54 protein-coding genes (1 of these 54 cut by a window edge) are annotated in these 56,313 nt (G+C 71.0%); 26 read left to right on the forward strand and 28 right to left on the reverse strand.

The window, feature by feature from the left end; genetic code table 11:
• The 11 genes in view from ACFY36_RS16700 to tsaA are tightly spaced (at most 27 nt apart) and all read left to right on the forward strand, a layout consistent with a single transcriptional unit that may run on beyond the window.
• Positions 1–199, forward strand: partial view of a polysaccharide deacetylase family protein gene (locus ACFY36_RS16700; RefSeq protein WP_499746861.1) — the final stretch only. It extends 572 nt beyond the left edge of the window; only the last 199 of its 771 coding nucleotides appear in the window; the start codon falls outside the window, past its left edge; its stop codon occupies positions 197–199.
• The gene (locus tag ACFY36_RS16705) at positions 192–1,334 is read left to right on the forward strand and encodes an aminotransferase class I/II-fold pyridoxal phosphate-dependent enzyme (RefSeq protein ID WP_499746862.1); all 1,143 of its coding nucleotides are present in this window, start codon (positions 192–194) and stop codon (positions 1,332–1,334) included. The genes ACFY36_RS16700 and ACFY36_RS16705 overlap by 8 nt, the downstream gene beginning before the upstream one ends.
• Positions 1,335–1,340: 6 nt before the next feature.
• The gene (locus ACFY36_RS16710) at positions 1,341–2,537 is read left to right on the forward strand and encodes a glycosyltransferase family 4 protein (RefSeq protein WP_499746863.1); all 1,197 of its coding nucleotides are present in this window, start codon (positions 1,341–1,343) and stop codon (positions 2,535–2,537) included.
• 1 nt (position 2,538) lies between these two features.
• Entirely contained in the window at positions 2,539–4,458 is a 1,920-nt protein-coding gene (locus tag ACFY36_RS16715; RefSeq protein ID WP_499746864.1) for a tyrosine-protein kinase domain-containing protein, read from the forward strand.
• Positions 4,451–5,716 carry a lipopolysaccharide biosynthesis protein gene (locus ACFY36_RS16720; RefSeq protein WP_499746865.1) on the forward strand — a complete coding sequence of 422 codons (1,266 nt, stop codon included), beginning with the start codon at positions 4,451–4,453 and terminating at the stop codon, positions 5,714–5,716. The genes ACFY36_RS16715 and ACFY36_RS16720 overlap by 8 nt, the downstream gene beginning before the upstream one ends.
• A 20-nt stretch (positions 5,717–5,736) precedes the next feature.
• Entirely contained in the window at positions 5,737–6,927 is a 1,191-nt protein-coding gene (locus tag ACFY36_RS16725; protein ID WP_499746866.1) for an O-antigen ligase family protein, read from the forward strand.
• The gene (locus ACFY36_RS16730) at positions 6,924–8,045 is read left to right on the forward strand and encodes a hypothetical protein (protein WP_499746867.1); all 1,122 of its coding nucleotides are present in this window, start codon (positions 6,924–6,926) and stop codon (positions 8,043–8,045) included. Before ACFY36_RS16725 ends, ACFY36_RS16730 begins: the two co-directional genes overlap by 4 nt.
• Entirely contained in the window at positions 8,042–9,079 is a 1,038-nt protein-coding gene (locus ACFY36_RS16735; protein ID WP_499746868.1) for a GNAT family N-acetyltransferase, read from the forward strand. The genes ACFY36_RS16730 and ACFY36_RS16735 overlap by 4 nt, the downstream gene beginning before the upstream one ends.
• Before the next feature lie 9 nt (positions 9,080–9,088).
• Entirely contained in the window at positions 9,089–10,294 is a 1,206-nt protein-coding gene (locus ACFY36_RS16740; protein ID WP_499746869.1) for an FAD-dependent monooxygenase, read from the forward strand.
• A complete protein-coding gene (locus ACFY36_RS16745) occupies positions 10,287–11,288 on the forward strand; it encodes a GNAT family N-acetyltransferase (protein ID WP_499746870.1) in 1,002 nt (333 codons plus the stop codon). Before ACFY36_RS16740 ends, ACFY36_RS16745 begins: the two co-directional genes overlap by 8 nt.
• Positions 11,289–11,315: 27 nt before the next feature.
• Positions 11,316–11,705 carry a tRNA (N6-threonylcarbamoyladenosine(37)-N6)-methyltransferase TrmO gene (tsaA, locus tag ACFY36_RS16750; protein ID WP_499746871.1) on the forward strand — a complete coding sequence of 130 codons (390 nt, stop codon included), beginning with the start codon at positions 11,316–11,318 and terminating at the stop codon, positions 11,703–11,705.
• Between the two features lie 120 nt (positions 11,706–11,825).
• Here tsaA and ACFY36_RS16755 read toward each other — a convergent pair whose 3' ends face one another.
• The 4 genes from ACFY36_RS16755 to ACFY36_RS16770 are packed head-to-tail and all read right to left on the reverse strand — an operon-like array spanning position 11,826 to position 16,576.
• The gene (locus ACFY36_RS16755; RefSeq protein WP_499746872.1) at positions 11,826–12,890 is read right to left on the reverse strand and encodes a hypothetical protein; all 1,065 of its coding nucleotides are present in this window, start codon (positions 12,888–12,890) and stop codon (positions 11,826–11,828) included.
• Entirely contained in the window at positions 12,880–13,488 is a 609-nt protein-coding gene (locus tag ACFY36_RS16760; RefSeq protein WP_499746873.1) for a sugar transferase, read from the reverse strand. The genes ACFY36_RS16755 and ACFY36_RS16760 overlap by 11 nt, the downstream gene beginning before the upstream one ends.
• A complete protein-coding gene (locus ACFY36_RS16765; protein ID WP_499746874.1) occupies positions 13,488–14,741 on the reverse strand; it encodes a nucleotide sugar dehydrogenase in 1,254 nt (417 codons plus the stop codon). Before ACFY36_RS16765 ends, ACFY36_RS16760 begins: the two co-directional genes overlap by 1 nt.
• Positions 14,738–16,576 carry a polysaccharide biosynthesis protein gene (locus tag ACFY36_RS16770; RefSeq protein ID WP_499746875.1) on the reverse strand — a complete coding sequence of 613 codons (1,839 nt, stop codon included), beginning with the start codon at positions 16,574–16,576 and terminating at the stop codon, positions 14,738–14,740. The genes ACFY36_RS16765 and ACFY36_RS16770 overlap by 4 nt, the downstream gene beginning before the upstream one ends.
• Before the next feature lie 238 nt (positions 16,577–16,814).
• On the opposite strand from ACFY36_RS16770, the gene ACFY36_RS16775 reads away from it, so the two are divergent.
• Entirely contained in the window at positions 16,815–17,897 is a 1,083-nt protein-coding gene (locus ACFY36_RS16775) for a glycosyltransferase (RefSeq protein WP_499746876.1), read from the forward strand.
• On the opposite strand, the gene ACFY36_RS16780 is transcribed toward ACFY36_RS16775, so the two are convergent.
• A complete protein-coding gene (locus ACFY36_RS16780) occupies positions 17,873–18,421 on the reverse strand; it encodes a VanZ family protein (protein WP_499746877.1) in 549 nt (182 codons plus the stop codon). The genes ACFY36_RS16775 and ACFY36_RS16780 overlap by 25 nt on opposite strands.
• Positions 18,422–18,444: 23 nt before the next feature.
• Positions 18,445–19,053: a helix-turn-helix transcriptional regulator gene (locus ACFY36_RS16785; protein WP_499746878.1), complete on the reverse strand. Its 609-nt coding sequence runs from the start codon at positions 19,051–19,053 to the stop codon at positions 18,445–18,447.
• Positions 19,054–19,312: 259 nt separating this feature from the next.
• Between ACFY36_RS16785 and ACFY36_RS16790 the strand changes: the two genes are divergently transcribed.
• Together ACFY36_RS16790 and ACFY36_RS16795 are read left to right on the forward strand one after the other, a co-directional pair.
• The gene (locus ACFY36_RS16790) at positions 19,313–19,930 is read left to right on the forward strand and encodes a hypothetical protein (RefSeq protein WP_499746879.1); all 618 of its coding nucleotides are present in this window, start codon (positions 19,313–19,315) and stop codon (positions 19,928–19,930) included.
• Positions 19,927–21,441 carry a glycosyltransferase family 2 protein gene (locus ACFY36_RS16795; protein ID WP_499746880.1) on the forward strand — a complete coding sequence of 505 codons (1,515 nt, stop codon included), beginning with the start codon at positions 19,927–19,929 and terminating at the stop codon, positions 21,439–21,441. The genes ACFY36_RS16790 and ACFY36_RS16795 overlap by 4 nt, the downstream gene beginning before the upstream one ends.
• 9 nt (positions 21,442–21,450) lie before the next feature.
• Here ACFY36_RS16795 and ACFY36_RS16800 read toward each other — a convergent pair whose 3' ends face one another.
• Positions 21,451–22,386, reverse strand: coding sequence for a hypothetical protein (locus ACFY36_RS16800; RefSeq protein WP_499746881.1), 936 nt, complete (start codon positions 22,384–22,386; stop codon positions 21,451–21,453).
• Positions 22,387–22,604: 218 nt separating this feature from the next.
• Here ACFY36_RS16800 and ACFY36_RS16805 point away from each other — a divergent pair, with 218 nt between their 5' ends.
• Genes ACFY36_RS16805 through ACFY36_RS16815 form a run of 3 tightly spaced genes read left to right on the forward strand, consistent with a single transcriptional unit; the run spans position 22,605 to position 25,571 of the window.
• Positions 22,605–23,102 (forward strand): SigE family RNA polymerase sigma factor, encoded by a 498-nt coding sequence (locus tag ACFY36_RS16805; protein ID WP_499746882.1) that lies wholly within the window; start codon positions 22,605–22,607, stop codon positions 23,100–23,102.
• Positions 23,099–24,466 carry a hypothetical protein gene (locus ACFY36_RS16810; protein ID WP_499746883.1) on the forward strand — a complete coding sequence of 456 codons (1,368 nt, stop codon included), beginning with the start codon at positions 23,099–23,101 and terminating at the stop codon, positions 24,464–24,466. The genes ACFY36_RS16805 and ACFY36_RS16810 overlap by 4 nt, the downstream gene beginning before the upstream one ends.
• Before the next feature lie 10 nt (positions 24,467–24,476).
• A complete protein-coding gene (locus tag ACFY36_RS16815) occupies positions 24,477–25,571 on the forward strand; it encodes a winged helix DNA-binding domain-containing protein (RefSeq protein ID WP_499746884.1) in 1,095 nt (364 codons plus the stop codon).
• A gap of 37 nt (positions 25,572–25,608) precedes the next feature.
• Here ACFY36_RS16815 and argH read toward each other — a convergent pair whose 3' ends face one another.
• Genes argH through argC form a run of 8 tightly spaced genes read right to left on the reverse strand, consistent with a single transcriptional unit; the run spans position 25,609 to position 33,893 of the window.
• Entirely contained in the window at positions 25,609–27,033 is a 1,425-nt protein-coding gene (argH, locus tag ACFY36_RS16820) for an argininosuccinate lyase (RefSeq protein ID WP_499746885.1), read from the reverse strand.
• Positions 27,034–27,039: 6 nt separating this feature from the next.
• Positions 27,040–28,242 carry an argininosuccinate synthase gene (locus ACFY36_RS16825; RefSeq protein ID WP_499746886.1) on the reverse strand — a complete coding sequence of 401 codons (1,203 nt, stop codon included), beginning with the start codon at positions 28,240–28,242 and terminating at the stop codon, positions 27,040–27,042.
• Positions 28,239–28,742, reverse strand: a complete 504-nt coding sequence (locus ACFY36_RS16830) for an arginine repressor (RefSeq protein WP_499746887.1) — start codon at positions 28,740–28,742, stop codon at positions 28,239–28,241. Before ACFY36_RS16830 ends, ACFY36_RS16825 begins: the two co-directional genes overlap by 4 nt.
• Positions 28,739–29,668: an ornithine carbamoyltransferase gene (gene argF, locus ACFY36_RS16835; RefSeq protein ID WP_499746888.1), complete on the reverse strand. Its 930-nt coding sequence runs from the start codon at positions 29,666–29,668 to the stop codon at positions 28,739–28,741. The genes ACFY36_RS16830 and argF overlap by 4 nt, the downstream gene beginning before the upstream one ends.
• Positions 29,665–30,813, reverse strand: a complete 1,149-nt coding sequence (locus ACFY36_RS16840) for an acetylornithine transaminase (RefSeq protein ID WP_499746889.1) — start codon at positions 30,811–30,813, stop codon at positions 29,665–29,667. The genes argF and ACFY36_RS16840 overlap by 4 nt, the downstream gene beginning before the upstream one ends.
• Positions 30,814–30,856: 43 nt before the next feature.
• Positions 30,857–31,726 carry an acetylglutamate kinase gene (gene argB, locus ACFY36_RS16845; protein WP_499746890.1) on the reverse strand — a complete coding sequence of 290 codons (870 nt, stop codon included), beginning with the start codon at positions 31,724–31,726 and terminating at the stop codon, positions 30,857–30,859.
• Entirely contained in the window at positions 31,723–32,895 is a 1,173-nt protein-coding gene (gene argJ / locus ACFY36_RS16850; protein ID WP_499746891.1) for a bifunctional glutamate N-acetyltransferase/amino-acid acetyltransferase ArgJ, read from the reverse strand. Before argJ ends, argB begins: the two co-directional genes overlap by 4 nt.
• The gene (gene argC, locus ACFY36_RS16855) at positions 32,892–33,893 is read right to left on the reverse strand and encodes an N-acetyl-gamma-glutamyl-phosphate reductase (protein ID WP_499746892.1); all 1,002 of its coding nucleotides are present in this window, start codon (positions 33,891–33,893) and stop codon (positions 32,892–32,894) included. Before argC ends, argJ begins: the two co-directional genes overlap by 4 nt.
• A 112-nt stretch (positions 33,894–34,005) precedes the next feature.
• Between argC and ACFY36_RS16860 the strand changes: the two genes are divergently transcribed.
• Together ACFY36_RS16860 and ACFY36_RS16865 are read left to right on the forward strand one after the other, a co-directional pair.
• Entirely contained in the window at positions 34,006–34,239 is a 234-nt protein-coding gene (locus ACFY36_RS16860) for a hypothetical protein (protein ID WP_499746893.1), read from the forward strand.
• A 113-nt stretch (positions 34,240–34,352) separates the two neighbouring features.
• Positions 34,353–36,599: an exo-beta-d-1,3/1,6-glucosidase gene (locus tag ACFY36_RS16865; RefSeq protein WP_499746894.1), complete on the forward strand. Its 2,247-nt coding sequence runs from the start codon at positions 34,353–34,355 to the stop codon at positions 36,597–36,599.
• Here ACFY36_RS16865 and ACFY36_RS16870 read toward each other — a convergent pair.
• Positions 36,586–37,302, reverse strand: coding sequence for a GNAT family N-acetyltransferase (locus ACFY36_RS16870; RefSeq protein ID WP_499746895.1), 717 nt, complete (start codon positions 37,300–37,302; stop codon positions 36,586–36,588). The genes ACFY36_RS16865 and ACFY36_RS16870 overlap by 14 nt on opposite strands.
• A 38-nt stretch (positions 37,303–37,340) precedes the next feature.
• Between ACFY36_RS16870 and ACFY36_RS16875 the strand changes: the two genes are divergently transcribed.
• Complete coding sequence (locus tag ACFY36_RS16875; RefSeq protein WP_499746896.1) at positions 37,341–38,018, forward strand: SanA/YdcF family protein; 678 nt, start codon at positions 37,341–37,343, stop codon at positions 38,016–38,018.
• Between the two features lie 186 nt (positions 38,019–38,204).
• Entirely contained in the window at positions 38,205–38,420 is a 216-nt protein-coding gene (locus ACFY36_RS16880) for a DUF397 domain-containing protein (protein ID WP_499746897.1), read from the forward strand.
• Here the strand turns inward: ACFY36_RS16880 and ACFY36_RS16885 are convergent.
• The 6 genes from ACFY36_RS16885 to ACFY36_RS16910 all read right to left on the reverse strand — a co-directional run bounded on the left by ACFY36_RS16885 (position 38,412) and on the right by ACFY36_RS16910 (position 44,523).
• Positions 38,412–39,068 carry a DUF6082 family protein gene (locus ACFY36_RS16885; protein WP_499746898.1) on the reverse strand — a complete coding sequence of 219 codons (657 nt, stop codon included), beginning with the start codon at positions 39,066–39,068 and terminating at the stop codon, positions 38,412–38,414. The genes ACFY36_RS16880 and ACFY36_RS16885 overlap by 9 nt on opposite strands.
• Before the next feature lie 251 nt (positions 39,069–39,319).
• Positions 39,320–39,859, reverse strand: coding sequence for a hypothetical protein (locus ACFY36_RS16890; protein ID WP_499746899.1), 540 nt, complete (start codon positions 39,857–39,859; stop codon positions 39,320–39,322).
• Positions 39,860–39,861: 2 nt separating this feature from the next.
• A complete protein-coding gene (locus ACFY36_RS16895; protein ID WP_499746900.1) occupies positions 39,862–42,543 on the reverse strand; it encodes a helix-turn-helix transcriptional regulator in 2,682 nt (893 codons plus the stop codon).
• A 26-nt stretch (positions 42,544–42,569) separates the two neighbouring features.
• Complete coding sequence (locus ACFY36_RS16900) at positions 42,570–43,319, reverse strand: SAM hydrolase/SAM-dependent halogenase family protein (protein WP_499746901.1); 750 nt, start codon at positions 43,317–43,319, stop codon at positions 42,570–42,572.
• Between the two features lie 17 nt (positions 43,320–43,336).
• Positions 43,337–44,047: an SDR family oxidoreductase gene (locus tag ACFY36_RS16905; protein WP_499746902.1), complete on the reverse strand. Its 711-nt coding sequence runs from the start codon at positions 44,045–44,047 to the stop codon at positions 43,337–43,339.
• Entirely contained in the window at positions 44,044–44,523 is a 480-nt protein-coding gene (locus tag ACFY36_RS16910) for a mycothiol transferase (RefSeq protein WP_499746903.1), read from the reverse strand. The genes ACFY36_RS16905 and ACFY36_RS16910 overlap by 4 nt, the downstream gene beginning before the upstream one ends.
• An 18-nt stretch (positions 44,524–44,541) precedes the next feature.
• Here ACFY36_RS16910 and ACFY36_RS16915 point away from each other — a divergent pair, with 18 nt between their 5' ends.
• The 3 genes from ACFY36_RS16915 to ACFY36_RS16925 all read left to right on the forward strand — a co-directional run bounded on the left by ACFY36_RS16915 (position 44,542) and on the right by ACFY36_RS16925 (position 48,278).
• On the forward strand, positions 44,542–45,540 hold the full coding sequence (locus ACFY36_RS16915; protein WP_499746904.1) for an LLM class flavin-dependent oxidoreductase: 999 nt from the start codon (positions 44,542–44,544) through the stop codon (positions 45,538–45,540).
• A gap of 74 nt (positions 45,541–45,614) precedes the next feature.
• A complete protein-coding gene (locus ACFY36_RS16920; RefSeq protein ID WP_499747545.1) occupies positions 45,615–46,346 on the forward strand; it encodes an ABC transporter ATP-binding protein in 732 nt (243 codons plus the stop codon).
• A 42-nt stretch (positions 46,347–46,388) separates the two neighbouring features.
• The gene (locus ACFY36_RS16925; RefSeq protein WP_499746905.1) at positions 46,389–48,278 is read left to right on the forward strand and encodes an FtsX-like permease family protein; all 1,890 of its coding nucleotides are present in this window, start codon (positions 46,389–46,391) and stop codon (positions 48,276–48,278) included.
• Positions 48,279–48,298: 20 nt separating this feature from the next.
• Here the strand turns inward: ACFY36_RS16925 and ACFY36_RS16930 are convergent, their stop codons facing one another.
• From ACFY36_RS16930 to ACFY36_RS16955, 6 genes are all read right to left on the reverse strand, one after another.
• Positions 48,299–49,456, reverse strand: a complete 1,158-nt coding sequence (locus tag ACFY36_RS16930) for a PrsW family intramembrane metalloprotease (RefSeq protein ID WP_499746906.1) — start codon at positions 49,454–49,456, stop codon at positions 48,299–48,301.
• Positions 49,453–50,106, reverse strand: a complete 654-nt coding sequence (locus tag ACFY36_RS16935) for a hypothetical protein (RefSeq protein ID WP_499746907.1) — start codon at positions 50,104–50,106, stop codon at positions 49,453–49,455. The genes ACFY36_RS16930 and ACFY36_RS16935 overlap by 4 nt, the downstream gene beginning before the upstream one ends.
• A 65-nt stretch (positions 50,107–50,171) precedes the next feature.
• Positions 50,172–51,233: a DUF3616 domain-containing protein gene (locus ACFY36_RS16940; protein WP_499746908.1), complete on the reverse strand. Its 1,062-nt coding sequence runs from the start codon at positions 51,231–51,233 to the stop codon at positions 50,172–50,174.
• Positions 51,234–51,278: 45 nt separating this feature from the next.
• Positions 51,279–52,700, reverse strand: coding sequence for a subtype B tannase (locus tag ACFY36_RS16945; protein WP_499746909.1), 1,422 nt, complete (start codon positions 52,698–52,700; stop codon positions 51,279–51,281).
• A gap of 63 nt (positions 52,701–52,763) precedes the next feature.
• Entirely contained in the window at positions 52,764–54,107 is a 1,344-nt protein-coding gene (locus ACFY36_RS16950) for a M20/M25/M40 family metallo-hydrolase (RefSeq protein ID WP_499746910.1), read from the reverse strand.
• A 76-nt stretch (positions 54,108–54,183) separates the two neighbouring features.
• Complete coding sequence (locus ACFY36_RS16955; RefSeq protein ID WP_499746911.1) at positions 54,184–54,408, reverse strand: nuclear transport factor 2 family protein; 225 nt, start codon at positions 54,406–54,408, stop codon at positions 54,184–54,186.
• A 41-nt stretch (positions 54,409–54,449) separates the two neighbouring features.
• Between ACFY36_RS16955 and ACFY36_RS16960 the strand changes: the two genes are divergently transcribed.
• Positions 54,450–54,728: an immunity protein CdiI family protein gene (locus ACFY36_RS16960; protein WP_499746912.1), complete on the forward strand. Its 279-nt coding sequence runs from the start codon at positions 54,450–54,452 to the stop codon at positions 54,726–54,728.
• Between the two features lie 256 nt (positions 54,729–54,984).
• The gene (locus tag ACFY36_RS16965) at positions 54,985–55,314 is read left to right on the forward strand and encodes a helix-turn-helix domain-containing protein (protein ID WP_499746913.1); all 330 of its coding nucleotides are present in this window, start codon (positions 54,985–54,987) and stop codon (positions 55,312–55,314) included.
• The last annotated feature ends 999 nt before the right edge of the window (positions 55,315–56,313 follow it).

A 56,313-nucleotide genomic window follows, 5' to 3' on the forward strand; every position in this document is an offset into this window, starting at 1 on the left:
CTTCGCCGCGCCGTACGGGAACCCGGCCGTCGACTACGGCGAGCGCGAGGTGACCGCGGCCCGCGAGGCCGGGTATCGGAGCTTCGCCTCCACCCTGCGCCCGGCCATGCGCCCGGGCGGTCCCGTGATGGGCATCCACCGGCAGGGGCTGCACCCGGCGTGGCCACTGTGGGCAGTCAGGACGCGGGTCCATGCCTGACACGCGGATCTACCTCTCCCCGCCCGACGTCGGCGACGTGGAGCGCAAGCTGCTGCTGGAGGCGTTCGACTCCAACTGGGTGGCGCCGGTCGGTCCCGATCTGGACGCCTTCGAGGCGCAGGTGGCCGAGCTCATCGGCGTACGCCACGCGGTCGCCCTCAGCAGCGGCACCGCCGCCCTGCACCTCGCGCTGGCCGCGGCCGGGGTCCGGCACGGCGACACGGTGCTGGTGCCCTCGTTCACCTTCGCCGCCACCGCGAACGCGGTGATGTATCTCGGCGCCCGCCCGGTCTTCATCGACAGCACCGCCGAAAGCTGGAACGTCGACCCGGCGCTGGTCGTCGAGGAGCTGCGCCGTCGCTGCGCCAAGGGAAAACCGCCGCGCGCGGTGATCGCGGTCGACATGTACGGGCAGTGCGCCGACTACGCTCCCCTGCTCGACGCGTGCGACCGCTACGGCGTGGCGCTCATCGAGGACGCGGCGGAGGCGCTCGGGGCCTCGTACAAGCAGAAGCCCGCCGGGTCTTTCGGGCTGGCCGGGATCCTCTCGTTCAACGGCAACAAAATCATCACCACCGGCGGGGGCGGCATGCTCGTCACCGACGACGACCGGACGGCCGCCCGCACAAGGCATCTGGCCACCCAGGCCCGCGAACCGCTGCCGTACTACGAACACCGCGCGGTCGGCTACAACTACCGCCTCAGCAACCTGCTCGCCGCGGTCGGCCGGGGCCAGCTCCAGCGCCTCGGCTCGATGATCGCCGCCCGCCGCGAGACCGGCCGTTACTACCGCGCCGCCCTCGGCGACCTGCCCGGGCTGAGCTTCATGCCGATCGCCGGCTACGGCGAGTCGAACTGGTGGCTCACCTGCCTGCTGGTCGACGCCGAGCGGTTCGGCGCGGGCCGCGACCGGATCCTCGACCGGCTGGCCGCGCACGACATCGAGGCCCGGCCGACCTGGAAGCCGATGCATCTCCAGCCGGTCTTCTCCGACTGCGTGACCCGCGGCGGCGAGGTCAGCGCCGGGCTGTTCCGCCGCGGGCTGTGCCTGCCGAGCGGGTCGGCGCTCACCGAGCACGACCGGGAACGCGTCGTGGACGTCGTCCGCGCGGTAGCGGCCGAGCAGAAGGGGTGAGCGCGGGTGCGCATCGTCTACATCCACCAGTACTACTGCAATCCGCGGATGGCCGGCGGCATCCGCTCCTACGAGCAGGCCCGGCGGCTCGTCGCCCGGGGGCACGAGGTCCACGTCATCACGACCGACATCACCGGCGTCTCCCGCCTGGGCTGGAGGCGTACGGATGATGACGGCATCCAGGTGCACTGGTTCGCCGTCCCCTACAACAACGAGATGTCGTACGGCCGGAGGTTGCTGGCCTTCGCGGAATTCATGGTGCTGGCGGCGGCCAAGGCGGCCGCCCTCAAAGCGGACCTGGTCTTCGCGACCAGCACGCCGCTCACAGTCGCGGTACCCGGCGTACTCGCCGCCAAGCTACGCCGGGTGCCGTTCGTCTTCGAGGTGCGCGACCTCTGGCCGGAGGTGCCGATCGAGATGGGCGCGCTGCGAAATCCGCTGACGCGCCGGCTCGCCGGGGCTCTCGCCAACTTCGCCTATCGCAACGCCAAGGAGGTGGTGGCGCTCTCGCCGGGCATGGCGGCCGGGATCGCGGCCCGCCGGCCGTCCACGAGAACGACGGTGATCCCGAACGCGGCCGATCTCTCCCTCTTCGAGGTCGACGACCTGGAGGTGAAGAAGTTCCGCGAGGAGCACCGGTGGCTCGGTGACCGGCCGCTGATCGTCTACACCGGAGCGCTGGGCGCGGTGAACGGCGTCTCGTATCTGGTCGAGGCGGCGCGATCGATGGACCCGTCGATCCAGATTTTGATCGTCGGGCACGGCCGGGAGTGGGAGTCGACGCGGTCGCTGGCCGCCGAACACGGTCTGCTGGACGTCACGGTGCACATGTGGGAGAAGGTCCCGAAGTCCGAACTGCCGGTGATTCTGGGCGCGGCAACGCTCTCCACGAGCTTCGTACGGCCGATCCCCGCCCTGTGGGACAACTCGGCCAACAAGTTCTTCGACGCCCTGGCCGCGGGACGGCCGATCGCCATCAACTACGGCGGGTGGCAGGCCGATCTGTTGCGCGGCACCGGCGCCGGGCTCGTGCTGGATCCGGTGGACACGTCCGCCGCGGCGGCGGCCCTCGAGGCGCACTGCCGGGATGAGGCGTGGCTTTCCCGGGCGCGCGAGGCGGCGTACACCCTGGCGGTCGAAAGGTTCTCCCGCGAGAAACTCTTCGAGCAGTTCGAGGCCGTGCTCGACCGAGCGGCGGCCTAGCGTGGAACTCCGCGAATACGCGCGGGCGTGCCGGCGCGGCTGGGTCTGGATCGTCGTGCCGGTGCTGCTGGCGGCCGGGCTGGCCGCCACATTGACGTTGAGCCGGCCGCCCGCGTATCGGTCGTCGATGGTGTTGTTCGTGACCACCGGGGCGGACGACGCCGACACCGGGGCGAGCCGGCTCAACTCCTACATCGCGCTGCTGACCGGGCCACGGGTGGCACAGGGCGTGGTGGACAAGGCCGGAGCGGGCCTGACGGTCAAAGGGGTGACCGAAAACCTGACGGCGCGGGTCGAGGACGGCACGGACCTGCTGGTGGTCACGGCCACCGATCCGTCGGCCGAGCGGAGCCGGGCCATCGTGCGCACGGCCACGGCCGAGCTGATGGCGCTGGTGCGAAGGCTGGGGCCGGCGCCGGCGGTGTCGATCGCCCAGGACGCGGTGACGACGAGAGAGCCGGACGGCCTCGTACGCAACGCCGGATTCTCCGCGGTCCTCGGCCTCCTGATCGGCGCGATCGTGGTGGCGGTCCGCGAGGCGACACGCAAGAAGGTGAGCGAGGAGGACGACCTGCGCCGCCTCGGCATCGGCACGGTCGGGGTGATAGCGATCGGCAGCCGCTACGGCCGCAACGCCAAGCCGGACGAGGAGCTGGCCGAGGCGTTCCGGAAACTGCGGAGTCTGCTCCCGGCGCTGGACGGGGGCACGTCGCTGTTGCTGACGGGGGCCAACCGCAAGGAGGGTACGACGGCGGTGGCGTGCGGCCTGGCGATAGCGATGGCCGAGACGGGCGCGCGGGTGTTGCTGGTCGACGCGAACCTGCGCTCGCCCGGGGTGGGGCGTTACCTGTCGCTGGAGCCGGGGCCGGGCCTGGCCGAGGTGCTGGCGGGCACGGCGACGGTGCCGGAGGTGCTGCACAACCCGCTGGACGGCCGGCTGACGGTGTTGCCGCCGGGCACGCACACGCCCGACCCGGGCGAGGCGCTGGCGTCGCCGCGGCTGGGGGCGACGATGGACGAGCTGAGCCGCCGCTTCGACGTGGTGCTGGTGGACGCGCCGCCGTTGAACGGCACGGCCGACGCGACGGTGCTGAGCAAGGTGACGGACGGGGCGCTGTTGGTGGTGCGGGCCAACCGGACGCGGGCGACCGAGGTGCAGCGCTCGGCCGACCTGCTGGAGCGGGTGGGTGCGCATCTGGTGGGTGCGGTCCTGAACGCCCTGCCGCGCCGTCTGCCGACGGGTGCGATCCGTCACCGGCCGCCGCAGGTGCCGGCCGACAGTCCCAGCCTGATCCAGACGTTGGTGGGCGGGCCGTCGGACGACGAGGAGACGTCGGTCGGTCTCGTGCCGGCCTATCCGGCGACGGTGCAAGGCCGGGCCCGCGCTCCGCAGCCGGCCGATGTGGAGGAGCCGATCTCCACCTCTCCGGCCATTCCGGCGGGTATTCCTCCGTTCGTGCCGACGGTCGTTCGCGCGACCGCTCATGTATCCCCTCCCAGCGCGCACCCCGACGTCGACGCTGCTCCGGAAGGCGACGGCCCGCTGATCGCGCGGGGCACGGCCCATGTTCGAGAGTCCGTGTCGCCCGACAAATCCGACATGGGCGACGTACGGAGTGGGGGCGGTGAAGAGCCTGTGGCCGGAGAGCGCGAGAACGCCAGAGATGTTGAGGACGCCCGCGATCTGGAGAGCCCCGGGGACGGCGACGGCGCCAGCGACAACCGCGACGGCGGGCCTGAGGGCGAAAGCCGGGGCGACGGCGAGAGCCGGGGCGAGGACAACCGCGAGGGCGACAGCAGTCGGGGCGGTGAGGGCGAGAGCGACCGCGAACTCGACGGCGAGCTTGTGGGTGAGGGTGAGGGCGGCCGGAGCGCCGGCGGTGAGCGGGCTGTGGGTGAGGCGGAGCTTCGCGATGAGTGAGCTGGCGGAGCGGCCCGTGGTGGCGGTGGAGGCCGGCGCCCGTGGGCGTGCGGGCTGGCTCCGGGGGCAGCTGCGGGAGCCGTACATCAAGCTCTTCGCCTCTCAGCTTCTCGTGGGCGGTGTGGCCATGGTGGCCAACGTGCTCATGGTTCGGGCTCTCACGCCCTCGCATCGCGGTGAAGTGGCGCTGCTGCTCCAAGTGGTCTATCTGTCCACGCAGGTTCTGCTGCTGGGGACCGAGCGGAGCTTCGTCGCCGCCTACCACGACACCACGCCCTTGGCGGGCGTTCGGGCCTACGCTCGGCTGCTCGCCGTTCCCGGTGGCATCGGGCTCGCCGTGGCCGTCGGCTTCGCCGTCATGGCGCCGGCCGAGCTCGATCCCGGCGCTGTGGTCGTCGCGCTCATCGCCGCCTACGCGCTTGTCGAAACCTGCGGTCTCGCCATCCGGTCGATCGCTATCGCGGCCGGGCGGGTCACCGACTTCCTCGTGCTGCGGGTCGTCGAGGCCGTTCTGCTTCTGACGCTCTTGGTGACGCTCTACCTGGCCGGCGTCACCCGGCCCGAGGCCTGGATCCTCGGCTATCTCATCGCCGGGGTGCTGCCGACCGGGACCTACCTCCTCCTCTGGCTTCGGGGCGCGCCCGGGCCCCGGCTCGACCAGAACCGGCTGGTGCGCCGGGAAGGCATCGCGCTGTTCCCGGCCGCGCTGTCGAACATGGCCATGCTGCGGGTCGACCGGCTGGCCCTGCCGGCGATCGCCTCCACGTCGGCGCTGGGGCTCTACGCCAGTGTGTCGACGATGACCGAGTTGCTGGCCTGGCCGGTGCGGGCGTACGCCGACTCGCGGCTGGGGCGGTGGCGGGTGGCGCACCGGGACGGGACGTTGCGGAGCCGGCCCCTGGTGCTGGCGGCTAGCCTCTACTGCTTGGTGGTGGCGCCGATCGCGGCCGCCGGGCTGTTCCTGCTCATCGTCCCGGTGTTCGGGGAGGCGTACGCGCCGGCCAAGGGCATCGTGGTGCCGCTCGTCGCGGCGGCCGGGCTCTACGCGGTCTCGCGGGTCAGCCTGGGGCTGCTCATCGCGAAGGGGCGGGGCGGGCTGGTCTCGGCCGCCGAGATCACCGGCTTCGGCGTGAGCTTCGCCGGCTATCTGCTGCTGATCCCGCCGTACGGCATCGTCGGCGCCGCCTACGGGTCGCTCGCCGGTTACGGGGCCTGCCTGCTGTTCGCCCTGTTCGCCAACCGCCGGGATCCGTCGTGACGTGGGTCTGGCATCCTCGCGTGCTCCTCGCCCCGGGCCTGGTGCTCGTCCTGGTGGCCATCGGCGGGCGGTACACGCTGGACCGGGCCGGCTTCGCCGATCTCGCCTGGGTGGATCTGCGGGTCATCGGGCTCGCCGTCGGCCTGGTGGCGCTCACCGTCGACGTCGCGCGGCGGCCGCGCGGGGAACAGTCGCCTGCGCGTCGCGAGGGATGGCTCGTCGCGGCCACGCTCTTCTTCGTCTTCCAGATCGCGTCGGGGCTGTGGGCGCCGGAAGCGGCCCGGGCCGGGCCGCAGACGCTCGATCTGGTGCTGATGACGGCGCTCATTCTGGCCTTCTATCTGTACGCCACGGGGGATCCGGACGCGGTCATCCGCACGGCCTTCGTGCTCTTCTACGTCGCCGCGATCCTGTTCGCCCTGGCCGCCCTCGCGGCCGGGCCGGGCGAGCAGGGGCGCTACTCGGCGTTCGGCGGCGGGCCCAACGTCTTCGTCCGCGTCCAGCTGCTCGGGGTCATCAGCGCGATCGCCCTGACGATGCTCACCGGGCGGCGGCTGCCCCTGGTGGCCGTTCCGCTCTTCCTGCTGACGGCCGTGCTCTCCGGGTCGCGGGCCGGGCTGCTGGCGGGGATCGTCGTCGGGGCGGCGGCGCTGTGGAAGATCCGCGGCCGGCTGAAGGCCGGTGTGGTCGTGGCGGTCTCCGGGGTGCTGGCGGTCGTCGCGGGCGTGATCGGGTTGCTCGCTCCGCCCGCGTTCACCAGCCTGTTCCAGGAGCGGTTCGTCGAGCAGACCGTGCAGGAGCGATATCTGTCCGACCGCACCGACATCTGGGGCGCGGCCTGGCGGCTGGCCGTCGAGCATCCGGTCGCGGGCACCGGGCTCGACGGCTTCTACGGCACGGTCGGCGTCAACCAGCGGGTCGAATATCCGCACAACTACGTGCTCGGCGTCGCCGCCGAGGGCGGGCTCATCGGGATCGGGCTGCTCACCGCGGCGGTGCTGCTGTGGACGGCCACGGTGCGCGGCGGCGGGTTGCGGCCCCGGCTGACCGGGCTGGCCGTGGCGGCGGCCGTGCTGGTCGCCCTGTGCAGCCTCTTCTCCGGCGACTACTACGACGCCCGGCTCTTCTGGCTCTTCGCGGCCCTGGCCGCCGCGGCCGCGGTGACACCGGTCCGGGCTGGGGCCGGGGACAGACAGGCGGCGCCGCTATGAGGCTCACGCGCCGCGCCGCGCTCCTGCTGGCCGCCGGATCGGTGACCGCCGCCTGCGGGCCGGCCGGACCTGAGGACGTACCACCGATGCCGGAACCGATCCCGGAGAGCCCGGCCACCGACGTCGCCGTCAAGCCCGTGTCGCACTGGGCGGCCGTCTTCGCCAAGGGCTGGGATTTCCAGTACGCCAACAGCCTGCCCCAGAGCCGGTCGAGGGACAGCTGGGACCACTACAACCTCTCCTACTCGCTCGACGCCCTCGTCGCGATGTTCCGGGCCACCCGGGAACGCCGCTACCTCGACCGCGCCCTCGAGTTCGCCGAGAACGTCATGGCCGCCGCCGTTCCGTCCAGATCCATTCCGGACAGCCGCTTCAAGGACGGCTACCTCGGCTGGCCCTCGTCGCTGAACGGCGAGGACGGCGACGAGATCCCGCTCTACGAGAGCTACTTCTGGCGCTACGCCACCGGCCTGCTCGTCGCCATGCGGGAATCCGCGATGGTGATGAACGACCGCGGCTACAAGGCCCGGTTCGACCGGCTGCTCACCTTCGCCGCCACCAACGTCTTCACCAAATGGCACGACCGCGGGGCCGACGACTACATCTACCGCGAGCGCACCCACATGGCCGCGCACTGGGCGCTGATCGCCCTGCATCTCGACGTGCTGACGCCGGACACCCGCTACCACGCCGTCCGCAGCGAGATCGACCGCCGGCTGCGCGAGCAGATGCGGCGCAGCCCGGTCGAGCCGACCGCGTACTTCTGGAGCGACGTGTGGGGCTCGGCGAAACGGCCCGGCCAGGACGTCGGTCACGGCAACGGCGTCATGGCGTACGTCATCGAAGCGCGCGACCGCGGCAGCGCCTGGACCGACGCCGACGTGGCGGCCTTCTCGGCCGTGCTGCCCGTGATCTGGCCCGGCGGCCGCGACTACCGGGCCTATGTGGACGGCAGCGGCACCGACAACGGCTGGCTGGCCGACGGTTTCGTGAAGCTGGGCCGTTCGCGCCCGGCGGTCCAGCGGCGGCTGGAGGCACACCAGGTGGTGAACGACCAGTTCGCCGCCAACATGGCGCTCAACGCCCGGATCCTGCAACCCAAGGGGATGACCAGATGACTGTCACCGCGCACGCCGCACTGCTCGACCCGGGAGCCCGGGAGTGGAAGGAGGCTCTCCAGCGGACCGGCCACGACATCTATCACGTCCCCGACTACGTGAGCCTCGACGCGAGCCTGTGCGGCGGCCGCCCGGTGGCGCTCTGGTACGAGGACGCGGGCCGGCACGCGTTACTGCCACTGATCGTGCGGGAGATACCGGGAACGGACCGGCACGACGCCATGTCCCCGTACGGCTATCCCGGCCCCGTCGGCAGCGCCATGCCCGGCGACCGCCTGTTCTGGGAACGGGCCTGCGCCTCGATGGTGGCCACCATGCGCGAGGCCGGGCTGGTGAGCGCTTTCGTACGGATGCACCCGCTCGTGCCGTCGCCGCCGCTGGCCGTGCTGGCCGAATTCGGGACGCTGGTACGGCATGGCGAGACGGTGTCGATGGACCTGACGGTCAGCGTCGAGGAGATGTGGCGGCAGACCCGGGCCGACCACCGCAACCACATCAACCGGGCCCGCCGGGCCGGCACCCGGGTGCTCTTCGACGACTGGGAACGGCTGGCCGAGTGGGTCGCCGTCTACCACGACAACATGCGGCGGGTCGGGGCGCAGCCGTACTACTTCTTCACGTACGAGCATCTGGCCGCCCTGCACGACGCGATCGGCGACCGGATGCACCTGGCCGTCGCGCTCGAGGGCGACGAGGTGGTCGGCGGGAACACCTTCTTCGAGTACGACGGGATCGCCACCGGCTATGTCTCGTCGACCCGCCGGGCCAAACACCGGTACGCCGACGAGTTGCTCTACGACGAGGTGCGCCGCTGGTGCCGGGAACGCGGGGACACGGCGTTCCATCTGGGCGGCGGGCGCGGAGGCCGCAGCGACTCGCTCTTCTCGTACAAGGCCGGCTTCTCGCCGCGGCGACACGCCTTCCACACCTGGCGTGTCATCGCGGACTCGCAGGCGTACCTCCAATTGGTCCGTGACCTGAAGCCGCGGGCCGACCCGGCCGACGTCGCCGGGACGTTCCCGCCCTACCGCTAGGAGGCCTCCATGCGCATCACCTGCGTCGGCGGCGGCCCCGCCGGCCTCTACCTCGCGGTGCTGGCCAAGCTGGCCGACCCGGGTCATCAGATCACCGTGCTCGAGCGCAACCCGCCCGGCGTCACCTACGGCTGGGGCGTGGTGTTCTGGGACGACCTGCTGGACGACCTGTTCCGCTACGACCCGGTCAGCGCGCGGCGGATCTGGGAGGCCGCCTGCAAGTGGGACGAGTACGAGGTCCGCTGCACCGGCAAGGAGGTCACCCACCTGCCCGGATACGGATACAGCCTCGGGCGGCACCGCCTGCTCGACATCCTGTCCGAGCGGGCGGCCGAGCTCGGCGTCGACGTCCGCTACCGCGCCGAGTCGGGCGGCCGGCCCGTGCTGCCACCGGCCGACCTGGTGGTGGCCTGCGACGGCGCCGGCAGCCGCCTGCGCGACCAGGCCGCCGAACACTTCGGCGCCGAGGTCGAGACCGGCCGCAACAAGTACATCTGGCTCGGCACCCCGCGCGTCTTCCGCACTTTCACGTTCGGCTTCGAGCGCACCCACGCCGGCTGGATCTGGTACCACGCCTACCCGTTCTCCCGCGACGCGAGCACCTTCATCGTCGAGTGCACACCCGAGACGTGGACGGCGCTCCAGCTCGACCGCCTCGACGCGGCGGCCGGATGCACGCGCCTGGAGAACATCTTCGCCAAGCACCTGGCCGGGCAGCCCCTCGTCGACCATCGGGCGTCCGCCGGCGGGACGGGCTGGATGAGCTTCCGCCGGGTCACCAACCGGCGCTGGGACCACGGCGTGGTCGCCCTGCTCGGCGACGCCGCCCACACGACACACTTCGCCATCGGCTCCGGCACGAAGCTGGCCATGCAGGACGCGATGGCCCTGTCCGACGCGCTCGCCGCCGACGACTCGCTGCCGGCCGCCCTGGAACGCTACGAGCACCGCCGCCGGTCGGCGCTGGCCCCGCTGCAACGGGCCGCCCTGGCCAGCAGCACCTGGTTCGAGCGGATGCCGTCGTACGCCGACCTGCCGGCCAAGCAGTTCTCGTACGCCCTTTCGAACCGCCGCGGCGACTATCCACTGTGGCGTTACATTCTGCACGTGACCACACAGACCGCGGTCATGCGGGCCATGCTGCGCGGCGCCCTGTCGGCGCGCCGGCGGCATCGCGCGCGGCGCCGCCTATCCGAGAGGGGCACCTATGGCTGAAGCCGCGATAGTGAAGCCGGACGACCGAGCGTGGGCCGACACGCTCTCCCGGGTCCGGCACGACGTCTACCACCTGCCCGAGTACGTGCGGCTCGACGCCGGGTTGTCGGAGACCCGGCCGATCGCTTTCCGGTACGCCGAGGCCGACCGGGTTCTCCTGCTGCCGCTGCTGCTCCGCCGGGTGCCGGACACCGACCTGCACGACGCCGTCTCCCCGTACGGATATCCGGGACCGGTGTCGTCCCTGGAGTTCTATGAAAGAGCGTGGAAGGCCTTTCAAGAGCTCTTGTGTACGCGTGGAGTGGTCACCGCCTTCGTGCGGTTGCATCCGCTGCTGCCCGTTCCCATGGCGCCGCTGGCGGCGGCGGGAACACTGGTCCGCCACGGGGAGACGGTCTCGATCGATCTGACGCTGGGCGCCGAGGAGATCTGGAGCCAGACCCACCGCAGCCACCGCAACCAGATCAACAAGGCCCGCCGGGCCGGCGTCACCGTCGTCTTCGACGACTGGTCCCGCTACGGCGAATGGATAGCGACCTACCACGCGACGATGCGCCGGGTCGGCGCGAGCGAGTTCTACTTCTTCTCCCACAGCTATTTCGAGACGTTGAGGTCCACATTGGAGGACAAGGCGCATCTGGCGGTGGCGCTCTCGGCCGACGGTGAGGTCCTCGGGGGCAACCTGTTCTTCTCGTACGGCGGCATCATCCACACCCACCTGCAGGCGACCCGGGACGGCGAGATCTGGTACGCCGACAAGCTGCTCTACGACGAGGTGCGAACGTGGGGCCGCCAGCAGGGCAACACGGTCTACCACCTCGGCGGCGGCGTGGGCGGGGCGGCCGACTCGCTGTTCCGGTACAAGGCGGCCTTCGGCGACGGCCGCCAGGACTTCCACACCTGGCGCGTCATCACCGATCCGCGGGCGTACGAGAAACTGGCCGGCACACCGACCCCGGAGGCGATGGAGGGCCGCTTCCCGCCCTACCGTTGACGGAGACCCCGCATGCTGGGAGGCGTCATGACGTACGAGATCCGCCCGATCGGCGTTGTCGAGTCGCTCCTGACCGACCCGGGGAGCGCGCCGAAGCAGGGCACCGAAGGCGGACCCGAGGCTTGGCTGGTGTTCGAGCCGGGCGTGGCCGAGGGACTGCGCGACCTCGCGGCCGGAGACGAGGTGGTGGTCCTCACCTGGCTGCATCTCGCCGACCGGGGCATGCTCGTCGTCCGGCCGCGTGACGACCCCCGGAACCCGCTGACCGGGGTCTTCAGCACGCGGTCGGCCGACCGGCCCAATCCGGTCGGGCTGCACCGGGTGCGGGTGGTCGCGATCGACGGCCTCCGCGTGAAGGTGGCCGGCCTGGAAGCAGTCGACGGCACGCCGATCGTCGACGTGAAGCCGGTCCTCTGAGCAGGCGGCTGGAAGCGGTGGCCGGAGCTGACAACATCCTGGATGAGCAGCGGCGGGAGATCCTCGACGAAGCCGCGCTGCTGTGACCGGACGGGTTGGCGCCCTTTGTGACGTCCGAGGTCACCGAGCTGGTCGACCGGGCTTGCCGACTGCGCCGGGGGCGCCGTCAGCGGGCTCGGTGCTCGGCATCAGGACGTCTGCCAGGCGGTGGAGGTCGGATGGGTTGCAACGGTGGTCGACCGGGAGGGTGAGCATTCGGGCGGCCAGGTTCTCGGTCTGTCTGTCGTGGCTTCGGAAAGTGGTCTGGCGCCAATGGACCGGGGCGTAGATCTGGTGCTGGGCCAGGTGTCTCTGCAACGCGTCGCGGGTTTCCTCTGTTCGGCACACCAACTGGAGGCGGAACGGCCTCGGACCGGGTGGCAGAAGATGCCAGTCCGGGGTCTCCGTGGGGAGCAAGGCCAGCAGGGCCTGCGCCCGATCGGTGTCGGTCTTTCGCAAGCCGGCCACGTCGAGGAAGGGCAACGCGGCGGCCGTCGTCGCCGAAGGTGGGGCTGTGCTGCACAACAACGCGCGCTCGCCTTCCTGTTGCAGAGGGCGGAAAGCTTCCCGGGGCACGCCCGCGGCTTTCAGGAGCATGGCCGCCAGCTTGAGGTCACTGCCGGGGCTCGATGGGCCGGTGGCGACCGGGAGGCGGCGGCCCGCCGGGGACCACAGCAGGCCACCGTCGGGCAGGGGCAGGGTCTTGCGGAGGGAGGCCACCGCGTAGGCGGCGGTGCTGTGGCGGGGCCACGCGCCGAACGGGTCGTGCGAGTGGTCCTCGATGACGATGACGCCGGGGTGGGCCTCGATCCACGGCCGCCACTCGGCGCCGTCCTCCCGGGCGAACAGGTTCTGGGCCAGGACCACGTCGCCGGCGACCGCTGGCAACGTGTCCAGGGCGAGAGAATCCGGGACGTGGCGGTACCAGGCGATGGGAACTTCCGCGGCCAGGGACTCGGCCACGCCGGTGCAGTAGTACGACGGGACGAACAGACGGCCCCGTGGGCGCAACAGGCGCAGCAGGGCGTGCAGGGCGCCGCAGGCGGTGGCGAACAGGGAGTGGCGGGCGGGGAGCCAGGACGGCAGGCCCTCGCCGCCCAGAAACGCCGGGTCCCAGTGGAACTCGGAGCCGATGTCAGGCGGCACGGTCGATGTTCAGGTGGTCGACGTGGACGGGGGGCTCGCCTCGGTTCAAGGACGTGAACGTGCGCCACAGGATGCGCAGGTCCAGGGCCGGGGAGCGGTGGTCGACGTACCAGCGGTCGAGGATGAAGCGCTGCGGCCAGTCGATGTCGTCGCGGCCGTTGACCTGGGCCCAGCCGGTGATGCCGGGCTTCACCTCCAGGCGGCGGGCGTCCAGTGCGGAATAGTGGGCCACCTGGGGCAGGACGTCGGGGCGGGGGCCGACCAGCAGCATGTCGCCGCGGACGACGTTCAGGAGCTGGGGCAGTTCGTCGAGGCTGGTGCGGCGCAGGAAACGGCCGCAGCGGGTGATGCGGGGGTCGTTCTCCATCAGGCCGTACGGGTCGGCCATGCCCAGCGCCGACGACATGGCGACCGAGTCGTGGACCATCGAGCGGAACTTCAGCATGCGGAACGGGACGCCGCCGCGGCCGGCCCGGTCCTGGACGAAGAGCACCCCCCGGCCGTCGGAGACGCGGATCCAGACGGCCACGAAGATGATCAGGGGCAGCAGGATCAGCAACGCCGTGAAAGCCACGACCCGGTTGAGGAAGTCCCACATCACAGCGCCTCCACGGTCGGTCCGGTCAGGCAGTGCCGGGTGTCGAGCACGTACGCGGCGTGCGCGGCCACCAGGCTCAGGTCGAAGTCGGAGTGGTCGGCCAGCAGCACCACGGCGTCGGCCCGGGCGACCTCGCCGGCCGTGGCGGCGACCCGGACCACGCGGGGGTCGATGTGCGTGTCCTCGACGACGTGCGGGTCGGCCGCGCACACGTCGGCGCCCATCGACAGCAGCAGGGAGGCGACGCGCCGGGCCGGTGACTCGCGGGCGTCGCCGCTGTCGCGCTTGTAGGCCAGGCCCAGCAGGAGCACGCGGGAGCCGTTCACCGGTTTGCGGCGGTCGTTCAGGGCGGCGACCAGGCGGCGTACCACGTAGTCCGGCATGTGGTTGTTGATGTCGTTGGCCAGCTCGACGAAGCGGAAGCTCTGCCCGAGCGTGCGCTGCACCCGCCACGACAGATACGACGGGTCGATCGGCAGGCAGTGCCCGCCCACGCCGGGGCCGGGGGTGAAGCGCATGAAGCCGAACGGCTTGCTGGACGCGGCGTCGATCGCCTCCCACACGTCGATGCCGAGCTCGTGCGCGAAGACCGCCAGCTCGTTGACGAGGGCGATGTTGACGTGCCGGAACGTGTTCTCCAGCAGCTTGGCCAGCTCGGCCGCCTTGCAGTCGGAGACCGGCACGGTCCGTTCGACGATCGTGCCGTAGAAGGCCTTAATCCGTTGCAGGGACTCGGGATTGATGCCGGATACGACCTTCGGGGTGACCGCCAGGTGCCATTCCCGGTTTCCCGGGTCGATCCGCTCGGGACTGTAGCCGAGATAGAAATCGGTGCCGGCGATCAGGCCGGAGCCCTCCTCGAGGATCGGCGCCACCAGATCGGAGGTGGTGCCCGGATAGGTCGTCGACTCCAGCGCCACCGTGGCGCCGGGCCGCAGATAGCGGGCCAAGGTCCGGGCCGATTCCTTGATGTACGTCAGGTCGGGCGTCCCTTCGCGCAAAGGCGTCGGCACCGCGATGACGGCGACGTCGAAACCCGCGCAGGCGCGCGGATCGCAGGACGGGAGGAACCGGGAGTCGAGCAGCGCGCGCAGCTCGCCCGAGGAGACGTCGTCGACGTACGACTCGCCGGCCGCCAGCCGCTTCACGCGCTCCTCGTCGACGTCGTAACCGACGACCGTGTGCCCGGCCCGGGCCGCCTGGACGGCGAGCGGCAGACCGACGTATCCCTGACCGGCGACGACGACCCTCATGCGATGGGCTCCTTCACGAAGGCGGGGCTGTTGGAGAGCCAGCGCAGGACCGCCACCAGGTCGTGCCGGGGCGCGGCCGGGTCGAGCAGCGACAGCACCGAGCCGTCCAGCGGCGGCACCGGCACCTGCGAGATGAGCGGATGGTGCGGGCGGTTGTCGGGCTCGCCCACGCCGAACAGGCTCTCCTCGAGCTTCTCGCCCGGGCGCAGTCCGGTGTAGACGATCGCCACGTGCCGCTCGGCCGCGTCGGCCAGGCGCTTGGCCACGTCGGCGATGCGGACCGGCTCGCCCATGTCGAGCACAAGCACCTCGCCCGGGCTCTTCAGCGCGCCGGCCTGGATCACCAGGCGTACGGCCTCCTGGACCGTCATGAAGTAGCGGGTGACGTCCGGGTCGGTGACCGTGATCGGGCCGCCCGCCTCGACCTGGGCCGCGAACGCGGTCAGGACCGAGCCCCGGCTGCCCAGCACGTTGCCGAAGCGCACCGAGGAGAAGGCGGCGGCCGCGGTGAGCCGCTCGGTGATGCGCTTGGAGTATCCGAGCACGCTGACCGGGTCGGCCGCCTTGTCGGTGGAGATGTTGACGAGCCGCTCGACGCCGTGGCGCAGCGCGGTCTGCAACACCTGATAGGTGCCGACGATGTTCGTCTTGAGCGCCTCGGAGGGGTGCATCTCCAGCAGCGGCAGGTGTTTGAGGGCGGCGGCGTGGAAGACCACGTGCGGCCGGTGCTCGGTGAAGACCTCGTCGAGGCGCTCGGAGTCGCGGATGTCGGCCACCACCAGGTTGCGGTCGTCGAGCAGGCCGCGGCCGTCCAGGGAGAGCTGCACGGCGTGCAGGCCGGACTCGTCGCGGTCGAGCATCACCAGGCGGTCCGGGTGGAAGCGGGCGACCTGGCGGCACAGCTCGGAGCCGATCGACCCGCCGGCCCCGGTGACCAGCACCCGGCGGCCCTCGAGATAGCCGGCCACGGCGGCCAGGTCGATGCCGATCTCGCGGCGGCCGAGCAGGTCGGCGTGGGTGACCGGGCGGATGTCGTCGACGCTGACCGTGCGGCCGAACAGCTCCACCACCGGCGGCACGACCTTGACGTCCACGTTCATCGGGGCGGCGGCCTCGGTGAGCTCGCGGATCAGCTCGGCGCCGGCGCTGGGAATGGCGATGAGCACGGAATGCGCGCCGTAGCGGCGGACCACGTCGGCCAGCGCGCGCCGGGTGCCGGCCACCGGCACGCCCATGATCTGCAGGGTGCGCTTGGCCGGGTCGTCGTCGAGCAGGGCGACCGGCACGTACGGGCTGGAGGGGCTGCGCAGCATCGACCGGACGGCCTGGGCGCCGCCCTCCCCCGCGCCCATCACCACCACCCGCACGCCGTGTTCGGGTGAGGGCCGCAGTCTCTGGTCCCGCAGCAGCCGTACGGCGTAGCGCACCCCGGCCGCCAGCACCAGCGCGATCAGCCCGGCGCCGATGATGGCCGACCGGGGCACGAGCCGGCCGAGCAGCGTGTCGAGGACGAACAGGACCGGCGTGGTGACCGCGAGGGTCTTGGCCACCGCGGCGATCTCCTCGAAGCAGCCGTACTGCCAGCGGCCGGTGTAGAGGCCCGACCAGGAGCCGGCGGCGGCCAGCACGACGGCGGCGACCGCGGACAGGACGGCCAGGCCGGTCAGGTCGACCTCGGCCAGGTTGCCGTCGTGCCGCAGCAGGGTGGCGATCAGCAGCGCCAGCGCCAGCGCGGCGGCGTCGGCGCCGGCCCGCGCGGCCCGGCCGGGAAGGACACCGGCCCGGGCCCGGCGGCTGGGGTCGTCGGTGACCTCGCGCGCCGTGGTCACAACCATGGATTCCTCCCGGAAATAGCGCGGGGAATGCGCTTTCAAAGGCTCCCAGTCGCTATCTCACGGACACAGTGGCAATTGTCACGAGCGACGCGAGAATCTCTCGCATTGCGCATTACATGGCCGTGAGCTGGGGTTATGACGTACAAAAAACATGAATATCGCTCTTGTTCGTCATGACATTTGCAACTTTTATTGCCGGGAAACGTCTGCGAACGTCCATTTGTCGAGAGAAGACATCATGCGGGTCCTCCACGTGTTCGGAACGCGCCCCGGCAGCGGCGCCGGGCACCAATTACGGCTGCTTCTCGAGCGGCTTCCGTACGACGGGCACGTGCTCACGCTCGGCCCCGCGCCCCCGGTCCTGCGGGCGACCGGCGCCACCCTGATCGAGCTGCCGACCGCCCGCGACCGCGACCTCGGCGCGATCCGCCGGATCCGCCGCCTGATCCGCGAGGGGCGCTACGACGTCGTACACACCCATCTCTTCCGCGCCTGCGTGCAAGGACGCGTGGCCGCCCGCCTGGCCCGGACCCCGCGGGTGATCGCCACCGAGTACCACGCCGGCGAAGGGTTGCGGACCGCGGCCGGGGTGCGCGCGCTCTACCTCGCCGGCGAACAGCACAGCGGCGTGACCATCGCGGCCGCTCCCGCGGTGGCCGACCGGCTGCGCCGTTTCGGTGTGCCCCTCGACCGGGTCACCGTGATCCCCAAGGCGCTCGACGCCGGCGAGTTCGCGTACGACCCGGAATTGCGCTCGGCGGCCCGCGCCCGGCTGCGGATCGGCCCCGGTACCCCGGTCATCGGCGCGGTCGGCCGGCTCGAACCGGAACGGCGCCTCGACACCCTGATCCGGGCCGTGGCCGAGGTTCCCGGGGCCACGCTGCTGCTGGTCGGCGACGGGCCGGCCCGGGTCGCGCTGCAACTGCTGGCCGGCATCGAAGGGGTGAGCGACCGGGTCCTGTTCGCCGGGACGGTCGAGCACCCCCGCGAGATGCTCTGCGCCATGGACGTGTTCGCGTCACCCGGCCGCGAAACGTTCGGGCTGGCCGTACTGGAGGCGCTCGCGGCCGGGCTGCCGGCGCTCTACGCGGCGTGCGCGCCCCTGGAGGACATGATCGCGGCGCGCACGCCGGTGGAGCACACGCAGCGGCTCACCCCGCACGATCCGGAGTCGCTGCCACGGGCGCTGCGCGCCGAGGTTCTCTGCCACATCGAGAGGTACGGGGTCCGGCTGCCCCCGCGGACACTGCCCGACCGCTACTGCGCGAACCGGATGGCCGCCGAGGTGGAAGAGCTCTACGAGCGGGTGGCCGCCAGCTGAGGCCGGCCGATCTCACAGCGGCGGGCCAGATCCCGTACGAACGGAAAGCGCAGCAAGCTCTCGAGGAAGATGAAGCCCAGCCACGCACCCAGCGTGTTGGAGAGAAGGTCGTTGACGTCGGCCCACCGCGTGCCGTGGACGGTGACCAGCAGCACCAGCTGGGTGAGCTCGATCGTGAGGCTGATCAGGAAGCCGATGAGCACCACCCGCGGCTCCCGGGTGACCCGGAAGATCGTCTGGAGGAACCACGCCAGCGGCAGCATCATCGCGCCGTTCAGGATGAAGTCGGCCGGGCGCATCTCCAGGATGGGCACCAGGATCACCCTGTACCAGTCGGGGGAACCCGGGCCCCAGCCCACATGCAGCGGCAACATGGTCGCGCCGAGGACGGCCACCGCGTACCAGCCGCCGAGCCACGCGTTCACCAGTTGCGCCCGGTCCCGGAGCCGGGACGCCGCGAAGGCCATCAGGGCGATCCCCAGGACGAGCATGACGGGGATCGCGGGGATTACCAATCGCTGCACCGTTCCAACAGTACGTGGCCGCCCTACCGGAGCCAGCCGTCCTTGCGGGCGATACGAATGGCGTCGAGACGGTTGCGCGCGCCCGTCTTGGCGATGATGGCCGACAGATAGTTGCGGACCGTGCCGCCGGACAGGTAGAGCCGCCCGGCGATCTCCTTGACCGAGTCGCCCTCGGCGGCCAGGCCCAGCACCTCCAGCTCCCGGGTGGTCAGGCCGCGCTCGGTGTTCAGCGACGCCGCCTGCAGCATCGGGGAGATCACCCGTTCGCCGGTCGCGAGGCGGCGTACGGAATCGGAAAGGAGGTTGGCGCTCGCGGTCTTGAGCAGGAAGTTGAGGCAGCCCGTGCGATGGCGGGGCGGCAGCATGCCGCGCTTGGCCGGGTCGCAGAGCAGCAGGAGCGCGCAGGTCGGCGACGAGGAATGCAACTCGGTCGCCACCGGCAGAACCTGACTGACCATGCGGTCGGTGTCGATGACGATGACGCTCGGCCACGTCTGCGCGGCCAGCCTGGGCAGCTCGTTGCCGAACGGCAGCGTGCCGACGAACTGCATGTCGGGGTTCGTCTCGAGCAGAGCACGCACGGGAACGCCGAAATATCCTTCTTCCCTGGCCACCGCGACCCTGATCACCACATCACTCTCCCCCGACGGGCAACAGCTTTACGGGCGAGGTGATCTGGTGACGTGGCGGGTGGAGAGCCACAAGTGCCCGTCGTTCCGACGCCTCCTCACGGTAACGCGCCTGTCACGCGACGGATACCGCGCTCATCCGATCAACCGATGCCAATGCACCGGATCGCCTGAGTGGCGGTGATCACGTCTGCTCAGGCGCGGGCCCGGCCTGCCGACCAGAACGCTTACCCCCGGTCACATCGAACAGCAGGACGGGCCGTTGACTCGTACAGCTCTGCGCATCCCCCTCATCGCGGCAGCCGGCATCGCAGCCGTCCTGCTCACCGGCTGCTCCAGCCTGACCGACCTCACCAGCAGCAGTAAGCCGCTGCTCGGTGGCGCGACGTCCTCACCCACCCCATCGGCGGCGGCGCCGTCCCCCTCGGTCACCCCGTCGCGCGCCAGCGGGCCCCTCGACACGGGCACCGTCACGCATCGCATCGATCAGGGTGACTTCTCGGTGCAGCTGACCTACTGGACCTCCGACAACGCCAAGCAGTACGCGGCGTCGTCGACCAAGACGATCAACGTCGCGGCCCACATCGAGGATGCCGACAGCACCCACCGCATGGCCGTCACCACGTTCCAGGTCACCCAGGACGACGGCACGAAGCGGTCCGTCGTGAGCACCGACAGCGGCAATTTCGACGTCACGCCGCCGTACCCCTACAACACCGTGGTGACCCTTCCGGCGGCGACGGCGGGAGCAACGAAGCTCACGCTGACGATCCGGCTCGACCTCCTCGTGGAGACCGCGCCGAAATCGGGCAGCTACTACCGCTCCACCGCTCTCGACACCCTGACCCTGCCGCTGCTCACGAACGGTGCCACGCGATGACCGAGTCCAGTCCCGGCCTGCGCCGGGCCACCGACCGCCAGATCCTGATGCCCCGCAGCGCCAAGGCCGGGCCGCTGGCCCTGCCGCCGGCCCTTCCGCAGCTGGCCGACCTGGAGAACGTCGAGGTGGTGTCGGGCGAGATCGCCATGGCCACCACGGCGACACCCCGCAACGCCACGATCAGCTGCATCATCCCCTGCTACAACGAGCAGGAGACGATCGCCGACGTCCTCAAGAGCCTGCTCGGGCAGACCCGGCTGCCCGACGTCATCCACGTCATCATCAACAACACCGACGACGACACCCCCGAGATCGCGCGCTCGTTCGAGGGCCGGCACACCCGCACGGTCAAAGGCGAGGAGTTCGTCACGGTCGTGCACGTCCACGACATGGGCTCCAACCCCGACAAGAAGGTCGGCGCCCTCAACTACGGCTACTTCCTGTCCCGCGGCTTCGACTACATCCTCGGCGTCGACGGCGACACGACCCTGGCCCGCGACGCCGTCGAGCGCCTCGAGCTGGAGATGACCGACGACCCGCGCATCGGCGGGCTCAGCGCCATCTACAGCATCGACAAGAGCCGCTACAAGGGCCTGATGGCGCGGTTCCTCATCGCCGGCCAGCGCGCCCAGTTCGCGGCGTTCAACATGGACAACCTGCTCCGCGGCCGCAACATGGCGGTGCTCGGCGGCCAGTGCAGCCTGTTCAGCATCCGGGCGCTGGAGACGGTGATGGTCCGCCACCACCAGCAGGCCCCCTGGGTCCGCGACAGCGAGGTCGAGGACAGCAAGCTCTCCCTGCAGATCAAGGACGCCGGCTACAGCACGAAGATCAGCTCGACGGCCCGCGCCTTCGTCGGCCCGATGACGAACCTGCGCGCCCTGCACGGCCAGCAGGTCAAATGGAACTTCGGCGCCATCGACCTGTTCTGGCCGGGCACGCGCGGCGACAACCAGGGCCAGCCGCTGCACCCGAACCTGCGGCTGCGCTGGTACGAGAACGTCGCGATGGCCTTCAACATCACCTCCCGCCTCGGCTTCCTGCTGCTGCTGGTGGCGGCGCTGTCCATCCACGCGTTCGTCTTCAACCCGATCTGGCTGATCCCGCCGGCCGTGGCGGCGCTGCTGAACCTGCGCCTGGCGCTGTCGATGAAGGACAAGAGCGCTTCCGACATTCTGTACGCCGCGCTGGCGCTGCCCGCCGAGCTGTACATGTGGATCCGCATGGGCCACTTCGTCTCGGCGTGGACCCAGTTCCTGGCCAAGACGGACAAGGACAACTGGGCGGCCCAGGCGAACGCGGAGAAGGGCAAGGGCTCGGCGTACGTCATGCCGCTGGTGGTCCTGCTGGCGGTCCTGGGCGGAGCCACGTACGCCTGGAGCCAGCAGAGCGTGTCGGTCCAGTCGGCGATCCTGTCCCTGGGCTGGCCGATCCTGTACATCGCGACGATCGCCCAGACGGTCTTCATGATGCGCAAGCTGTTCCGCCGCCACCGCGGCTTCACCGTCTGAGCGGCTCACTCAGGTCGACGTGGGGATCTGCGTGTAGCTGTCACCCAGATAGTAGACACGCAGCGAACCCAGGTCGAAGCCGTCCTCGACGAAGTAGCTGTCGACGCAGCGCACGTGGTTCTTCCCGCCGGGCGGAATGCGGTCGACGGAGCGGAAGAAGTCGTCGTTCGTCTCGAAGCAGGACGCGCCCGAGGCCAGAAAACTGTTGTTCTTGCTGACGCACCAGCCCGGGACGACGCCCGCCGCGTAACTGGAGACGGGGCCGAAGAAGCCGGTCTGCTGGGCGCCGCAGCCGGCCGACATGGTGTTCTCGGCGCGGGCGAAGTTGAACTGGATGCCGGGCGCCTCCCGGTCGGAGAGCTTGTTCTCGACGGTGATGTCGAAGTAGAGGTAGCGGAAGCCCGGCTTGGCCGGGCTCCGGTCCTCCAACTGCGCCGACGTCTTCAGGTGGGCCTCGGTGACCCGGTACGACCAGCCGCCCGGCGCCGACAGGTCGGTCCGCGTGTCGAGCATGGTCGTGTTGCCGCTCAGATAGGCGAAGCCGACACCGCCGCAGCCGAGCAGGATGACCAGCAACAGAGCGCCCGCACCCACCAGCAGCCGCCGGGAGCCGGGGTTCCGCCATCGGCCGGCGACCGCGTGGATCTGTGGGCCGGGGCGGCTGAATCCGGCGCTGGAGCTGAGGTCGCGCTGGAAGTGCGCGTTGTGGCGGGCGTACGTCTCGATCCGCTGCTCCAGCATCGCCCGGGCCGCCGGATCGTCGGGCCGGGCACGCAGGGTGTCCAGGGCCGACCGCGTGGCCGGATCGCCCCGCCCCAGGTTGTCGAGCACCCCCATGACCCGCCGCGCCGCCTCGTCGGCCACCGGATCCGGCGTGCCCATCAGCATCCGCCGGAAGAACCCGAGCACCACGCCCGTGGTGGTCGTCGCCAGCTCCAGTGCCACCTTCGTCCTCCATTCCCGACTGACTCGTTGCCTGTACGGTCCACCTCGCGGTGGCGCCCGCGGATCCCACATGTCGTCCTGAGTGGTCACCGTTCGGCAGGGCCAGTCTGGGAAAGGACAGCCGTCGCACAACCCGCCGGATTACCACGATCGGGTACTCAACCTTTTGCCGGTGTGATGGCGTTGACCTCGCATGCCTTCACATCGCAGGAGATGCCGTGGCTGAGGAGTTCCGGGCGTTCGTCGAACGGGAGTGGGGGCCGCTTCTGCGGACGGCGTACCTGCTGACCGGGGATCGCGGCCACGCCGAGGATCTGGTGCAGTCCGCTCTCGAGAAGACCCATCGGCGCTGGGGGCGGGTGTCGCGGATGGAGGCGCCCCTCGCGTACGTCCGCAAGGCCATGGTCAACACCGCTGTGTCGTGGCGGCGGCGCCGGCGGGTCAGTGAAGTGCCGCTGCTGCTCAGCGACGCGCCGGCCAGGGATCCGTACGGGCCGCTCGATCAGCGCCATGAGGTGATCACCGCGCTGCGGGGGCTGCCGCCCCGGATGCGGGCGGTGCTGGTGCTGCGGTATTTCGCCGATCTCAGTGAGGCCGAGACCGCGGCGACGCTCGGCTGTTCGGTCGGCAGTGTGAAGAGCCAGGCGTCGCGTGGCCTCGAACGGCTGCGGGCCGAGTTCCGGCCGGCCACCACTCTCGAAGGGAGGAGCGCATGACCACGGAGGCGGCTCTGCGCGACGCGCTTGCGGCCGAGGCCGGTGCTCTGGGCGTACCGCAAGATCCTTGGTCCGGTTTCACCAAGCGCGAGAAAACCCACAAGCGCCACCGAAGGATCCGGATCGGTGTGGTCGCGGCGGCCGTCGTGGCCGCGATGGGCGTGCAGACCGGCGTGGTGCCGCTGCCGGGATGGGCGCCGGGCATCGCGATCGCCGGCCACGAGACCGCGCTGGCCAAAAGCGCTGTGCGCGGGTCGCTCGCGAACGACAGGGCCTGGCTCGACGGCCTGCGCGGCGCGATCAAGGACGTCGAGGACCCGGGCGAACTGTGGAAGATCAAAGACAGGAGCCAGATTCGTTTCCTGTACGCCGGTGACGTGCCCGGCCATCGGCTGGCGCTGGCGCTGGTGCCGCTGCGGTTCGGGTTCCTGACCGACGAAACGCTCATGTGGTTCAGCGGTGAGCCGGGCGCGGCGCCGTCCGAGATGCGGGAGGGCGCCCGCACCGACGGCGGCGACCAGGTGGCCATCTTCAAGCAGGGCCGCACCGACGCGGCCGGCGCGCTGGTGGTGGTCGCGCCGTCCGGCTCGACGGTCGCGGTCAGCAACGGGTTCACGTACAGCGCGGCCGGCCGGGTCGAGCACGCCGCGCCGCGGACCGCCACGCCCGGCAGCGGGCTGGCCGAGCTGACCCTGCCGGCCGCGCCGTTCGACCCCGGCACGACGGTCACCGTGACGGACTCGCACGGCGAGAAGATCTACAACGGCCCGGCGTACGGCGGATGGAGCGGCCGCGCGGGCCAGAACGTCCAGGAGATCAGCGAGCAGGCGCTGACCGGCGCGCTCGGCGGGCGCGGCTTCGACCGGCTCACGATGCGCCGCTGGATCGAAAGCGCGCTCGGCGACGCCCGCCTGCCCGCGACCGGCACCACGGTGAAGATCCGTTGGACGGGCACGGTCAACGGCCAGCCGGCGGCCCTGCTCACTCTGCAACCGCGCGGTGGCGGCGTGCTGGCGTACGCGTTCCACGGCGCCGCCAACACCTTCCGTCAGGACCTGCGCCTGCTGCTGCCGGCGGCCGGCGCCGCCGAGCGCCCGATCGCGTGGCGGATGCGGGCCGAGGGCAGGGACGACCGTACGGACCAGGTCGTGATCGTCGGCCCGCCCGGCACCGCCCGGCTGTCACCCGGCGGCGTGCCGGACGCCTCGGGCGCGGCCTTCACCACGCTGCCGGCTTCGGGCCCCGCGACCGTGACGGCGTACGCGGCGGACGGCTCGGTCATCGGCTCGACCCCCGTCACCCCGTTCGAAACCGACAGTGGAGGCCTCCCCGGCGACAACCTGAAGACAAGAATCGTCGAATAGCCTCGACGCCATGAGGCTGGGACGACGGGCCCTCAACCGGGCCACACTGGACAGGCAGCTCCTTCTGTCCCGTTCCGGCCTGGGCCTGCGGGCCGCCCTCGAACAGGTGGGCGGCCTCCAGGCCCAGGAGGCGCAGAGCTGGTACGTGGGTTTGTGGAGCCGCCTCGCCGCGTACCACCCGCAGGAGACCGTCTCGCTTCTCCAGGGCGGCGACATCGTCCGGCTGGCCCTGATGCGCAGCACCATCCACTTGGTGACCGCGGCCGACGCGCTGGCGTGGCGGCCCGTGATCGACCCGGTCATCGAGCGCAGCACGATGGGCGCCTTCGGCCGTCACGTCCGCGGCGTCGACCGGGACGAGCTGGTCGCCGCCGCCCGGGAGGCTCTGGCCGTGAAGCCGATGATGTTCCGTGAGCTCGGCCGCGCCCTGGAGAGCCGTTTCCCCGGCCGGGACGTCACCGCACTCGGCTACGTGGCGCGGGCCTGGCTGCCCATGGCCCAGATCCCGCCGCGCGGCCTGTGGGGCCGGAGCGGCCGGGCCCTGCATCTGCCCCTTGACGTCTGGCTAGGAGCGAGAACAGCCGTTTCCGGTACGCCGGAGCAGCTGTTCCTGCGTTATCTCGCGGCGTTCGGCCCCGCCACGACCGCCGACTGCCGCCAGTGGTCCGGGCTGACCCACCTGGGCGAGGTGGCCGACCGCCTCCGCCCCCAGCTGGTCACCTTTGAGGACGCGGAGGGCCGCGAGCTCTTCGACCTGCCCGGCGCGCCACGCCCCGATCCGGAGACGCCGGCCCCGCCCCGTTTCCTGTACGACTTCGACAACCTGCTCCTGTCCCACGCCGACCGCTCCCGCGTCGTCGATGTCGACTACACCGCTCAGGGCTTCGGCTACGACGTCCCCGAGCAGCCCCGCTCCCTGCTGGTCGACGGCTTCGTCGCGGCCACCTGGCGCCCGGAGATCGGCAAGGAGCGGGCGGTGCTCACGATCCGCCCGTTCCGCGTGCTGTCCTCCGCCGAGCGCTCGGAGATCGAGAACGAGGGCGCCGCCCTCCTCGACTTCCTGGCCCCCGGCCGCCGGCGGGAAATCCGGTTCGGGTCGCGTTGAGGGGCCGGCCATGCGCAGGCATGACCGGCCCTCGGGCCTAGCGGGGTACGACCTTTTCCACGGCCCATGAGCGCCACGTGTCCAAGTGGTGCTGGACCTGGGCCAGCTGCTCGGCGACCGGGCCCGGGCCGGTGGAGCCGGGGGTGGTGCGGGAAGCCAGGGCCGACTCGACCGTGAGGACCTGGCGGACGGACGGGTCCAGGTGTTCGCTGACCGTTTTCAGGTCGTCGTCGGTCAGGTCGCCCAGCTCGCACTCGCGGACCGAGCAGAGGGCGACCAGCTTGCCGGTGATCTCGTGGGCGTCGCGGAACGGGACGCCCTTGCGGACCAGCCAGTCGGCCACCTCGGTGGCCAGCGAGAAGCCGACGGGGGCGGCCGCGGCCAGACGGTCCACCCGTACCGTCATCGTCGAGATCATGCCGGCCAGGGCCGGGAGCAGGAGTTCGAGGGTCTCGATGGCGTCGAAGACCGGCTCCTTGTCCTCCTGCATGTCGCGGTCGTACGTCAGCGGCAGGCCCTTGAGCATGGTCAGCACCGTGACCAGGCCGCCGATGAGGCGGCCGCTCTTGCCCCGGGCCAGTTCGGCGATGTCCGCGTTCTTCTTCTGCGGCATGATCGACGAGCCGGTGGCGAAGGCGTCGTCCAGCTCCACCCAGCCGAACTCGGTCGACGTCCAGAGCACCACCTCCTCGCCCAGGCGGGAGAGGTGCACGCCGATCAGCGACGTGATGAACAGGAACTCGGCGACGAAGTCGCGGTCGGCCACCGCGTCCATCGAGTTCGGCGCCGGGGCGGTGAAGCCCAGCTCCTTGGCCACCGCGGCCGGGTTGAGCGGCAGCGACGAGCCGGCCAGCGCGCCACTGCCCAGGGGCGAGATGGCCGTACGGGCGTCCCAGTCGCGCATCCGGTCGAGGTCACGCAGCAGCGGCTGCACGTGGGCCAGCAGCCAGTGGCCGAAGGTGACCGGCTGCGCGTGCTGCACGTGGGTCATGCCGGGTGCGGCCGTCGAGACGTTCAGGGCGGCCTGTGACGTCAGCGCGTCGGCCAGCTCGACCAGGGCCTGCGCGACCCCGCGGGCGTGGTCACGCATGTAGAGGCGCAGGTCGGTGGCGACCTGGTCGTTGCGGGAGCGGCCGGCGCGCAGCTTGCCGCCGAGGGCGCCGAGCCGTTCGAGCAGGCCGCGCTCGAGCGCGGTGTGCACGTCCTCGTCGTCGATGGTCGGGCGGAACTCGCCGGACGCGCAGGCCGCCTCGAGGTCGTCGAGGGCGGCCAGCATCTGGCCCAGCTCGTCGGGGTCGAGCAGCCCGGCCGCGGCCAGGACCCGGGCGTGGGCCCGGGAGCCGGCGATGTCGTACGGGGCGAGGCGCCAGTCGAACTGGACGCTCACCGACAGACGGGCCAGGGCGTCGGCGGGGCCGCCGGCGAACCGGCCACCCCACAAGGATGTCTTCTCGGTCGTCACGGTGTGTCAGTCTCCCAGACGCTGGTCGCGGGCCGACGCCATGCGTGACGGCAGGCCCCAGAGCTGCACGAAACCCTTGGCCAGGGACTGGTCGAACGTGTCGCCCGTGTCGTAGGTGGCCAGGCCGAAGTCGTACAGGCTGGCCTCGGAACGACGGCCGGTGACGGTGGCCCGGCCGCCGTGCAGCACGAGCCGCACCTCGCCGGTGACGTGCTTCTGGCTGTCGTCGATGAAGGCGTCGAGGGCCTTCTTCAGCGGCGAGAACCAGAGGCCGTCGTAGACGAGCTCGCCCCAGCGCTGGTCGACCTGGCGCTTGAAGCGGGCCAGGTCACGCTCGACGGTCACGTTCTCGAGCTCCTGGTGGGCGGCGATCAGCGCGATGGCGCCCGGCGCCTCGTACACCTCGCGGCTCTTGATGCCGACCAGGCGGTCCTCGACCATGTCGAGGCGCCCGACGCCCTGGTCGCCGGCGCGGCGGTTCAGCTCGGTGACGGCCTGGAGCGGGGTGACGGTCTCGCCGTCGATGGCGACCGGGTTGCCCTGGTCGAACGTGATGACGACCTCGTCGGGGTCGCGGACGGCCGACGGGTCCTGGGTGTAGGAGTAGATGTCCTCGATCGGGGCGTTCCAGATGTCCTCGAGGAAGCCGGTCTCGACCGCGCGGCCCCACAGGTTCTGGTCGATCGAGTACGGCGACTTGTGCGACACGTCGATCGGCAGGCCCTTCTCCTCGGCCAGCGCGATCGCCTTGTCCCGCGTCCACGCGAAGTCGCGGGCGGGCGCGATCACCTTGAGGTCGGGGGCGAGCGCGCCGATGCCGACCTCGAAGCGGACCTGGTCGTTGCCCTTGCCGGTGCAGCCGTGCGACACGACGGTGCCGCCGTGCTGCCGGGCCGCCTCGACCAGGTGACGCACGATCAGCGGGCGGCTCAGCGCCGAGACCAGCGGATAGCGGTCCATGTAGAGGGCGTTGGCGCGCAGCGCGGGCAGGCAGAAGTCGGCCGCGAACTCCTCGCGGGCGTCGACCACGACGCTCTCGGCGGCGCCGCAGTCGAGGGCGCGCTGCCGGATGACCTCCATGTCCTCGCCGCCCTGGCCGACGTCGAGGGCCACCGCGATGACCTCACCGCCGACCTGGTCGGCCAGATAGGGAATGGCCACGGAGGTGTCGAGCCCCCCGGAGTAGGCAAGAACGACCCGTTCGCTCACGGGGTGCTCCTTTCAAGGGTGTCGGTGGCGTGGCCCGCCCACACGGCCAGCTTCTCGGCCAGCGCCTCGCCGCCATCGGCGGCACGGGCCACGACGAAGATCGTGTCGTCGCCGGCGATGGTGCCGACGACGTCGGTGAGCCCCGACCGGTCGAGCGCGCTCGCCAGGAACTGCGCCGCGCCCGGCGGCGTGCGCAGCACGGCGATGTTGCCGCTGTAGTCGACGCTGGTGAGCAGCTCTTTCAGCAGCCGCAACAGGCGGGCCGGCCCCTGTTCGGTGGTCTCGCGCAGCGGCCGCTTGCCGTCCTCGGGGATGAGGTAGGCGCCGCTGACCTTCACGGCGCCCAGCTCCTCCAGATCGCGCGAGAGGGTGGCCTGGGTGACCTGGACGCCCTCGCCGGCCAGCAGCTCGGCGAGCTCGGTCTGCGAGCGGATGGCCTTGTCCCTGATCAGCTCGACGATCCGGGCGTGCCGACCGGCCCTGGTCACCGGCCCGGTCACTGCTCGTTCACCGCCAGCAGCCAGGCCAGCAACGCCTTCTGGGCGTGCAGGCGGTTCTCGGCCTGGTCGAAGACGGCGCTCTGCGCGCCGTCCATGACGTCGTCGGTGATCTCCTCGCCGCGGTGCGCGGGCAGGCAGTGCAGCACGATGGCGCCGCCGGCCGCGGCCGCGAGCAGGTCTTTGTTGACCTGGTAGGGCCGGAACGGGGTGAGCCGGTCGCGCCCGTCGTTCTCCTGGCCCATCGACGTCCACGTGTCGGTGGCGATCACGTCCACGCCGTCGGCCGCCTCGAACGGGTCGCGGAGCACCTCGACGGAGCCGCCGGTCCAGGCCGCGATCTCGGCCGCGCGCGCGACCACGGCCGGCGACGGGTCGAAGCCGGACGGCCCGGCCACCCGCACGTGCATGCCGGCGGTCGCACCGGCGAGAAGGTAGGAGTGGGCCATGTTGTTGAAGGCGTCACCCACGTACGCCAGCTTCTTGCCCTCGGTCGTGCCCAGCCTCTCGCGGATCGTGAGCAGGTCGGCCAGCAGCTGGCACGGGTGGAACCCGTCGGTCAGCGCGTTGATCACCGGCACGTTGACCCCGGAGGCCAGATCGGTGAGCCGTTCGTCGCCGGTGGTGCGGAAGACCATGGCCGCCACGTAGCGCTCGACCACCCGGCCGGCGTCGGCCAGCGACTCGCCGCGGCCGAAGTGGGTGGCCTGGGTGTCCACGATGATCGGCTGGCCGCCGAGCTCGGCGATGCCGGCCTCGAACGACAGCCGGGTGCGCAGGCTGACCTTGTCGAAGAAGACGGCGACCGAGCGCGGCCCGGCCAGCGGCCGGTAGGCGAAGCGGTCGGCCTTCATCTGGGCCGCGAGGTTGAGGACGTCGCCCTGCTCCTCGGGCGTGAGATCGTCGTCGCGGAGGAAGTGGCGGGTCACCGGAGACCGTCCAGGGCGGCGATGAGGGCGTCGGCCTGCTCGACGCTGATGATCAGCGGAGGGGCGAGCCGGATGACGTCCGGCGCGGGGGCGTTCACCAGGAAACCAGCTTCCTTGAGGTCGGCGGCGAGCTTGGCCGCGATCGGCTCGTTCAGGACGACGCCGAGCAGCAGGCCGGCGCCACGGACATGGTTGACGGCGGGGTGGCCTTCGATGCCGCGCCGCAGCTGTTCGCCGACCCGTTTCACGTGGTCGAGGAGGCCCTCGCCGGCGATCGTGCGGATGACGGCCAGCCCCGCGGCACACGAGATCGGGTTGCCGCCGAACGTGGTGCCGTGCGACCCGGGGGTGAACAGGTCGGCGGCCCGTCCGAAGGCGACACAGGCGCCCAGCGGCAGGCCGCCGCCGAGGCCTTTGGCCAGGGTGATGATGTCGGGCTCGATGCCCTCGCTCTGGTGATGGAACCAGTGCCCGGTGCGGCCGATGCCGGTCTGCACCTCGTCGAGGACGAGCAACGCGCCCGTTTTGTCGCAGATCTCCCGCACGCCGGCGAGATAGCCGGCCGGCGGAACCACCACACCGTTCTCACCCTGGATCGGCTCTAGAATGACCATGGCCGTTTCCGACGTTACGGATTTGCCCATTTCGGCGAGATCCCCGAAGGGCACGTGCGTCACGTCGCCGGGCAGCGGCCGGAAGGGGTCCGCCTTGGAGGGCTGACCCGTCAACGCCAGCGCCCCCATCGTCCGGCCGTGGAACGCCCCATTTGTCGCGACCACATGAGTGCGGCCGGTCAAGCGGGACAGCTTGAAGGCGGCCTCGTTGGCCTCGGCCCCCGAGTTGGTGAAGAGCACCCGCCCGGAGCGCCCGGCCAGGGCGAGCAGCAACTCGGCCAGGGCGACCGGCGGCTCGGCGACGTAGAAGTTCGAGACATGACCGAGCTGCTGCACCTGCTGGGTGACGGCCTCGACCACGGCCGGGTGAGCGTGCCCGAGCGCGTTGACCGCGATGCCGCCCAGGAAGTCGACGTACTGCTTGCCGTTCTCGTCGGTGAGGACCGCGCCCTCACCTCGGACCAGGGCCGCCTGCGGAGCTCCGTAGTTGTTCATGCCGGCCTGCGACCACCGGTCGATCAGGGAACTCATGCCTTCAGTCCTTCTAAGGGTGGTGGCGGGGTGGTTGGAAGGGTCACGAGGGGACCACCATCGTTCCGATTCCTTCCGATGTGAAGACTTCCAGCAAGGTCGAATGCTCGACCCGGCCGTCGACGACGTGGGCGGCGGGAACGCCGCCGCGCACCGCCCGCAGGCAGGCCTCCATCTTGGGGACCATGCCGGCCTCCAGGGTGGGCAGCAGCTTTTCGAGGGCGTCGGCGTCGATGCGCGAGGTGAGCGACGAGGTGTCGGGCCAGTTGGTGTAGAGCCCCGGCACGTCGGTGAGCACGACCAGCTTGCGGGCGCCGAGCGCCTCGGCCAGCGCGGCCGCCGCGGTGTCGGCGTTGACGTTGTGCACCACGCCGTCGGCGTCGGGCGCGACCGACGCGATGACCGGGATCCGGCCGGCCGCGATCAGGTCGTCCACCGCCGAGGTGTCCACCTTCGCCACGTCGCCGACCTGGCCGAGGTCCACTTCCTCGCCGTCGACCAGCGTGCCCCGCCGCACGGCCGTGAACAGGCGGGCGTCCTCACCGGAGAGGCCGATGGCGAAGGGCCCGTGCTGGTTGATCAGCCCGACCAGCTCGCGCCCGACCTGCCCGACGAGAACCATCCGGACGACGTCCATGGCCTCGGGTGTGGTCACCCGCAGGCCACCCCGGAACTCGCTCCGGATGTCCATCTTGTCGAGCATGCGGCTGATCTGCGGCCCGCCGCCGTGCACCACCACCGGCTTGATCCCGGCATAGCGCAGGAACACCATGTCAGCGGCGAAGGCCGCCTGGAGCTGCGGGTTGATCATCGCGTTGCCGCCGTACTTGATGACGACGGTCGCGCCGTGGAAACGCTCCAGCCAGGGCAGCGCCTCGATCAGCACGCCGGCCTTCTCGATCGGCGTGGTCATGAGGAGTACGCCGAGTTCTCGTGCACGTACGCGTGCGAGAGATCGGTGGTCCAGATCGTCGCTTCCATCTCGCCCTCGCGCAGGTTGACCGTGATCTTGACGTCCCGGCCGCTCAGGTCGACCTTGGAGCGGTCCTCGGCGGCCGCGCCGCCCTTGCAGATCCACACGTCGTTGATCGCGACGTCGACCCGGTCGGGCTCGAAGCGCGCTTGCGTCGTGCCGACCGCGGCCAGGATGCGCCCCCAGTTGGGGTCGTTGCCGAACAGCGCCGTCTTGACCAGGTTGTTGCGGCAGACCGTACGGCCCACCTCGACCGCGTCGGCCTCGGTGGCCGCGCCCTTGACCTCGATGGCGATGTGCTTGGTGGCGCCCTCGGCGTCGGCGATGAGCTGCTGGGCCAGGTCGTGGCAGACCTCGGTGACCGCCGCCGTCAGCTCCTCCTGGGACGGCTGCCGGTCGGAGGCGCCGCTGGCCAGCAGCAGCACGGTGTCGTTCGTCGACATGCAGCCGTCGGCGTCGATCCGGTCGAACGTCACCCGGGTCGCCTCGCGCAGCGCGGCGTCGAGCACCTCGTTGTTGGCCGAGGCGTCGGTGGTGATCACCACGAGCATCGTGGCCAGGGCCGGGGCCAGCATGCCGGCGCCCTTGGCGATGCCGCCGACCGACCAGCCGTCGCGCTCGACCACGGAGTTCTTGGCGACCGTGTCGGTGGTCATGATCGCCTCGGCCGCGGCCGGTCCGCCGTCGGCCTTCAGCGCCCGGGCCGCCGCGTTCACGCCGGGCAGCAGCTTGTCCATGGGCAGGAGCTCGCCGATCAGGCCGGTCGAGCAGACCGCCACGTCGCCGGCGCCGATCAGCTGCGGTTTCGGGCCGCCGCGGAGCACTGTCGCGGTGTGCTCGGCGGTGGCGTGGGTGTCCTGGAAGCCCTGCGGCCCGGTGCAGGCGTTGGCCCCGCCCGAGTTGAGCACGACGGCGCGCACGATGCCGCCCTTGAGTACCTGCTGGCTCCAGAGCACGGGCGCCGCCTTGACCCGGTTGCCGGTGAAGACGCCGGCGGCGGTGAAGTCGGGGCCGTCGTTGACGACCAGGGCCACGTCGGGGTTGCCGTTGGCCTTCAGACCGGCGGCAACGCCGCTGGCCCGAAAACCGCGAGGATGGGTCACAGTCACGGTGCCACTCCGAACACGGACAGGCCCGAGGTCTCGGGCAGGCCGAACATGAGGTTGGCGCACTGGACGGCCTGTCCAGCCGCGCCCTTGCCGAGGTTGTCCAGGGCGCTGACGACCACGATCCGGCCCGAGTCGACATCGACGGTGGCCTGGAGGTGGCACGAGTTGGAACCGGAGGTGGCGGCCGTGCGCGGCCACTGGCCCTCGGGCAGGACGTGCACGAAAGGCTCGTCGGCGTACGCCGCCCGGAGCACCTCGCGGGGGTCGGCGCCGGTCAGCGGGCGCGCGGTGACCGTGGCCAGGATGCCGCGCGGCATCGGCGCCAGCACCGGCGTCATCGAGAGCGACGTGGCCCCGGAGGCCTGCTTGATCTCGGGCACGTGCTGATGGGCGCCGACCTTGTACGGCGAGAGGTCGCCCATGATCTCGCTGGCCAGCAGGTTGACCTTGGCCGAGCGCCCGGCGCCCGACGTGCCGGAGCTGGCCACCACAACCACGTCGGCCGGGTCCGCCACGCCCGCGGCGATCAGCGGGGCCAGGGCCAGGGTGATGGTGGCCGCATAACATCCGGTGTTGGCCACCCGGGCCGACGAGGCGATCAGCTCGCGATGACCCGGCAACTCGGGCAGCCCGTAAGTCCACGTGCCGGCGTGGGTGCCGCCGTAGTATTGCTCCCACGGCGCGGCGTCTCGGAGCCGGAAGTCGGCGCCGAGGTCCACGATCTTGACCGTCTCGGGCAGCTGCGCCGCCAGCGCCGCCGACTGCCCGTGCGGCAAGGCCAGAAAGACCAGGTCGGCGCCGCTCAAGCCGTCGGCGTCGGTGGCGCCGAGGGTCAGGTCGAGCCCGGCCAGCTGCGGGTGCACGGCGGTGACATGAGTGCCCGCCTGGGTGTGAGCGGTGGCCGCCACGAGGTCGAACTCCGGGTGCCCGGCGAGAAGCCTCAGCAACTCACCCCCGGCATAACCACTGGCGCCCGCTACCGCGACCCGAATCCCCATACCAACCTCCGCATGAATATGCAGAGAACCGTATCAAGGGGCGTGAGCGACGAGCAACACCATTTACCCGGCGAGTGAGTGAAACCACCGGCCCGGTGGTAAGACTGGCGCCATGGCTGACCAGACGATCATCGCTATCCGTGAGACCGCCTCGGCGTACGCCGAAGCGGTCCGCAACACCCAGCGCTTCTTCGACAAGCTCGAGGACGCCGAGGACCCGAGCGCCCTGGCCGAGTACGCCGTTCTCGTGCAGCGCGAGAAGGAGGCCGTCGAGGCCCGCCTGGACGCCATCGAGGCCGCGGGCCTGGAGGTTCCGAGCATCGACGAGAGCGACCCCGACCACTGACAGAAAAGTTTCGGAACCGTTCCGGGCTGCCGGAACCGGTTCCGAGCTGTCAGACTCCGATCGTTCATGTTTCGTTGACCGTGCCACCGCGGTCGCAGCGACCGGAGGCGCGCGTGCCCGACGTCCCCCCGTACAGGGATCCCTCCCTCACCGTCGACCAGCGGGTCGACGACCTGCTCAGCCGGATGACCCTGCCCGAGAAGGTCGGTCAGATGCTCCAGCTGGACGCCCGCGGCGACGTGAAGGAGATCGTCAGCGAGAAGCTCGCCGGCTCGATCCTGCACACGTCGCCCGCGAAGATGCTGGAGGCGATCGACCTGGTTGCCAAGACCCGGTTGCAGATCCCGCTGCTCACGGCCGAGGACTGCATCCACGGCCACTCGTTCTGGCCGGGCGCCACGATCTTCCCGACCCAGCTCTCGATGGCCGGCAGCTGGGATCCGGAGCTGCTGGAGCGGGTGGCGCGGGTGACCGCGGTCGAGGTCTCGGCCACCGGCATCCACTGGACCTTCTCCCCCGTCCTGTGCATCACCCGTGATCTCCGCTGGGGCCGGGTCGACGAAACTTTCGGCGAGGACCCGTTCCTGATCGGTGAGCTCGGCTCGGCGATGATCCGCGGATATCAGGGCGGTGGCCTGACCGACCCGACCGCGATCCTGGCCACGGCCAAGCACTTCGCCGGATACTCCGAGACGCAGGGCGGCCGGGACGCCAGCGAGGCCGACCTGAGCCCGCGCAAGCTGCGCTCGTGGTTCCTGCCCCCGTTCGAGCGGGTCGCCCGTGAGGGCTGCCGGGTCTTCATGCTGGGCTACCAGTCGATGGACGGCGTGCCCATCACCGCCAACAAGTGGCTGCTCAACGACGTACTCAAGCAGGAATGGGGTTTCACCGGCACCCTGGTCACCGACTGGGACAACGTCGGCCGCATGGTCTGGGAGCAGCGTGTCTGCGCCGACTACGCCGAGGCGGCCGCGGTCGCCGTCAAGGCCGGGAACGACCTGGTCATGGTCACGCCGGGCTTCTTCGAGGGCGCGCAGGAAGCCGTCGAGCGGGGGCTTCTGGCCGAGACGGAGATCGATGACGCCGTTCGCCGGATCCTGCGCCTGAAGTTCGAATTGGGCCTTTTCGAGGACCCGCGGGCGCCCGACCCGGAGCGGCAGAAGCTGGTGATCGGCTCGGCCGGGCACGGCGAGCTCAACCTCGAGGTGGCCCGCCGCTCCCTGATCCTGCTGCGCAACGACGGCACGCTGCCACTCGACCCGGCGGCCAAGTTCCGCCGCGTCGCGGTGATCGGCCCGAACGCCGACTCCCCGTCCGCGCAGCTCGGCGACTGGGCCGGCGACTCCGGGCAGATCGACTGGCTGCCCGACGGCCAGCCCCGCGAGATGATCGAGACGGTGCTCGACGGCTTCCGCGCGGTCGCACCGGCCAACTGGGACATCGACCACGCCCGCGGCGCCGAGATCGAGCGGCTCGTGCCCGACCCCGAGGGCGAGACCTATCCGGACGGGCAGCCGCGGCCGCCGATCTCGCAGGCGGCGCCGGTCGACCGCCACCTCATCGACGTGGCCCGCGACAAGGCGATCCGGGCCGACTTCGCGGTCGTGGTGGTCGGCGACACGGTCAACCTGACCGGCGAGCACAAGTCGACGGCCACGCTCGAGCTGCAGGGCGGCCAGATCGCGCTGCTCGACGCCATCGCGGCCACCAAGACCCCGATGATCGTCGTCCTGGTCCAGTCGAAGCCGTCGGTGCTGCCCGAGTCGGCCCTGAACGCGGCCGCGATCATCCAGACCTTCAACCCGGGCATGCGGGGCGGCCGGGCCATCGCCGAGCTGGTGCTGGGCCTGATCGAGCCGAGCGGCCGGCTTCCGCTCTCGGTGGCGCGGCACGTCGGCCAGCAGCCGGTCTACTACAACACCATCCGGGGCCAGCACGGCGACCGCTACGCCGATCTGACCCAGGATCCGCTGTTCGCCTTCGGCGAGGGTCTGAGCTACACCACGATCGAGTACGCCGATCTGACCGTGACCACGCCGGAGGTGGCCGCGGACGACGTGGTGCGGGCGACGGTCACGCTCACCAACACCGGCGAGCGCCCGGCGGTCGAGACGGTTCAGGTGTACGTCAGCGACCTCGTCACGAGCGTCACCTGGGCCGGGCGCGAGCTGAAGACGTACCGCCAGGTCTCGGTCCCGCCCGGCGAGAGCCGCACGGTGGAGATCGAGCTGCCGGCGAGCGCCTGCTCACTGGTCACCGCGGACGGCCGGCGTGTGGTGGAACCGGGCGAGTTCGAGCTGCTGGTCGGCCCGAGCTCCCGCACCCGCGACCTGCTGCGGGCCGGCTTCACCATCGGCTAGCCGCGATCGGCCGGAGGACAAAACCGAGCCTCTTGTACGTCGCCAGGGCGGCGCTGTTCGAGTGGTCGACGAACAGCGCCACCCGGTCGCGGCCGGCGAGCAGCTCCCGGGTGACGAAGGCGCACAGTTCCGACGCCAGCCCGCGACCCCGGGCGTGTGCGGCGGTGGCCACCCCGGCCAGGAAGCCGATCCGGCCCGACGACCACGCGTCGGCCGCCACCGCGAGCAGGGTGCCGTCCTCAGCCCGTACTCCCGCCCACCTGGCGACGCCGGAACCGCCCGGACGGGCGTACGACTCGGGGGAAGCGGAAGCAAGCAGCGCCGTGACCTCGGGCAGCTCGCCGGACCCCAGCCAATGCGGCCGTTGACTTTCGTCAGCGGCCGGTGGCTCGGCGGTGTCCATCCAGCCGAAGCGCCCGGCGACCGCGACCGACGGCAGGCGCTCGGAAACGGCGGTCAGCAGCGACTCGTCCCCGAGCGGCCGGAACGTGGGCCCGACGAGCGGAAGAACGTCACGCAGCAACTCGGCCACGGCATCGGGACCACCGTGCACGGCCAACCGGTCACGCCGGGAGAGATCCGGGCAGGCGACCGCGACCGCGCCGGGACGGGCGAAGACACGGGCCGAGGGCCGGTCGGCGGCCCAGGTCATCAGAGGGTCGTGTCCGGTCGCGGCGGCGAGATCGTCAAGCGTGAGCACCACGCCATGCTGCCTTGACCCGGCCTGACAAAGTCGTGCACGTGCGGATCCTCACTCGCCGTTGGCTGCGCCGCGGCATTCTCGCCGGCCTCGTCGTGGTCATGCTGGGCGTGGCCGTCCTGCTGAGCGGCGAGTTGTGGGTACGGGGTGAGGCGCGCGGCCACGTGTTCAGCGAGGCGGACGTCCCGGCGGCCCCGGTGGCGATCGTGCTCGGCGCGGAGGTCTACGCGGACGGCTCGCCGTCGCCGTTCCTGGCCGCCCGGCTGGACATCGCCCGCCGCCTCTACGAGACGGGGAAGGTGAAGGCCATCCTGGTGTCGGGCGACCACGGCCGCTGGGAGTACGACGAGCCGGGTTCGATGCAGGTCTACCTGATCGCCCACGGGGTGCCGGCGTCACGGATCGCGATCGATTACGCGGGTTTCGACACGTACGACTCGTGCACGCGGGCCAAGCGTATCTTCGGCGTGGAGGCGGCCACGATCGTCACGCAGACGTACCACGTGGACCGGGCGGTGGCGTTGTGCCGCACGCAGGGCATAGCCACGAACGGCGTGGGCGACGACTCCGTGAAGATCTACAAGGAGCCGTGGCGCAATTCGGTGATCCGCGAGAGGGGCGCCATCGTCAAGGCCGTGGCCGACGTGGTGACCCACCGCGACCCGGTCTTCCTGGGCCGCCACGAGACAACGGTGGAAGAGGCACTCGCCGCCTCGTGACGTAACGGGGCGCGACTCGTTTCCCTAGAGGCTGCGCACTTCGCCGGAGTCGCGGTGATGTACTGTCGCCCTCGCATCCGTCCACATCGCACGGACGATGTGTCGTTCGGGCCATCAGCCGTAAATGCAGGACGCCGAGGATCTTGGCGGGTAACGTGATCATCAAATACCGCCGAGGAGCTCAGGTTGACCCGCGACACCGCCCATCACACCGCCGCATGGCTTCGCAGCAGTCGCTGTGTCGGCGAAGCGCATTGTGTCGAACTGTCGGTGGCCGATTCGGGCGAGCGGGTCGCCCTTCGCAATTCGAAAAAGCCGGACACCGTCCTGACGTTCGACGCGGACGAATGGCGGAACTTCATGGACGCCCTGAAGAACGGCGAGCTGCGGCTCTCACGCTGACGGCGCGGCGAAGGACTCGATCTTCCGCTTGGGCGGCCCCGAGGCGAGCGCCCGGAAGTACTCGTCGTTCACGAACGCCGGGAACCCCTCCCGCGATCCGCCCCGGCGGTGCCAGTCCCCGTGATGCTGCCAGTAGAGCCGCGGCACCTCGCTCTCGAAGAACTTCTCGAGGTATTCACGGGCCCGCGTCTCGTCGATCTTCTTGATCTCGTACGCCCAGGACCAGGACTTGATCACCTTGCCGCAGTAGTAGAACAGGTCCTCGTCGACACCGTCGGGGGACATGCGGGCGCCCCAGCATTGCCGGTACTTGGGATTTTCCATGGCCAGGCGCACCAGGTCCTCGTTGAACTGCATGAACGCGTCCCGGCGCATTCCCTTGAGTTGCACGAATTGCATGGCCACCGACGCCACGACGACGAACAAGGCGATGCAGGAGATGACGGCGGCCGCCCCTCCGTACGCCTGGCCGACGTCCGCGACCGCGGAATAGTCCCGATCTTCCACATAGATCATCCGCATGACCGCGGGTGATGCGATCACCCCCGCCGCCACACCGGCGGCGACCAGCAGCACCAGCGCGTAAGCGAGAATGTTTATCGATCTTCGTACAGGCGCGCCCTCCGCCTGGAGTTCTCGAGCCGCCATCTGAGCCCCCAGTCCGTTCCCCTATAGACATTATGTCTGAGGAAACAAGACCTTCGCCGACTCACTCACGTTTGCGCACGCGCAAACAATCTTGCAACATGGCGGAATGCGATAAGGCAGACGGCGACATTCCCGTTCGACATTAAGCTGCTCGCCCGCCGCACATCAATTCTGCCAGATTGCATATGCACGTGCATTCCGTGCCCGCATCCGCTCGTGACCCTTCCGGGTGAGACTGCCGGCGGCACAGATCATCCGGCCTGTTCGGCGGCGGCCAGGAAGTCGGTCTCGAGCGGGGTCAGGACGTCGATCAGGTCGTTGATCGGATAGCGGGTGGTGAACCGGGCGCCGCCGGGACCGGTCAGCAGCAGCGCCAGCGGTGACTGGCCGTTCAGCGGCAAACCCGGATGGACGTCGCCACCCCAATGGAGGACGGCGGTGTCCCCGGCCAGGAAGCGGCCGGCGCCGGCCAGCATCAGCAGGTCGGTCTGCGTTCCGTAGGTGTCGTGGTGATAGTCGTACAGGTAGATCTCCGCGGCGCCGTCCCTGTACCGGACGATGCCGAGACCTTTGCGCGCCTCCAGCAACCTGCGGGGCGTGGACGTCCGGGCCGCCCGGTAATGCGCGACCGCCGCCGGCGAGCCGGCTATCGCGGTCAACTCCCAGTCCGTGTCGAAGGCGGCCCGGTTCTCGATGATGTCCAGGGGCGGCAGTGGGGTGTCGAGCCACGTCTCGTAGCTCGACTCCGGCATCGGCATGCGGGTCGCCGTCATGAAGGAACGGCCGCTCATCTCTATGCCGCCAACTCTCCGGTCAAAGGGCCCAGCGCGGACGCCAACTCGTTGCGGGACGTCACGCCCAGCTTGGGATAGATGTGGTAGAGGTGGGCGCCTATCGTGCGGTGCGAGACGTACAACCGCTGGGCGATCTCTCTATTTGTCAGGCCCCGGGCCGCCAGCGCCGCGATGTGCAGCTCCTGTGGGGTCAGCAGGTCGGCCGCCTCCGACTTCGGTGTCTCCACGCGCTCGCCGGCCGCCCTCAGCTGGGATCTGGCGTTCTCGGCCCACGGGGCCATGCCCAGGGCCTCGTACGTGTGCTGGGCGCTCCGCAGGAACGACCGGCTCTCCACCGCCCTTCGGCGCAGGCGCATCGACCGGCCGAAGGCCAGCTCCAGATGGGCCCGGTCCAGCACTGTCAGGTCCGGGTCGATCATCGCGTGGCGGAACAGGGCGTCGTCGTCGGCCAGGGCCGCCCGCGCGTAGTTCAGGCCTATGCGCAGGATCGGCGAGCCCGTCCGCTCGGCGATCGGGGTCAGCGTGACCACCTGCCCGGCCAGCTCGTCGCGGCGGCCGGCCAGGATCGCCGCCTCGGCCAGCGGCTGGACCAGCAGCAGGCGGAACGCGTGGTGATATCCGCTCGCGGTCGGCGTGAAGACCGTGACGAGTTCCTCGTACGCCTCGTCGGGGCGGTTCTGCCCGAGCGCGGTGAGCCCGCGGCACATGCGGACCAGGGCCAGCACCGGAATCGCCCCGAACGGCACCAGCACCTGCTCCGCCTCCGAGGCCAGGCGTTCGGCCGTGTCGGCGTCGCCGCGCAGGCCGGCCGCCGCCGCGCCCATGGCCCGGGCCGTCGGGTCGTACAGCGGCAGGCCCGCCTCCGGCACCAGCCCGGTGATCTCGTCGGCCAGCACCGACGCCTGGCGGACGTCGCCCTCCAGGATCGACTGGAGGCAGAGGCTGGACAGGGCGTTCACGAACTCCACGATGGACGAACCCTTGCGCATGCCGGACACGGCCCGGGTCAGCAACCTGCCGGCCAGCGCCATGTCGCCGCACACCTGCGCGGCCAGGCCCAGCTCCCACAGCTCCGACGGCAGCAGGGTGGGAGCGATCTGCGCCTCCCGCACCTGGCGGAGCACGGACGCGGCCCGTTCGACCGGTGCCAGCATGCACTCGCCGATGATCCGGCCGGTCGAGTCGGGGCCGGACGGCAGACGGTCGAGGACCTCGAGCATCGTCGTGCGGATCCGGTCGTCCTCGCCGACGCCCCAGTACAGCCGGATGACCAGCACCCGCAGCGCCCGCACGACCTGGTCGAGGTCGGCGCCGGGCGGCATCAGGCCGGCCTCGCCGGCCAGGCCCAGCATCAGGCTGCCCGACCAGCGGCGGTCGACCAGCGCCTCCTCCTGGAGGGCGATCGCCAGCCGCGACGGCAGGTCGAGCGGCCGCTTGTCGACGATCTCGCACAGTCGTACCACCTCGCGGTGGTCGCCCATGTCGAACGCCGCGAACAACGCGGCGGCCAGGCGCCGCTGTTTGTCGTCATGGCCGGGGGTCAGCTCGGCCGCCCGCAGGTACATCCGGTGCGCGGCGGCGGGGTCGGCCGCGGCCGAGAGGGCCTTGCCCGCGGTCTCGAGCTCGGCCGCGATGTCCTCGTCCGGCCGGTCGGCGGCCGCCGCGCGGTGCCAGGCCCGCCGGTGCGGGTCGTCGCGGTTCACCTCGGCCAGCGCCCGGTGGCAGGCCCGGCGCACGCCCTCGTTGATGGCGTGCCGCATCGCCGAGCGCATCAGCGGATGCCGGAACCGCACGGCGCCGAGCAGCGCCGGCCGGTCGATCATCCGGCCGCCGACCGCCGGTTCCAGGTCGTCCGAGGTGAACAGGGCGCCGGTGACCAGGCCGGTGGCCGCCACCACCTCGTCGAGCCCGCCCTCGCCGAGGGCGGCCACGGTCAGGGCGATCCGCACGTTCTCCGGCAGGCCGGCCGCCCGGTCGGCGAACGCCTTCTCCAGCCGCTCGGTCAGCGCCAGCGAACCGCGGGCCAGGGCCTCCGGCGACCGCGCGGCGACGGCGAACTCGGCCAGGGCGAGCGGGTTCCCCTCGGCCTCGGCCAGCACCCGGCGGCGGGCGGCCAGCGGCAGGGCCGGCGCGTGCCGCCGGACCACCAGGTCGGCCGCCTCGTCGGCCAGCGGCCCGAGGAGCAGCTCGGGCAGGCCGAGGGCGCCGCCGGCCGACTCGTCGTCGCGATAGGCGCAGAGCAGCGCGACCCGGTCGGCGCCGAGCCGGCGCCCCAGGAACGCCAGCACCCCGGCGCTGGCCGTGTCGGCCCAGTGCAGGTCGTCCGCGATGATCAGCACCGGCCGTTGCTCGGCCACGGTCGTGACCAGTTCAAGCACGTCGCGGCCCACGGTGAACGGCTCCTCGGCGCCGGACAGCACGCGCTCCATCACCGGGGTCGCCGCGAGCGGCCGGAGCACCTGCGCGATCAGGGCGAACGACAGGACGTACTCCTCCTGCGCCGCCGAACCACGCAGGACCAGGAAATCCGGGGTTTGCGCGGCCCAGTCGAGGATCGCGGTCTTGCCGATGCCGGCCGGCCCGTGCAGCACCAGCGCTCCGCCCGTCCCGGCGGCGGCGCCGTCCAGCAGCGCCCGCACCGTGGCGACCACGTCGTCCCGCCCTACCAGCGCATCCCCCACTCGCCGGACTGTAATGCAATCGGCGGTCAGACGATCTGGACGGGCGTTCCCGATCTCGGCCGGTGGAAGATCTCGGCCGCGCTGCCGCCGCGCGACAGGATCTCGTAGAACGGCCGTCCCCAGCCGGAGCTGCCCGGCGCGAACGACATCGTGCCCGAGGGCACGGCGAAAACCCCGTCGCTGACGACGGCCTCGGCGGTCACGTCACCGATTTTCAGTTGTACGGCTGTGCCCACCGCCGCCGGAGCGGAGAAGCACGAAGTTTTCAGGTTGCCGTAGCCGTCGGTGTAGACGACCGCGCCGGCCGGCGGGTCCGGAAGGTCCAGCTCCTCACCGAGCAGGTCCTCGCCGCGGGCCAGGGCGGCCACCGCGGCCGGGAAGACGTCACGGGAGCGGAACTGCGAACCGGCGTCGGCCACCTTCACCGCGCGCACCGGCACACCCTCGGCGGCCAGGAACGACAGCGACACCCCGGAGGCGACCCCGACCACCAGTACGCCGGAGTCGAGCTGGGCGGCGGCCAGCGGCTCGCCCGCGTTGTCGTCGCGCGCCTCGTCCCGGTCCTCGCGCGGGGCCACGTTGGCGTAGACGATCCGGTCGGCCGGCCCGTCACCGAAGGCGAGCTGGGCCACGCAGAAGCCGGCGCTCACCGTGTCGAACGGCGGCACCGGAACCGCGTCCACCTCGGCGTGCGGCAGCAGCTTGGCGAAGCGCTGCCGCACCTCGGCGAAGGCGAGATCCCCCAGGCCGTAGTCGGCCACCACAGTGATCAACATGTCCGCAGACTAAGCCGTCAGTCGATGGTGTGCCCGCCGTTGACCGTGATCCGCTCGCCGGTGACGAAGCGGGCCGCGTCCGAGGCCACGAACGCCACCACGCCGGCGATGTCGTCCGGGGTGCCGATGCGGCCCAGCGGCACCTCGGCCACATAGCCGGCGGTGTCGGCGTCGCCGTGCCGCTCGACCGGGATCCAGCCGGGCGCGACGACGTTCACCGTCACCCCGTACCGCCCCAGTTCCCGGGCCCACGTGCGGGCGAGCCCGATCTGCGCGCCCTTGGCGGCGTTGTAGGCCGAGGCCAGCGGGAAGGCCCGCTCGAACGAGTCCGACCCGATCATGATGAAGCGCCCGCCGCCGAGCTCCTTCATGCCGGGCAGCGCGGCCTGCATGAGCAGGGTCGGGCTCTTCACGAAGAACTCGAGCTGCCGCAGATGGTCCTCCCAGGTGGTCTCCTCGGCCGGGATGAGCGGCTGCGGCCCGGTCGCGTTGGCCACGACCACCCGCACCGGCCCGACCTCCTCGACCATGCGCCGCACCTCGACTTCGGAGGTCACATCCGCCCGGTACGCCCGGGCCCGCCCACCCGCCGCGACGATGTCCGCGACAACGGCCTCGGCCGCCGCGGAGGAAGCCGCGTAATTGACCACCACCGGCTCGTCCGCCGCGAGCCGCCGGGCGATGTGCGCGCCCAGCCCTCGCGAGGCGCCGGTCACCAGAGCCGTCATTCCCCCACCGTCCCGTCCAGCAGTTCCCGCACGGCGTCCGCGTGTCCCGCGTGCCGGGCCGTCTCGTTGATCAGATGCAGCAGCACGAAGCGCAGGTCGTACCCGCCGTCCACGGACCGCGCGTCCAGCCCCAGGGCACGAACCGCGGACGCGGTCGCGACCGCCCTTTCCCGATAGGCGGACACCGCCTCCTCGATGGGAAGCGCCGGGGCCTCGTACTCCGAAGCGTCTTTGAATGTCGAACCGCCGAGCATGACGCCGTCGATCCAGCGGCGCTCGACGTTGGTCAGGTGATTGACCACGCCGACCAGGGGCAGCAGCTTCCCGTCCGGCCGCCACCGGGCCTGCTCGCCGGTGACGCCGAGCACCTTGCGCAGGACCGCGCCGCGCAGGAAGTCGAGCCAGGTCAGGAAAAGGCCGACTTCATCGGTAGGAGAGGAAGGTGAAGGGAACGTCACGTCCTCGAGGGCCGTCATTCGTGACAGGGTAGATCCATGGCGGATGGAACACTGCGCAGGCTGGGTTTTCTGACGATCGGGCTGTTCGACGGGGCCGATCCCCGGGCCGGGCACGAGACGACCCTCGAGATCATCAAGCGGGGCGAGGACCTCGGTTTCGACAGCGCCTGGGTCCGGCATCGCCATTTGCAGTACGGCATCTCGTCGCCCGTCGCGGTGCTGGCGGCCGCCAGTCAGCGCACCAGCCGGATCGAGCTCGGCACCGCGGTCATCCCCCTCGGGTGGGAAAATCCGCTGCGCCTGGCCGAGGACCTCGCGACCGTCGACGTCCTCTCCGGCGGCCGGCTCAACCCGGGCGTCAGCGTCGGCCCGCCGATGAACTACGACAAGGTCAAGCCGGCGCTCTACCCCGACCACGACGAGGACTTCGGCTACGGCCGGGTCGAGCGCCTGCTCGACTTCGTCGCGGGCAAGCCGGCCACCGACTTCGAGGGCACGCAGGGCTTCGAGGTCTTCTCACCCCGCGTCGAGCCTCATGCGGCCGGTCTGCGCGAGCGGATGTGGTACGGCGGCGCCAGCCTCCGTTCGGCGCAATGGGCCGGCGAGCACCGGATGAACTTCCTGACCAGCAGCGTGGTCAAGGCCGAGGACGGCACCGACTTCGCCGGCATCCAGCTCAGCCAGATCCGCGCCTTCCGCGCCGCCAACCCGGCCGGCCGCGTCTCCCAGGGCCTCGTGGTCATCCCCACCGATTCGGCGTCTCAGGAGCAGAAGGACAGATATTCGGCGTACGTCGAGAAGCGCACCCCCCGCACGCGGGAGCCGCAGGGCCCGGCCCGCATGCTGTTCTCCCGCGACTACATCGGTTCGTCGGACGAGATCGCCGAGCAGCTGCACGCCCACGCCGCCTACCGCGAGATCGACGAGGTGGCGTTCGCCCTGCCGTTCAGCTTCGAGCACGACGACTACGTCCAGATCCTCACCGACATCGCCACCGAGCTCGGCCCCGCTTTGGGCTGGCGACCGGGGAGTTAGCACCACCACGAAGACGGGGGACGGCGGGAGCGCTTTCCGGGGCCGCGAAAAATAGCGTCGACGTCATGACGACGATGACGATGACGGGGGCCGCCGTCGCGCTTCAGGGCATCAGCCGGGTCTACGGCCGGGGCCCGGCGGCGGTCCGGGCCGTCGACGATGTGACCCTCGAATTTCCCCGGGGCGGCTGGACGGCCGTGATGGGTCCGTCCGGTTCCGGCAAGTCCACGCTGCTGCACTGCGCGGCCGGCCTCGAACGGGTCGACAGCGGGCGGGTGCTGATCGGCGACACCGACATCACGGCGGCTGGGGATTCTCAGTTGACCGCGCTCAGGCGTACCCGAATCGGCTTTGTCTTTCAGAGTTTCAACCTGATCGGCTCGCTGACGGCCGAGCAGAACGTGGCCCTGCCGCTGCGCCTGGCCGGCCGCAAGCCGTCACGCGCGGAGGTCCGCGCCACGCTCGACGTGGTCGGTCTGTCCGACCGGGCCCGGCACAAGCCGCGCGAGCTGTCCGGCGGTCAGCAGCAGCGGGTGGCGATCGCCCGGGCGATGGTGACCCGGCCCGAGGTGCTGTTCGCGGACGAGCCGACGGGCGCGCTCGACTCGACGGCGGCCCGCACGGTGCTCGATCTGATGCGCGCCATGGCCGACGCGGGCCAGAGCATCGTGATGGTCACCCACGACCCCGGCGCGGCCGCCCGCGCCGACTCCGTCGTCTTCCTGGGCGACGGCCGCGTCGTCGACCGGCTGACCGGCGCGAGCACGCGCGCCGTCGCCGACCGCCTCGCCGCCTGGGAGCGCTGACATGCCGGGCATAGCCGTTCCACCGAGCCGGGGAGGCTTGACATGAGGGGCCTGAGTCGCGCCGGCCTGGCCGAGCGCTGGACGTTGTTCGTGGGGGCGCTCCTCTCGGTCACGCTGGGCGTGGCGCTGGTGCAGTCGTCGCTGCTGCTGCTCATCACGGCGGCGCTGCTCGACCCGCCGGCCGGGGCGAGCGCGGCCGAGCGGATGGAGTTCGCCGACGGGACCACGGCCGCGGTGTCGATGCTGGGCGTGGTGCTCGGCGGGGCGGTCTTCCTGGCCGGTTTCATCATCAGCTCGACGTTCGCCTTCACCGTCGACCAGCGCCGCCGCGATCTGGCCCTGCTGCGCCTGGTCGGCGGCAGCCGCGGCCAGCTGCGGCGCCTGCTGCTGGGCGAGGCGGTGACGCTGGGCGCGCTCGGCGCGCTGCTGGGCATTCCGGCCGGCCTCGCGGTGATGCGCTTCCAGGGCTGGCTCATGCGCGAGTTCACCTTCGTGCCGCCGAGCTTCGAGGGCGAGTGGCGTCAGTGGATCCTCGGCGTCTCCTTCGGCACGGGCATCCTGCTGGCAGTGGCCGGAGTCCTGGTGGCGGCCCGGCGAGCGTCCCGGGTGCGCCCGTTGGAGGCGCTGCGCGAGACGGGCGCGGCGGCCCGGGTGATGACGTGGAGCCGGGCCCTGATCGGCCTGGTCTTCTTCGGGGGCGCGCTCGCCCTGGTGATCGTGGCCCCGTTCGGCGGTCCCAGCGGCGGCATGGCCATGGCCATGAACGTCCCGATCCCGGCCGCCGTGGCCGTGGTGGCCTTCGCCCCGCTGCTGGTGCCGCTGATCGCCCGCCTGGTCCCGTTCCGGGGGCCCGGCGGCCTGGCCCGCGCCAACCTGAGCGACGCCCGCCGCCGCTCGGCCTCGGTCGCGGCTCCGCTGATCGTCCTGGTCGCCCTGGTGGTCGGCAACGTGGGCGCCGGCGCCTCCTTCACCACGTCCGGCATCCGCGAGCTGGCCGCACAGACCCACGCCGACCTGGTCGTGGAGTCCACCGGCCCACCCCAGCTCGCCGGCGCCCGGGGCGTCGCCTCGGTGTCGGTCGAGACGCGGCTTCCGGCCGAGGTCACCACGGGATCGGGTGAGGACCGCGAGACCGAGACGATCAGCCTTCTGGTGATCGACCCCGGGGCGTACGCGAAAACGCACGACGACAGCACGTCGCTGACGGACCTCAAAGGCCGGGAGGTCGCGGCCGGTCCCGGCGGCGATGTGCCGGGCGCCGGCGGCACGGTCCGCCTCCGGGTGCCCGATCGCGACCTCGGCGACCTGCCGGTCGTCGCGGGCGTGCCGGCCACCATGACCGGCGGCGCCAACCTGCTCGTCCCGCCCGGCCTGCTCTCCACGGCCGAGCTGAAGGACGCGCCTACACAATCGTTCGTCACACTGACGAAAGATGCGGACGTCACGGCCGTCCGGGCGAGCCTGGCCAGCTTCGGGACCGTGTCGACCCTTGACGACCGGCTCCGGGCCGACGCCGAGGCGGCCAACTCCACCAACGAGAAGATCATGCTGATCGTGCTGGGCCTGGGCGGCCTCTACGCCCTGATCGGCGTCGTCAACTCGATCGTCATCGGCGCCGCCACCCGCCGCCGCGAGTTCGCGGAGGCCCGGGTCACCGGCATGTCGCGGGGCCAGGTGGTGCGTTCGGCGCTGCTGGAGGCGTACGCCGTCACGGTCTCGGCTCTTCTCCTCGGCGGCGTAGCCTCGGCCGCGACTTTCGTCGCCGTCTTCTCGACGACGAAGGCCGTAACCGGCGCCGGCACCCTCGACCTGCCGTGGACCCAGATCGGGGCGGTGGCCGCGATCGCCCTGACCGTGACCACGGCGACCACCCTGATCACGTCGCTGTCGGCCACCCGCCCCCGGCCGGTCACGCAACTCCGGGCCGCATAGCCGGTCGCCTCGCACGGTGGCTAACCGGTACGCAGCCGTTGGATCTCGGCCCGGGCGTGGACGACGCGGTCGTTGTCGGTGCCGCCGGCTCGGGCGATCTCCTGGGCCAGGTCGTTGGCGGCGCTGAGCACGTGCCGTTCGGCGCGGGTGTGGGTCTTGCGGTAGCGGCGGCGGGTCTTCCATCCGCCGGCGGCGGCGGCCGCTTCCTCCTCGGTGAGCAGGCCGCCGGCGACCTCGGGGGCGAGGATGGCCATCAGCCAGGCTTGCTCCTGCGGCGCCGCGAGACGGAACGTGACGGTCAGCAGCCACAGCCCGGCCACGATCAGCACGAGGATCACCAGGACGAAACCAGCCCGGCCGGCCAGGACGTTGCCGTAGGCGCTCACGTTGTCCCAGCCGCTGTGCAGCACCATGGCCCCGAGGATGAGCAGCAGCCCCCGGACGCGGTGCCGGTTCTCGCCCCGGCCGATCAGCCACATCAGACCGGAGCAGAAGATGGCGCTGAACAGCACGTGCTGGAAGAGGCCGGCGCCGGCGCGGGAGGCGAAGATGCCGTACGCCGCGGAGAGCTGGTCGGCGCCGAACTGGGTCGCGGTGGCGTTGAAGGCGTACAGCACGTCCTCGGAGATCTGCAGGCCGAGCCCGACGAACGCGCCGATGATCAGCCCGTCGTACGGGCTGCGGACCAGGCGCGGCGCCAGCCCGATGAGCAGGATCAGCCCGGTCGCCTTGGCCAGTTCCTCGGTGATGGGCGCGGTCAGCCCGCCCGCCCAGTCACGGGTCCATTCCGCGCCGAACGCTTTGGTGTAGAGCGAGAGCACCGCGGTGTTGGCCTGCAACCCGATCCAGAAGGTGGACGCCACGGCGCCCCAGAGGAACCCGGCGGTGAGCAGCCGGCCGGGCAGGGAGGTGTACCGGTTGTGGTAGCCGAGCAGCAGCAGCCACGGCACCGTGTAGAGGCCGAACAGCAGGACGCCGCTGCCGAGCCCGGCGGTGTACGCGCCGAAACCCGGCCCGTAGTACTTCAGCAGCTGATATCCGCCGGCGACCATGCCCCACAGGAAGACCCAGAAGGCCGCGTTGCGCCATTGCACGAGCCGGAACGGCACACCCCAGCCGGACTGCTCGATCGCGGCCGTACGGGCGGCGCCGAGGTCGGTGGCGGCGACGGTGCTCACTTCGTCTCCTCGCGGGTCAGGCTGCGGGTCATCGCGGCGATCTGGTCCTGATAGGCGGCGATCTGACCGAGCGGGGCCTGAGCGCTGACGGTCAGGCCCAGCCCTTCGGCGGGCAGGGTGAAAGCGGTGATCGCGCCCTCGGCCGAGGCACTGGTGTAGGTCTCGGCCAGCCCGGTCAATCCGCTGCCGGCGGCGATCGTGGAACGACCGCCGGTGATCGAGAACTCGGGCAGCAGCGACGAGCGGCTGCGGTTCTCGTCCAACTGGTCGAGCAGCGCGGCCGGGTCGCCGGTGAACGGGGCGATGTCGACGTTGACGGTGACACCGTCGTTGGACACGGCCGCGTTGGCGGTCCGCGGCGAGGTGGGCACGGTGGTGGACGCGCCCAGCCGTACGCCCTGCTCGAGCTCCCAGCCGACCGGCGGCGTGATGACCAGGCCGCCACCGAGGTCGAGCCGCTCGCCCGCCTTGATCGGGTCGTCGAGAGGCACCGCACGGTCGATCAACGGCAACACCGTGGCCAGCAGCAGGCCGATGACCGCCACCACGACCGCCGGCAACAGACTGCGTTTGTCGAGGCCCAGCCAGCGCCGGTCAACCGGCACCCAGTCCTCCGGGGCGACGTGACGCCCCGCATATAGATCGACCATGACCAGCACCTTGCCATGATCAGCCGCACCGGGCATCCCACGCGGTGTTACAAGTGGTGTGGGCCTCAGGGCAGCTTGAGCACGTCGGCGACGACGGCGCCGTCGGTGGTCAGGCGGACCGGGGCCGGGCTGTCGTAGACGACCAGGACCCGGTCGTCGCCGACCAGGCTCAGGCCCTCGGCGTGGTCGTCGCCCTCGCCGTACGTCAGTTCCAGCTCGCGGCTGATCAGGTCGGAGCGGACGATGACCGGTTCCTCGGCCACCGCGGCGCCGTGCCAGCGGTAGATGCGGACCGGGCCGTCCAGGTCCATCGTCGGGCCGGCCAGGATCAGCAGGTCGTCGCCGTGCGGGCAGAGGTCGCGGACGCCCAGGCCGTCGAGGTCCAGCACGTGTTTGCGATAGAGCCGGCCGTCCGGGAACGGGGTCAGGCGCAGGCGGTCGGGGTCGTCCTCGCCGACGTACGGGCGCAGCTCCAGCACGAAAGCCCAGCCGCGCAGCACCGGGCCGCGCAGGCCGAGGTAGACGCGGCCGCCGCGGACGGCGATGCCCTCGATGTCGAGGCCGTTGTCCTTGCCGGGGATGCCGAGGAACGGGCCGAGGTGTTCGTCCGAGCGGAGCAGCGTGCGCAGGGCGTCGCGTTTGCCCAGGGCCGCGGCCCGGTGACGTACGCCGTCGATCGTCATCTCGCGGACCGGCGTGGGCAGGCCGTCGACGTCGGCGATCGGCAGCCGGACCAGGATCTGGCGGTTGTCCTGGCCCTCGACCCGGGCCAGCCGCTTGAGCGCCCGGGCGCCCTCGTGCCGCTCCTTGATCTGCTTGCGGCGCAGGCTGTGCGAGCCGACCGCCCACAGGAACTGCCCGGTGCGGGCCAGCCCCTCGACGTCGGCCTCCTCGTCGGCGTCGACGCCGGGCAGGTCGACGAAGTCGGCCAGCCGGAAGCTGCGCTCGTCGCCGAACTCGGTGGGCTGGCCGGGGTCGTCGACGGTGAGCCGTTCCAGGGTCGCGGTCTCGTCGCCGGCGATCCACAGCACGGGCCCGTCCAGCCGCACGGCGGACAGGTTGGTGTGCGTCGCGGCCGTGCGGGAAGCGTCCCCGAACCGCAGGCGCACGGTGTGTTCCAACGTCATGAAAGTCATCGTCGCACCACCGCGCACCTGCGGATCTGTTCTGTCTTATCTCAGCCGATCAATCCACGCCATAAGTGAGGACGCGTCCTCATTTGCCCCGTGACCGGCGTCCCAGTACATGAGCGCGCTGACCTCGTCGCCGAGAGTTCGCAGCCCGGCCGCGAGGTTGGCGACGACCGTGGGCGAGGTGTCGCTGTCGTTCGTGCCGACCCGGATCCACCAGTGCTTCGCGCGGCTCGCGTGGCCCGCCCCGATGAAGTACATCGGGTTCATCAGGTCGAGCTTGGCCGGGATGTCGCTCGCGAGGGTCCGACCGCCGTACGTCGTGAAGTGGCGCGCTTTCGTGGTCCCCGTACCGAAAAGGTTGTTCTCGCCCGTGGAGAGGTCGAACGCGTCGAACGCCGGAAGCGTCTTCTTGCGGGCGCCCACATGCGCCAGCCAGCCGGCCCAGGTGAAGGTCGCCTGGCCGCCCTTCCACGTGATGAACGGATTCTTGGCCAGATAGGCGGCGCGGGCCGAGGCCGACAAGGCCGTGAGATATCTGGTCGCGGCCGGCCGCAGATAAGTCCCGAGCAGATGCTGCTCCGGGTTCGAGACACCCCATTTCCCGGTGTACGTCGTGAAGCCGCTCGCCAGCTTCTTCGAAGCGGCCTGATCGACGAGCTTGCCGGTGCTCAGCTTGTTCGTGCCCCAGACCCACTCGTACGCCATGTCGGCGTGCTCCAGATCGGTGATCGGGCAGTAGGCCGCCACCGCGTGGATGGTGTCGCTCGCGTCGGCCGCGCCCAGCGCGGCCAGGTACGGGTCGTAGAGCGGGCTGTCCCCCGAAGCCCCGAGCAGCGCGGACAGGGCCCCGCCGGCGCTGGTGCCGGACGAGACGATCCGGTCGACGTCGCCCGGGATCCGGCCCTTGTTGGCGCGCACGTAGCGGACCGCCGCCTTGAGGTCGACGATCGCGGCCGGCGCCGTCCCGTAGTAGACCCCGGCCGATGTGACCAGCGTGCGCCCGCGCGCTCCCGGCTCGACCACGACGTGGCCGGCGGCCAGGGCGAGCTTGGCGTTGCTGACCATCTCGCCGCCGGCGTTCAGCATGGCGTTGCCGTTCGTCACGGCCATCGCCGCTCCGCCGACGCCCGTGGCGGTCGCCACCGACGACGGCATGTAGCCGCCGACGGAGTTGCTGAGCAGGATCGGCGCGCCGGTGGCGTCCACCGCCTTGCCGTCGATCTTCACCGGGACGCTGACGTTCAGGCTCTGATAGGCGGCGTCGACCGGCGCCGCGACATAGACGATGTTCTTCCAGAACCGGTACGTCACCGACTTGCCGTCGATCGTGGTGGTCAGCGTCGTGTAGCCGGCCGGGTCGAAGACCAGCTTCCGGGCGGCGGCGCTCGCGGGCCCGGCGAAGGCGGTCGCCGAGCCCACGGCCGTCGCGGCCATGCCGATCATTACTGTTCTGCGCTTCATGACCCTTAGGTCACCGGGCGCGGCTGTGCCCTCGATGCGGATTGTCAATAATTTTGCTGAGAATCAGGGCGACGGCTTCGGGGCCGCGACCGGGCTGCGGTTGCCTTCGCGGTCGTACGCCCGTACGCCGAAGAAGACGTTGTCCTTGGAGAGATCGATCGTGATCGTGCCCACCTTGCCCACGTCGCGACGGTGCTGCCACTCCGGGGCCGTGGTCTCGCGCCAGACGATCTCGTATCCGGCCAGGTCGGGCTCGGCGCCGACCTCCCAGCGCAGGGTCGTCGCGTTGGTGAGCTGGGTCGTGTCGATGACCACGCCGCGCGGCGTGCCCGGTGCCTGCGCCAGCGACCAGAGGACGGCCGCGTTCGTCCTCGCCACGCCGGCGATGTAGCGGAAGTCGCAGAACTCGATCAGATCGCCGTACTGGACGCCGTCCTCGACCCGTACGTCCTGATGCTCGTGGGCGAAGTTCTCCCTCGGCTCCGTGAAGCGGGCCGCCGGATAGCCCCGGAGCAGGAACGAGATGTGGTCGCTGCCGCGCAGATATCGATCGCGGCGCCAGATCACCCGTACATCCAGATCGGTCCTGAGGTCTTTGACGAACCTCCCCAGTTGCCGCGACGGGCCGTCGTTCTCGCCGCCGACGCTCAGCCGGGTCCTGGCCTCGGCCGCGGTCTCGGCGGTCGGCACCCCTTCGACGAACAGCCGCACCTGCCGGGGGTGGGGCGAGGTGCCGTCGTGGGCGTCCCCGGTGCCGACGATGTCGTTGCTGAACATGGCCTGGATGTCCGCACCCTGATCCTTGTAGACCTGGGCCATGTGGTCGGAGCCGTAGAGACCCTGCTCCTCCCCGGCCACGGCCGCGAACACGATCGTCGCCTCGGGCCGGCGCTTCGCCATGACCCGCGCCAACTCCATGATCACGGCCACGCCCGAGGCGTCGTCGTCGGCCCCGGGCGCGTCGGCGGTCGCGTTCATGACGTCGGTGACCCGCGAGTCGTAGTGCCCGGTCACCACGTAGATCCGCTCCGGCGTGACCGAGCCCGGCAGCGTGGCGATCACGTTGGTGATCCGCGTCGGCACGGGCACCCGGGGCGACACCGGCTGAACGAAGGACTGAAGCTCGACGGTCATCGGCGTCCCCGCCGCATAGCGCCGCAACTCCGCGTAGATCCAGTCCCGCGCGGCCCCGATACCCCGCAACAGATCGTCCTGCGTGGACAGCGTGTGCCGCGTACCAAAGGAAACCAGGCGCCGGACGACGGCCTCGATCCGCCGGGCGTCGATCTCCTTGAGGATCTGCTTGAGCTCGGGCGTCAGCGAGGCCTTCGCCTCACCCGCCACGAGCGGCGCCGCCACGGCAGCCGCGGACGCCGACAGAAACGTACGCCTCGTCGAGTTGGCCATGGGTCCCACTCTCACCCGTACAGTGATCGATGTCTATACGCAGTTTCGCGTGCACTCGACCTTCGCGAGGCGCCTTCTACCCGCCCTGGGCCGACACCCACCGGTAGATCTGCCCCTCCCGCAGCTCGTAGGCCATCGGCGGCTCCGGCTTGTCACCGTCGAGCCGCGCCAGGACCTTGGTGCGCCCTCGTACGGTCGAGCCGCCCTCGGTCCAGTGGAGGTAGGGATGCAGAAGCCGGATCAGCGCCTCCCGATCCCGCCTGCCGAAAGCATCGAGCACATCCGCGATCACTTCGTCCACCCCACCACCATCGCAGGCCCTCATCGCGGCATGATGACCTTGTGAAGGCGCGGCGCATCCGGCTGATGGCCGACCACTGGGCGTTCCCGCTGTGGGCCGACGACGGCATGCTGTCGCCCGGCGACCTGCCGCTGTCGGCCGGGCTCGAGGCGCGGCTGGAGCGGTGGGGCGATCGGTACAGCGCCGAGCTGGGACCGGAGTTCGAGTGGCCGTCCGAGGAGGCGCGGATGGCCTTCATCGCCGAGGGGCGGCAATTGCACGCATTGGTCAGCCGTGAACTGGGTGACCTTTACCAGATCATCTACGTGGATGATTACTGAGCGTGTCTTGACTGCGGTAACTTTCCGTCGCGAAATTGACCGCGTCGACCGATGATCCGTGACTGTGCGGCGTCGCCGCCGGAGTCTGACTACGACCGGTGCGGGAGGGTCGGTCACGCATCGTTCAGGTAGGGCACGGCGCACTTTTGTGCGCAAGCGCGTTCTTGTTTCGCCTGGTCGGCCCCACCAGGATCTACATCGACCCCGGAAAGATCCTCGTTGCCGCGAGGACCGGAGCCGTTGGAGGCAATCCTTCATGAGCGTCGCAACCCTGCCCAATGTTCCGCCCGATCCGACCGGTGCCGCCACCCCGCAAGAGCTGGGACGGCGACTCCGCGCTCTGATGACACAGCGTAGATGCTCCGTGGACGCCGTAGTACGCCGCAGCAGCCTGGCCGGAACCCCCATCTCCCGAGCCACGGCCCACAATCTGATCGCCGCCCGCAGCCATCCGCGGCGCGACACTTTGCTGGCCTTCCTGCGCGGCTGCCAGGTTCCCCCACGCGAGCAGATCCGCTGGCTGATCGCCTACGACCAGATCTTCCCCGAGGGCCGAACCCCCGCCCCCAAGCTGAGCGCGTCCTGACGGTCGCGGTGGCGGCCACCACGCCGCCAGGACGCGCTCACCCCACCCGCCGCCCACCCACCCCGAATATCCCCAGACCAGCTCGCCCGGCGGCGCGCTGAAAAGCCCTGGTGCTCCGCCCACGGCGGCGGGCGGACCACCAGGGCCGCGCCCACATCCGCGGTGGGCTGATGACGGGCCGTCCTGGACCGCCGTTCCTTACCTTTCGGGCCCTCGCACCCTTCGCGATGTGGCCCTGGTGAGCTGGAGCCGAGTAGGCCGCCGCACAACCTGCTCGATGTCGCGGCCGTCGTGCAGTGGCAACTCGACAATCGCGGCCGCCGCGCAGCGATAGCCGGAACCCACATGCGGCCGCCATGCAGAGCTAGTCCGACAATCCCGGGGTCCGACGGCCATGGGCACGATGCCCAAGGGCGCGAGCGCCCAATGAGCAGTCGGCAGGGGGCATGCGCGCCACAGACCAGCCAGCAGGGGCATGCGCGCCACTGACCAGCCGGCAGGGGCGTGCGCGCCACTGACCAGCCGGCAGGGGCGTGCGCGCAACCCCAGCCGGCAGGGGCGTGCGCGCGCACCGAAGGCCAGCGAGTGCGGCCAGCGCTGGAGCCGCCGCGCTGAACCACCCCGGAAGCTGCGGCCTTGGCCCACGCAGGAAATGCCGCCCTGGCCCACCTTCGGAACCGCCGCCCTGGCCCACCTTCGGAACCGCCGCCCTGGCCCACCTTCGGAACCGCCGCCCTGGCCCACCTTCGGAACCGCCGCCCAGACTGCCTTTCGCGCCCCGTTCGGCGAGGGTGACCCGCTTGCGGCCGAGGGCGTTTCGACACCCGCGGTTCTCCTGGTGCCGACTGCCCGGATGGGCGGGTGTGGAGGATCGGGCGCGGCACTTTGCCACCGGGGAGTTGTCCGGGCCGGTTCATGCTGCCGTGGTCAGTGCCCTCTGGGCGGGCGAGAGCGCGGGCGACAGTGGCGGCGTGCGTGCGGCGGCCGGGGAGGCATGTG

It is taken from the genome of Actinoplanes sp. NPDC000266 (assembly GCF_042899005.1).
GTDB lineage: Bacteria > Actinomycetota > Actinomycetes > Mycobacteriales > Micromonosporaceae > Actinoplanes.

What these genes read in the sequence shown, in the direction of transcription:
- ACFY36_RS16900 (WP_499746901.1), bottom strand. Translation starts at nt 43,319, where the DNA reads ATGTTGATCACTGTGGTGGCCGACTACGGCCTGGGGGATCTCGCCTTC.
- ACFY36_RS16740 (WP_499746869.1), top strand. Translation starts at nt 9,089, where the DNA reads ATGCGCATCACCTGCGTCGGCGGCGGCCCCGCCGGCCTCTACCTCGCG.
- ACFY36_RS16745 (WP_499746870.1), top strand. Translation starts at nt 10,287, where the DNA reads ATGGCTGAAGCCGCGATAGTGAAGCCGGACGACCGAGCGTGGGCCGAC.
- ACFY36_RS16890 (WP_499746899.1), bottom strand. Translation starts at nt 39,859, where the DNA reads ATGAGCGGCCGTTCCTTCATGACGGCGACCCGCATGCCGATGCCGGAG.
- ACFY36_RS16810 (WP_499746883.1), top strand. Translation starts at nt 23,099, where the DNA reads ATGACCACGGAGGCGGCTCTGCGCGACGCGCTTGCGGCCGAGGCCGGT.
- ACFY36_RS16770 (WP_499746875.1), bottom strand. Translation starts at nt 16,576, where the DNA reads ATGGTTGTGACCACGGCGCGCGAGGTCACCGACGACCCCAGCCGCCGG.
- ACFY36_RS16950 (WP_499746910.1), bottom strand. Translation starts at nt 54,107, where the DNA reads ATGGCCAACTCGACGAGGCGTACGTTTCTGTCGGCGTCCGCGGCTGCC.
- ACFY36_RS16840 (WP_499746889.1), bottom strand. Translation starts at nt 30,813, where the DNA reads ATGAGTTCCCTGATCGACCGGTGGTCGCAGGCCGGCATGAACAACTAC.
- ACFY36_RS16735 (WP_499746868.1), top strand. Translation starts at nt 8,042, where the DNA reads ATGACTGTCACCGCGCACGCCGCACTGCTCGACCCGGGAGCCCGGGAG.
- argC (WP_499746892.1), bottom strand. Translation starts at nt 33,893, where the DNA reads ATGGGGATTCGGGTCGCGGTAGCGGGCGCCAGTGGTTATGCCGGGGGT.
- ACFY36_RS16920 (WP_499747545.1), top strand. Translation starts at nt 45,615, where the DNA reads ATGACGATGACGGGGGCCGCCGTCGCGCTTCAGGGCATCAGCCGGGTC.
- argB (WP_499746890.1), bottom strand. Translation starts at nt 31,726, where the DNA reads ATGACCACGCCGATCGAGAAGGCCGGCGTGCTGATCGAGGCGCTGCCC.
- ACFY36_RS16905 (WP_499746902.1), bottom strand. Translation starts at nt 44,047, where the DNA reads ATGACGGCTCTGGTGACCGGCGCCTCGCGAGGGCTGGGCGCGCACATC.
- ACFY36_RS16705 (WP_499746862.1), top strand. Translation starts at nt 192, where the DNA reads ATGCCTGACACGCGGATCTACCTCTCCCCGCCCGACGTCGGCGACGTG.
- ACFY36_RS16945 (WP_499746909.1), bottom strand. Translation starts at nt 52,700, where the DNA reads ATGAAGCGCAGAACAGTAATGATCGGCATGGCCGCGACGGCCGTGGGC.
- ACFY36_RS16885 (WP_499746898.1), bottom strand. Translation starts at nt 39,068, where the DNA reads ATGGCGGCTCGAGAACTCCAGGCGGAGGGCGCGCCTGTACGAAGATCG.
- tsaA (WP_499746871.1), top strand. Translation starts at nt 11,316, where the DNA reads ATGACGTACGAGATCCGCCCGATCGGCGTTGTCGAGTCGCTCCTGACC.
- ACFY36_RS16935 (WP_499746907.1), bottom strand. Translation starts at nt 50,106, where the DNA reads ATGGTCGATCTATATGCGGGGCGTCACGTCGCCCCGGAGGACTGGGTG.
- ACFY36_RS16910 (WP_499746903.1), bottom strand. Translation starts at nt 44,523, where the DNA reads ATGACGGCCCTCGAGGACGTGACGTTCCCTTCACCTTCCTCTCCTACC.
- ACFY36_RS16815 (WP_499746884.1), top strand. Translation starts at nt 24,477, where the DNA reads ATGAGGCTGGGACGACGGGCCCTCAACCGGGCCACACTGGACAGGCAG.
- ACFY36_RS16965 (WP_499746913.1), top strand. Translation starts at nt 54,985, where the DNA reads ATGAGCGTCGCAACCCTGCCCAATGTTCCGCCCGATCCGACCGGTGCC.
- ACFY36_RS16760 (WP_499746873.1), bottom strand. Translation starts at nt 13,488, where the DNA reads ATGTGGGACTTCCTCAACCGGGTCGTGGCTTTCACGGCGTTGCTGATC.
- ACFY36_RS16925 (WP_499746905.1), top strand. Translation starts at nt 46,389, where the DNA reads ATGAGGGGCCTGAGTCGCGCCGGCCTGGCCGAGCGCTGGACGTTGTTC.
- ACFY36_RS16720 (WP_499746865.1), top strand. Translation starts at nt 4,451, where the DNA reads ATGAGTGAGCTGGCGGAGCGGCCCGTGGTGGCGGTGGAGGCCGGCGCC.
- ACFY36_RS16775 (WP_499746876.1), top strand. Translation starts at nt 16,815, where the DNA reads ATGCGGGTCCTCCACGTGTTCGGAACGCGCCCCGGCAGCGGCGCCGGG.
- ACFY36_RS16795 (WP_499746880.1), top strand. Translation starts at nt 19,927, where the DNA reads ATGACCGAGTCCAGTCCCGGCCTGCGCCGGGCCACCGACCGCCAGATC.
- ACFY36_RS16765 (WP_499746874.1), bottom strand. Translation starts at nt 14,741, where the DNA reads ATGAGGGTCGTCGTCGCCGGTCAGGGATACGTCGGTCTGCCGCTCGCC.
- ACFY36_RS16860 (WP_499746893.1), top strand. Translation starts at nt 34,006, where the DNA reads ATGGCTGACCAGACGATCATCGCTATCCGTGAGACCGCCTCGGCGTAC.
- ACFY36_RS16730 (WP_499746867.1), top strand. Translation starts at nt 6,924, where the DNA reads ATGAGGCTCACGCGCCGCGCCGCGCTCCTGCTGGCCGCCGGATCGGTG.
- ACFY36_RS16940 (WP_499746908.1), bottom strand. Translation starts at nt 51,233, where the DNA reads ATGACGTTGGAACACACCGTGCGCCTGCGGTTCGGGGACGCTTCCCGC.
- ACFY36_RS16915 (WP_499746904.1), top strand. Translation starts at nt 44,542, where the DNA reads ATGGCGGATGGAACACTGCGCAGGCTGGGTTTTCTGACGATCGGGCTG.